Raw genomic sequence first — 57,479 nt, 5'->3', positions numbered from 1 at the left:
CAGATAAATTTCTAACAATTGCAGGACCTTCATTGAAAAAGAGTTCCATTCCAATTTTAATAAAAACATTTTCTGGTTTGCCTAACTTAGGTAAGAGTGCATTTAATTTCTTTTCATTGTCTAAATCTAAGGCAACGATAACTGGTCTTGTCATTTTTCCTCCATAAAAAAAGTCTACACCGAGCGCAGAGAGACACTAGGTATAGACTTTCCCAGATAATTTAAGCCAATAATTTTTAACTTGCGGTCTCTCTGTACCGTTTAAAGTTTAATCAAAATGAAGTTTAGCACCTTCGGTCAAGAATTACAAATAAAATTTTTAACTTTGAAAAAAACAAAAAAGCGTGTACAATCAGTTCTTGAAAAATAATCGAATGACCGTGAGCATTCATTTTGGAGGAAAATATGATTAATACGCATGTAAAATTACCAGGATTAGATTTAAAGAATCCAGTTATGCCAGCAAGTGGAACTTTTGGCTTTGGAGATGTTCCAGCAGCTAAGAAGTTTGATTTAAATGATTTAGGAGCAATGGTCATTAAGACTACTACTCCTCATGCAACAACAGGCAATCCTCAGCCACAAATAGCTGTTTTAGATACTGGAGTTTTAAATTCAGTTGGATTAACGAATCCTGGAGTTGATGCGGTAATTAAAGATAAGTTAGCGCCTTTACGTCAAAGTTATCCTGCTTTACCAATCATGGCTAGTGTTGGTGGGGAAGATGAAACAGGTTATGTTGAAGTAGCCCAAAAATTATCTGATTCAGGTTTAGTTAATGCTTTAGAGATTAATGTTTCTTGTCCTAACGTAAACCAAGGCGGTATGAGTTTTGGTGTTCATCCAGATGTAGTTGAATCTTTAACAAAGAAAATTAAGGCAGTTACTAATGTTCCTATTTATGTGAAACTAACTCCAAATGTTACTGATATCATACAAATTGCTAAAGCTGCTGAAAAGGGCGGTGCAGATGGTTTGTCCCTAATTAATACTCTTTTAGGGATGGATATTGATATTAAAACAAGAAAACCTGTTTTAGGTCACAATGTTGGTGGTCTTTCTGGAGAAGCAGTTAAGCCAGTTGCGCTTAGAATGGTTCACCAAGTTCGTCAAAGTACAAGTTTGCCAATTATTGGAATGGGTGGAATTAGTTCAGCTCAAGACGTAATCAAATTTATGCTTGCTGGTGCTAATGCTGTTGCGGTTGGAACAGCTCATTTTAAAGACAGTATTGCATCAAAACATATTGCTGATGAATTGCCTAATGAATTAGAAAAACTAGGTATTGACAATATTAATGATCTTGTTAATCAAGTTGAATTTAATTAAATTGCTTGACAAAGAAGATAATTTACAGTAATTTTAAAGCAATGAATGTCCTTTAAAATTAGTCCCGTGAGGCTAGCAAGGCAGGCTTAAATAAGTATTGACTTTACTCTAAGCTCCTAGTCTCTGATACTAGGAGCTTTTTTCATGGGCAAGATCAGGAGGGTAAAAGATGGCAAAGGAAATTTGGGATGCATTAGCAATGAAGCGTGCACTAACTCGAATTACTTATGAAATTATTGAACAAAATAAAGGAACAGATAGTCTGGTTTTGATCGGTATCAAAACGCGTGGTGTTTACTTAGCTAAGAGAATTCATGATCGTATTCAAAAGTTAGAAGACGTTGATGTGCCAGTTGATGAACTAGACATCACACTTTACCGTGATGATCGTCATGATGCGTCCTTGAAGCAAGATCCAGTAATTAATTCAAATAAAATAAGCGTTGATATTAACGATAAGAAGGTTATCTTAATTGATGACGTAATCTATACTGGTCGTACAATTCGAGCAGCAATGGACGCTTTAATGGACGATGGACGTCCTAGTTCAATTAAAGTTGCGGTTTTAGTAGATCGTGGCCACCGGGAATTGCCGATTCGCGCTGATTTTGTTGGCAAAAATATTCCAACAGCAACTGACGAACAAGTTGCTGTTAACATGGTAGAAAAAGACGGTAAGGATTCGGTTGAATTGAAGTCTTTACCAAAATAGTTTAGAAATATTAATTTAATAGTCAACCATTTAATTGACTCCAGAGAGGGCCAGAAGGGTTGCTATATTTTTCGTGTACCAGAATACGAAGAATAGGCCTGGAGCAATTAAATGCTTCAGGCCTTTTGTTTTAGAAGGAATAAAAAATGGAAAAAATAAATCTTGTCAGTTTACCACATTTTGTTAGTGTAGAAAATTTAAGTGTTGAAGAAGTTGAAGCTTTAATTAAGCGAGCAGAGTACTTTAAAAATGGTGGAGCAACACCGCGTTTAACTCAGCCAGTTTATATTTCAAATATGTTTTTTGAAGATTCAAGCAGGACGCATACTAGTTTTGAAATGGCTGAAAGAAAATTAGGCTTAACAGTAATTCCTTTTGATCCAGCACATTCTTCAGTTAATAAAGGTGAAACTTTATATGACACCTCTCTGATTATGGATGCCGTTGGAGTAAATATTGAGGTGATTCGTCACTCACAAAATGAATACTATCAAGATCTCATTCATCCAAAGAAGCATCAACACTTAAATATTGGCGTAATTAATGCAGGTGATGGCAGTGGGCAACATCCTAGTCAATGCTTATTAGATATGATGACAATTCATGAACGCTTTGGTCATTTTAAAGGCTTGAAAGTGGCTATTGTTGGAGACATTACTAATTCACGCGTGGCCAAAAGCAATATGGAATTGTTGACAAGATTAGGTGCAGAGGTTTACTTCTCAGGTCCTGAGTACTGGTATTCAAGTGAATATGATAAGTATGGAAAATATGAGAAATTAGACAAGCTAGTTCCTGAAATGGATATCATGATGCTCTTGAGAGTTCAACATGAAAGACACAGCGGTGATCCGAATGAAAAGAGCTTTGATGCCAAAGCATATCATGAAGAATATGGAATTAATCATAAACGCTACCAAGAACTAAAGCCTGACACAATTATTATGCACCCAGGTCCAATTAATCACGACGTTGAATTAAGTGGAGACTTAGTTGAAAGCGATAAGTGTATGTTTACGCGTCAAATGCAAAATGGTGTGTTTATGAGAATGGCGATGATAGAAGCAGTTTTGCGTGGAAGAAAATTGGGAGGACTTAAGTAATGGCAACTGTAATAAAAAATGGAATAGTTTACCAAAATGGTCGCTTAATTAAAGCTGATGTCTTAATTGAAGGTAAAAAAATAAAGGCGATTGGAATAGATTTAGATGCAGAAAATGTCATTGATGCCCAAGGAATGCTTGTTAGTCCGGGATTAGTCGATGTTCATGTTCACTACCGTGATCCTGGTCAAACTTATAAAGAAGATATTAAAACTGGTAGTCAAGCTGCAGCACGTGGTGGTTTTACAACCGTCGGTGCAATGCCAAATGTTACTCCGGTTCCTAATACACCTGAATTAATGAAGAAGATGGTGGAGGAAAACCAGAGTAAAGGTGTAGTTCATATTTTTCAATATGGCCCAATAACTAACGATGAAACAACTGATATTATTCCTGATTATGCAGCATTGAAAAAAGCCGGTGCCTTTGCCTTGAGTAATGATGGCCACGGCGTACAAACTGCGCAAACAATGTATTTAGCAATGCAAAAAGCTAAAGAAAACAACTTAATCATTGCAACTCATGCCCAGGACGATTCGCTTTTTAACAAAGGAATTGTGAACGAAGGTATAACAGCAGAAAGACTTGATTTACCACCCGTTACTGAGCTTGCGGAAACTACTCAAATTGCGCGTGACCTACTTTTAGCACAAAAGACTGGAGTTCACTATCACATTTGCCATGTCTCAACTAAGACAAGCGTTGAACTGGTGCGCCTAGCTAAAGCACGTGGAATTAACGTAACTTGTGAAGTTGCCCCGCACCACATTTTATTGACTGATAACGATATTCCTAAAGACAATGGTTACTTCAAAATGAATCCGCCACTAAGAAATAAAGAAGATCAAGCAGCTCTTCTAGTTGGTTTGCTAGATGGAACAATTGACTTGATTGCTACTGATCATGCACCACATGCAAAAAAAGAAAAGCAGGGCGGCATGAAAGACGCTGCTTTTGGAATTACTGGAAGCGAAACGGCTTTTAGCACACTCTATACTAAATTTGTAAAAGAAGAAAAAGTTTTAAGGCTTGAACAATTATTAGCACTTCTCAGTGACAAACCAGCTAAAGTGTTTGGAATTAAGAATGCAGGTGTTCTTGAACCTGGTAAAAATGCAGATATTGCAATTTTTGATATTGAGCATAAAACCAAAATTAAGGAAGCAGATTTTAAATCAAAAGGTGTAAATACACCATTTACTGGTCAAAAAGTATATGGTGAAACAGTGATGACGCTTGTTGACGGTGAAGTTGTATATCAAAGGGGAACAAAATGAAGCGCTATTTAATTTTAGAAGATGGGAGTATTTATGAAGGAGAAGCCTTTGGGGCTGACTGCGAAAGCAGCGGTGAAGTTGTTTTTACAACGGGTATGACTGGTTATCAAGAGGCAATTACTGATCAAAGTTATGCTGACCAGATTTTGGTTTTTACTAATCCCTTAATTGGTAATTATGGGATTACCTTAGCAGACTATGAATCACTTGAACCGCAAATTAAGGGTGTAGTATGTCATCAAGTTGCTCGTCATCCAGATAATTGGAGAATGCAAACAACTTTGCCAAAATTTTTAGAAAGACTAAATATTCCTGGCTTACAAGGAATTGATACGCGTGAATTGGTTAAGAAACTTCGAATTCACGGTACCTTAAAAGGAAAGATCACTGATTCTAAAGAAGACGCCACTAAGATTGCTCAAGAATTAAAAGAGCAAAATATTACTCAAGGTGTAATTAGCCGTGTTTCAACTAAGAACTCTTATCCAGTTCCAGGCTCTAAACGTAACATTGTTGTAGTTGATTTTGGAATTAAGCATAGTATTTTACGAGAGTTAGCTGAAAGAGATTGTAATTGCATTGTTTTACCTTACACTGCAAGCGCTGATGAAATTTTAAGTCTTAATCCAGATGGCGTGCTCCTATCTAATGGACCTGGAGATCCAGAAGAAATGGTTGAAGCTGCAAAGATGGTTCAAGAAGTTGAAAAACATGTTCCTTTGTTTGGAATTTGTATGGGGCACCAAGTTTTTGCACTTGCTAATGGTGCTAAAACCTACAAGATGAAATTTGGACACCGTGGTTTTAACCATCCAGTACGAGAAATTGCAACTGGAAATATTGGTTTTACTTCGCAAAATCATGGTTATGCAGTTGATTCTGCTTCAATTGATAAAGAAAATCTGATGATTACGCATGTTGAAGTAAATGACGGGACTGTTGAAGGTTTACGCCATAAAAAGTATCCAGCATTTTCAGTGCAATTCCACCCTGATGCAACACCAGGACCTCATGATGAAGATTCATTATTTGATGATTTCATGTCAATGATTGACCAAAGAAAGGAAGAAGAGCGTCATGCCTAAAAGAACAGATATTCATAAAATTATGGTGATTGGTTCTGGTCCAATTATTATTGGTCAAGCTGCTGAGTTTGATTATTCAGGTACTCAAGCTTGCTTAGCTCTTCGTGAAGAAGGTTACGAAGTGGTTTTGGTCAACTCAAATCCAGCGACAATTATGACTGATACAACCATTGCTGATAAGGTTTACATTGAACCACTAACAGTAGAATCAATTTCTAGAATAATTAGACAGGAATATCCTGATGCAATTCTGCCAACTCTTGGCGGCCAAGTTGGATTGAACATGGCGTTAGCCTTGGCTAAAACTGGAATTTTAGATGAATTAAATATTGAGTTATTAGGAACAAAATTATCTTCAATTGAACAAGCAGAAGATAGAGAAAAATTCAAAGAATTATGTAAAAAATTAGGCGAACCTGTTCCTCCTTCAAGAACTGTTAATACAGTAGAAGATGCTCTTGCATTTGGTGATGAAATTGGATATCCAATCATTGTTAGACCAGCATTTACGATGGGTGGAACTGGTGGCGGAATCTGCCATAGTCATGAAGAATTAGCTGAAATTGCTAAGAATGGTTTAGAGCTTTCTCCAGTGACTGAATGTTTAATTGAAAAATCCATCGCTGGCTATAAAGAAATTGAGTTTGAGGTAATGCGTGACCATGACGATAATGCAATGATCGTTTGCTGCATGGAAAATTTTGATCCAGTTGGTATTCATACAGGAGATTCAATTGTCTTTTCACCTAGTCAAACTTTAAGCGATAAAGAATACCAAATGCTTAGAGATTGCTCTTTACGTTTAATTCGTGCTCTTAAAATTGAAGGTGGTTGTAATGTGCAGCTAGCTTTAGACCCAAATAGTTTTGATTATGACGTGATTGAAGTTAATCCAAGAGTGTCAAGATCGAGTGCTCTTGCTTCAAAAGCAACCGGTTATCCAATTGCCAAGATGGCAGCTAAAATTGCAATCGGAATGACTTTAGATGAAATTAAGAACCCAGTAACTGGAACAACTTATGCAGAATTTGAACCAGCATTAGACTATGTTGTCTGCAAAATTCCACGCTGGCCATTTGATAAATTCTCTAAAGCTGATCGTACTTTGGGTACACAAATGAAAGCAACCGGTGAAGTAATGGCAATTGGTCGAACTGCTGAAGAAGCAATGCAGAAAGCAGTAAGGTCACTTGAAATTGATGAAAAAGATTTATATTCAGAAAAAGCTCATCGGGCAAGTGATGAAGAAATTGAACAAAAGCTAGTTAGAGCACAAGATGATCGTCTCTTTTACTTAGCTGAGGCATTTAGAAGAGGGTACAGTCTTGAAGATGTACACGAATTAACGAAGATTAACTTTTATTTCTTAGATATTGTGAGTCATATGGTTGAAATGGAGAAGACCATTAAAGAAAGTAAGGATAATCTTGAGACTTTACGTTTAGCTAAAAAATATGGCTTTAGCGATCCAACTATAGCTGCTTTATGGGATGAAAAGGCTGATCAAGTTAGAGACTTACGTAAAAAGCAAAATATCATTCCAGTTTATAAGATGGTTGACACCTGTGCAGCTGAATTTGAATCCAAAACACCTTATTTCTATTCAACTTATGATGGTGAAAATGAATCACATAAGTCTGGAAAGAAATCAGTTATTGTTATTGGTTCTGGCCCAATTAGAATTGGACAGGGAGTTGAGTTTGATTATGCCACAGTTCACTGTGTTAAAGCACTACAAAAAATGGGTTATGAAGCAATTGTAATTAATTCAAACCCGGAAACTGTTTCAACTGACTTTTCAATTTCGGATAAACTGTATTTTGAACCTTTAACATTAGAAGATGTCTTGAATGTTTGCGACTTAAAGAAGCCGGAAGGTGTCATTGTTCAATTCGGTGGTCAAACTTCTATTAATTTAGCAGCTGGTTTAGAAAAACATGGAGTTAAGATCCTTGGAACGACAGTTAAAGATCTTAACCGTGCAGAAGATCGTGAACTATTTGACCAAATTATTAAAAAGCTTCAACTTAATCAACCGAAAGGCTTAACTGCTACAACGCATGATGGCGTAATTAAAGCAGCTGAAGAGTTAGGATACCCAGTCTTAGTTCGTCCAAGTTATGTGCTGGGTGGAAAAGCAATGGAAATTGTTTATAATAAGAGCGAACTAGAAGAATACTTACATGATCACGTAGATATTGCAGCTGATCACCCAATTTTAGTTGATGATTACTTAGATGGTCGTGAATGCGACGTTGATGCAATTTGTGATGGTAAAGATGTACTATTGCCTGGAATTATGGAACATATTGAACATGCAGGTGTTCACTCAGGTGACTCAATGGCTGTTTATCCACCACAAACATTTACTGATGACGTCAAAGAGAAGATTATGGACGTTACTCGGAAATTAGCGCTTACTCTTAATTGTGTTGGAATTATGAACATTCAGTTTATTGTTAGAAATGGTGAAGTTTACGTAATCGAAGTAAACCCTCGGGCAAGTAGAACAGTGCCGTTTTTGAGTAAAATAACTGGAATTGAAATGGCGCAAGTTGCAACTAGAGTAATTATGGGTGAAAGCTTAGCAGAGCAAGGCTACAGCGATGGTCTTGCTCCAGAGCCAGAAATGATTAGCGTTAAGGCTCCTGTGTTTAGCTTTAGTAAGTTGGCAGATGTGGATTCATATCTTGGACCTGAAATGAAGTCCACTGGTGAAGTAATGGGAAGCGACCATACCTTTGCCAAAGCACTTTATAAGGCCTTTGCAGGAGCAAAGATGCAGCTACCTGAAAACGGAAATGTTTTATTGACAATTGAAGATAGAGATAAAGATAAGATTTTACCAATTGCTAAGCGTTTTGCTAGAATTGGTTATCGAATTTTTGCGACAAAAGGGACAGCTGACTTTTTAAAGAATAATGGCTTGCATGTTGATCTAGTAACCAAAGTTCATGAAAACGAAAATGCAGATGATAATATCTTGAATGAACTGAGGGATGGGAAGATCGACTTAGTGATTAATACTATGGGACATGATATTGAAAAGAACTCAGATGGATTTATTATTAGACAGATGGCTATTCAACAAAATGTTCCCTTGTTAACTGCTCTTGACACAGCTGACGCGCTTTTAACTTCTCTTGAAAATAGATCATTTGCGACAGACGCCTTAAAATAAGAAATTCTTGATTAGGGAAGAGATACAATGGCAAAAGAAATTTGGGATAAGCTTGCAATGAAGCGAGCTCTTGTCAGAATTACGTATGAAATTATTGAAAGAAATAAGGGAGTAGAAGATCTAGTTTTAGTCGGTATTAAGACGCGTGGAGTGTATTTGGCTCGCAGAATGCGTGATCGACTTAAAGAGGTCGAAAAAGTCGACGTTCCAGTAGGTGAATTGGATATTACACCTTATCGGGATGATCGGAAAAATGATTTTAGTCAGGAAAAAATACCTGATTTAGAGCCGATGGACTTAGATATTACTAACAAAAATGTTGTCTTAGTAGACGACGTTCTTTATACCGGTCGCACAATTAGGGCAGCGATGGATGCCTTGATAGCAAATGGACGACCCAAATCGATTTCTGTAGCTGTTTTAGTAGATCGAGGACATCGAGAATTACCGATCAAAGCTGATTTTGTTGGTAAAAATATTCCAACCTCTCTTAATGAACAAGTGTCCGTTAATGTCAGTGAAATTGACGGTGTTGATAGTATTGAATTAATCAATTTAAAATAGAAATTTTAATCAAAGAAAATAAGCTGTATTATCTTCTAGAACAGGTAATACAGCTTATTCTTTTTATTTAATTTTGTGACATTATCTCATAGTAATATTTTTCGTTCATAACATTATATTACTTTTGCACCAAGTGAATTCTTGAAGTGGTCTAATGCCCATTCTTGTCCATGCTCGGTAAATGTTGTAACGCCTTTAGTTGGAATGGTGATGCCATAATTTAAATTATAGGCACTCACTGCGGTATGAAGTACACAAATATCAGTACATACACCGGTTAGCCAAAGATCATCGATTTTACGTTCACGTAGGTAATTATCAAGATTGGTATTTTGGAAAGAAGAGTAGCGATTTTTATTAAACTTATAAATACGTTCGCTAGACTTATGACTTTCGTACCAATCTTTTAATTTGCCATAAAGTTCTTGTCCCGGGGTGCCGACAATATTATGTGGCGGGAAAAGCTTGTATTCAGGGCTAAATTTATCTCCGGTATGACCGTCAGTTGGGAAAATAACGTAATCACCGTTTTCATAAAATTTATCTGCAAGCTCAATTAAATAATCTTCCAAATCTTGGGCAGGTTTGCCGCAGGTAAGAGAACCATTATCTGCAATAAAATCATTAGTATAATCAATAATTAATAGTGCTTTTGTCATGTTGCTTTCCTCAAAATAAAATTCTTAAAACTATCCCGAATTACGTAAGCCAGAAGTTACACCATTGATAGTAATTGGTAAGATGCTTTCGTAAACACCAGCAATGTCATCAACACGATCCCGTTTAATCATCTCAATCTGAATGTAGTTAAGAATATTAAAGTATGGCATCCGGTAATTTAAACTCATTTGAAGGCTTGGATTATCAGCTAGTAGCTCCTTATTACCTTCAATTTGAAGAATAACTTCTTTGGTAAGTTTCCATTCTTGGTAGATAGTGTCAAAGACATTCTTAGTATCTTCATCTTCACATAGGTCCGCATATTGCTTGGCGATATCCATGTTAGATTTTGATAAAACCATATCGACGTTAGAAAGTAGAGAGTGGAAGAATGGCCAGCCCTGATACATCTTTTGTAAAGTTTCTAAGTTGTGAGAATCGGAATCAATAAAGTGCTTAAAGGCAGATCCAACCCCATACCAACCTGGAAACATAATTCTACTCTGTGACCAGGAGAATACCCATGGAATAGCTCTTAAACCAGAGAAGTCAGTGATTTTCTTTCTTGCAGCTGGGCGAGAGCCAATATTTAAGTTGGAAATTTGTTTAATTGGAGTAGCTTGTAAGAAGTAGTCAAGAAAGGCAGGCGTTTCGAAAACTAATTTACGGTAAACTTTATTACTATCAAGTACAATCTTATCCATTGAATCACGGAAGCCACCAATATCATCTTCGCTTACGATTTGCTTAGAAACAATTCGGTCAATCGTTGCTGAAGCAAGCATTTCTAAGTTGTAATAGGCAGTATCTTGATTACCATATTTATTTTGAATGATTTCACCTTGTTCAGTCATTCGAATCCGATCATTAATTGAACCAAAAGGTTGAGCAGTAATGGCTTCATATGAAGGACCACCACCACGGCCAACAGTTCCGCCACGTCCATGCATAAAGGTAATATTAACGCCTAATTTCTTGCCCATTGCAGTTAAATCTTTTTGAGCCTTATAGAGATTCCAGCAAGAAGCTAAGTAGCCACCGTCTTTGTTTGAATCAGAATAGCCGAGCATAATTTCTTGGTAATTGTTTTGAGAAGCAAGCCATTTTTTAACAATATCTAAGTTCAAAAACTCTTTCATGATTTCGCGGGAGTTCTCTAAATCTTCAACTGTTTCAAATAATGGAACTACTTGGATGCGGGCACCTTGATTGTCTAAAAGATCGTATTCTTTGAGCATAATTGCTTGCTCTAATAGGTCAGAAACGCTTTCCGTATGAGAAATAATATGCTGCTTAATTACGTCTTCGCCGATGCGATCTTTAAGTTGACGTGCAGTCTTGTAAATTTTTAATTCTTTTTGAAGTAGGTCAGACTTAGGCTTGTTATTAGCATGTAGATTACGTGGATCGTCATTTAGTTCTTTAAGTAGGACTTGAACTTTTTCTTTTTCTGGTAAATCACTGTAATTATCACAAATTCCAGCACTCTTGAGTAACTCAGCCACACATGCTTCGTTTACGCTAGAATCTTGCCGCATATCAATTGTTGCCAAGTGAAAGCCGAAAATATCAATTGCTTCTAAAAGCTCAGTAAAGAAACTTTTAATGACTGCCTGGTCATGATCTTGTTCAAGTGATTCTTTGATTGTAATTAAATCCGCTTTGAAATCTTGAGGATTCTTATAAACAGGAATCTTATCTAAGTTTTCTAAGTCACGCTTTTTAACAAAACTATTTTTATCAGCTGTACCCAAAAGTTGGTATTCAGTATGAAGCAAGCGACTCTCAATATAGTAAAAGGCACGGCGATAAGGTTCATTGGTTCTAAATGGTGAGTCGTCGTTTGAGAGCTCTGAAAGTTTTTCAACAGCTGAGGAAGTTTTCATATAAGACGTAGACATTGAAATAGTGCGGTAAAGTTTATTTAGTTTTTTGATGTAATATTCAAAAATAACTTGGCTTTGTAAACCTGCACTTAGCTTTAATGTATCAGCTGTTACATAAGGGTTACCGTCCCGGTCGCCGCCAATCCACATTCCCATCGTAATTGGAGTTGCGCCTTTAAGATCTAAATTATGTTTTTTAGCTAATTCTTGATAGCGAGCCGTAAACTTGGTAATTGCTGGAATTAACGCCTTAGGATAGTAAGCTAAAACATTAGTAATTTCGTTAGATACTTGCAACTTGTGACTACGAATAATATCTGTTTGCATTAAAATTTCAATATAGGCACGAAGCTTTTCAGTCCATTCAGCCTGATTGATAGTTCCATTCTTAACTTCACGATAGCTACGTAATAAGCCGTGAATCTGATCGGTTAATTCAAGAACGGTTTTTCTTTGAACTTGAGTAGGATGAGCCGTTAAAACTGGTACAACATTAACATGCTTTAAGATTTCACGAGCGTTCTCTTTTTGTGCAACTAAATCAATTGTATCTTCAAGTTTGCCAAGATAATCTTGATCAGTATTATTGAGCAAGTTAACTTCACTTGCTAATTCCACATCTTCAGAAATATTAACTAATAAGGGTAGGGTTGCAAAGTAGCGAGCAACCACCATCATCTCTTGATTAGTTAAACTAGCAATTTGCTTTTCAAGAGCATCGTAGTCTTTTTGAGCAGAAATCTTGATCAAGTCTTGGATCTTATTAAAAACAACGTCGCCGCTCAATTGACGCGTACTTTCATTAAGCAAGTTGGTCAAAATCTTAACCTCTTCAGCAACCATTGCGTGGTCACTACTGTTTTCTAACTTCTTGATGGACATTAAAAAGTTTCCTCCTTTTTGTGAAAGATTTAACATAAGGATATCACAGATTTGTATGTTTGAATATTAGTTTGAAACATAATTTTTTTGAGCTTTTTCAAACATTGCTAAAACCTTGGTAGCCGAGTTTTCAATCGAAAGTGATTTAGCATAATTTTGATAATTTGAACTCATTATTTTTAAGTCTTGAGGGTGAGTAATCCAGTAATCAATTTTCTGCGCTAAAATTTGCTTATTGCCAGCTGGAAAACGATTTTGAGGACTTAAAGCATAGGCGCTAGTCGAAGAAAGTGGACTTTCTGCAATTACTGGAACACAGCCAGTTGCAAAGGCTTCCATACAAGCCATTCCTTCTACTTCGACATTAGCGCAATGAACAACAATATTTGATTGTTTCATTACCTGTTTTAGTTCATCTCTGCTATAAAAAGCAAGCTGGGCATTAATTTTTAATTTGCGGCAAAGTTCAATATATTCAGACTTTAATGGCCCTTTACCTGCTAAGATGAGACAGATTTTGTTTTTATGTTTGCTGAGTGAAATAGCTTTAATAAGGGTCTTTTGATCTTTTTCATTAGAAAAGCGTCCAATCGAAAGAATCGTGAAGGAGTCATTTTTAAGTTCTCGCTGATTATCTTGTAAGTAATAATCGCTAATGCCGTTTGAAATAGTTATTAATTTAGATTTGAAATGATATTTTTGTAATCTTTGTTTGACTTTAGCTGTTGGACACTGCAAGTAATTGCAATAATTAAAGGTAGTATCACGAAAAAGCTTCATAAAAGTGGAGTTGATGCTAGGATGATCTAAGATAGGAACAGAAGCAGTTAAATTTTCAGGATAAAGGTGAAAAGTACCAGTAATTGGCTTCTTGAATCGTTTAGCAATTTTACCTGCACAAGCGCAAACTGGGAAGGGGTCTTTCAAGTGTACTAGATCGGCCCATTTAACAGCTTTTTCAATGGTTTTCTTTTCAGGTTTAGCAAAATGAAAGCCTTCTTTAGCAATTATATTTTTAAAAATTGGAATCGTCATTATTGGAAGTGGATAGTCAGGCTCTCCACCAGCGATCGAAGCTAGGACACGCACTTCGTGCCCCATTTTTTGAAATTGTTTAACAAAGCGTTGTGTAGAAATTGACATGCCATTGCTTTTATTGAAATAATCATCGATGACAATTAAAATTTTCATGATTATCATCCTCTCTAATACTAGATTTATTTTAACAAGTAAGGAAACTGACGTGAAAGAAATAAGCAAGTATCAACAATTAAGACAAAGGTTAATCGAAAATAGCAATCCAGAAATAGCTAGTCAAATGGAAAGCTATTTGAGAAATAAGTTTAAGTTTTTTGGTTTGAAGTCTCCAGAACGTAGAGAGAGTTATCATGACCTTATTAAGTTAGAAAAAGCAAATAAAAAAATTGATTGGGATTTTTTAGATCAAGCATGGGTAGATGAACATCGTGAGGCTCAATACTTTGTTTGTGATTATCTAATTGCATTGGAAAAATATCTCACGTTTGAAGACATTGACCATATTTTTAATTATGTAAAGTCTAAACAATGGTGGGATACAATTGATAGTTTAATTAAACCAATTGGAAAAATAGGATTAAGGGATGACCGAGTAAACGATTTAATGTTGGCTTGGTCACAGGATGATGACTTTTGGATCAGAAGAGTAGCGATCGAGCATCAGCTTTTGCGAAAGGATAAAATGAACATTGAATTACTAAATACGATTTTAGAAAATAATTTAGGCAGTTCAGAATTCTTTATTAATAAGGCAATTGGTTGGGCGTTACGCGATTATTCTAAAACTAACCCAGACTGGGTAAAAGATTTTATTAGCAAGCATCATGCTGAGATGGCATCTCTTTCGATTAAAGAGGGAAGTAAGTATTTATCATGAAGTCTAGAGGTAATTTAAGCAAGCTTATTACTTTTTTTGTTTTGTGTGGCTTTTTAATTTTAGCTGTTAAGCAGGGAAATATAATAGAGAATTTGATTTTTGGTGTTTTGATACTTATTTTTATTGCAGTAAAGTTTATTTTTAATAAGAAATAATTGAACTACCAAAAAGTCTGTTATACTAATGCTTTTTACTCATATAATTAGTCAATTTTTCATACAATATATCTATAGGGATACTAGAAATAGGGGATGAATAAATTGGCTTTTATTGAATTAAGAAACTGTTCAAAGAAGTATGGCACGGGCGCAACTACCGTTTGGGCAAATAAAGATCTTAGCTTTGATATTGAGCAGGGTGAATTGGTAATTATTTTAGGATCATCTGGTGCCGGCAAGTCTACTTTATTGAATATTTTAGGCGGTATGGAGAATGTTACTAAGGGAGAAGTTATTGTTAATGGAAATAACATTGCAAACTATTCTGCCAAGGAATTAACCAAATATCGGAGAAACAAAATTGGTTTTGTTTTTCAGTTTTATAACTTAATACCTAATTTAACCGCTAAAGAAAATGTAGAACTGGCAAATGAGTTAGTAGCTAATCCGCTTGATGCAGAAGTTGCCCTCAAAGAAGTGGGGCTTGAAAATAGGATCAATAACTTCCCATCCCAACTCTCTGGTGGAGAGCAGCAACGAGTTGCGATTGCACGTGCAATTGCTAAGAATCCAGCTTTACTGTTATGTGATGAACCAACAGGAGCTTTAGACTATCAGACTGGTAAAAAAGTCCTTAAGATTCTACAAGATCGTAGTTTAAAGAAAAATTCAACAGTTATCATTGTGACGCATAATGCAGCTTTAGCTCCAATAGCTGACAAGGTTATCAGGATCCAAGATGGAAAAATAAAGCAAATTGAAAATAACGCTCATCCGCAAGATATTGAAAAAATTGAATGGTAGGTGAGTGACATGAGTAAAAAAGTTTTATGGAAAGATGCTGTAAATTCACTCACTAATTCTTGGGGACGCTTTATTGGGATTATGTTACTAATGGCAGTTAGTGCTTTTGCCTTTATTGGCTTAAAGATGGCCGGTCCTGATATGAGATATACCGTCCAAAGGTATTATCGAAATATAAATTTAGCAGATTTAACAGTCAGTTCAAATTATGGTCTTGATAACAGAGATCTTCAGACGCTTAGGAATCACGCTAAAAATGCAACATTAGATTTAGGATATTTGCAGGATACAACCGTTAATAATTCCAAGATCAGCCTGCGTGTTTTATCAGAAACTAAAAGTGTTTCCACTAATAAAATAGTTAGTGGAAAGTTGCCAAACAAGAATAGCCAAATTGCGATTAGTTATTTACTTAAAGATAAATATCGTTTAGGGGAATGGATTAAGTTAGATAATCATAATAATTTGAAAACTAATCGTTTTAAGATTGTTGGTTTTATTCGACCAAGCGAATATACGGATAAAAGCAATATTGGTCAAACTACTGTCGGGACTGGTCAGCTTTCAGGGATTGCAGCAGTAAAAAAGAGTGCTTTTAGTTCTTCAAATTATAGTATTGCTCGAATTCGCTTTTATCAGACAAAAAATTTAGACCCATATTCTAGTGCTTATCAAAGGATCATTGATGATAAAAAGAAAAAGCTCACTAAAGCCCTAGATAAAAATGGTAAAACCAAGAAAACAGAACTTGATAAAAATTTAGTATTAGCTCAAAAGCAGATTAATCAAGCTAAGCAGCAAGTCCAATTAGCTGAAGGCAATGGCTTAAACGTAACTGAGCAAAAAGCTCAATTGGAAAGACAGGAAAGTAAATTAAGTAAGCAAAAGTGGCAAATTAAGCAATTGGGTAATATTTCTTATTATGTTAATGATCGTAAAAATGATCCTGGTTATGATACTTACCAGTCAAATTCAGAAAAAATTGAATTAATTACTGACATTTTCCCAGTTTTTCTATTTGCAGTGGCAGCTTTAGTCAGTTTTTCAACTATGACACGCTTCATTGATGAAGAAAGACAAAATATTGGTGTTTTAAGAGCTTTAGGATATAGCAAGTCTGATACTAGTCTAAAATTCATTGTTTATAGCTTAACAGCTGCTTTAACAGGCGTCTTAATTGGTGCAATTGGAGGCTACTGGCTATTACCGCAGATAATATTTAATTCTTATACTGCTAATCTGACACTGACGAATTTTCAGACTTTATTTTCATGGAAGTATCTATTCTTAACTATCTTCATTGCAGTTTTATGTACGACAGGAGCTGCTTTAATTCAACTATTTTTTGTTTTAAGAGCAAAAACAAGTGAATTATTGTTACCAAAACCGCCGAAGAATGGCTCGCGAATTTTCTTAGAAAGAATCAAACCACTTTGGCAACGTTTAAGTTTTAACTATAAAGTTACGTTAAGGAATATTTTTCGTTATAAAGTAAAAATGATCATGACAATTCTGGGGATTGCAGGATGCACTGGTTTATTGATGATGGGATTCGGCATTCGTGATTCTTTAGCTGGTATTGGTCAAAAGCAATATGGTGAGCTGATTAAATATGATCTAATTGCGGTCGATAAAAAGGATTTGTCTGGAAATCAGAGCAGAAAATTAGAACAAAAACTTAATTCAAAGCAAGTAAATAAGTATTTGCCAGTACATTTTGAAAATATTACTAAAAAGATCGACGGGACAAATCAAGATATTTCAATAATTGTGCCAAAAGAAGATAAAAATATTAACAACTACATTAATCTAAGAAATAGACAGTCAGGTCAAAAAATCAACTTGAATAATCATGGCGTGGTTATTTCTGAAAAGCTGGCTAATCTCTTGAATTTAAAGCCTGGCGATAAGTTAACTTTAAATACTAATAATGGTAAAAAAGTTAAATTGCCAATTAGTCGGATTTGTGAAATGTATATGGGACATTATGTCTTGATGAATTCGGATATCTATGAGAGATATTTTGATCAGAAAATGAATACCAATGCCCAGTTAATTGAATTAAAGTCAGGCGTTAAAACTGATGATTTTGCTAATTCATTGATGAAAACTGAAGCGGTTAATGCAATTAATTTAAATACTAGCAATAAGCAAATAATTGATAGTCTAATTCAAAGTATGGATAAGGTAATGTTCTTATTAATTGGCTTAGCAGCACTTTTAGCAATTGTTGTAATTTTTACCTTAACTACGACAAATCTAGAAGAGCGAATGAGAGAAATTTCTACTTTGAAAGTTTTAGGTTTCTATAATAAAGAAGCTAGTCTATATATTTATCGTGAGACGATTATTCTTTCAATCTTTGGTATTCTATTTGGCTTTTTAATTGGAAATTGGCTTCATAGTTTTATTATTGACAATTTGGCTCCGATGAATGCGATGTTTAGACCTGGAATTTTGATGAGTAACTATCTTTTTTCAGCAATAATTCCAATGTTGATCACAGCGATTATGGCAATTTTTGTAAATCGTGATATTAAGGAAGTTAATATGCTTGAAGCTTTGAAGTCAGTAGATTAAAAAAGAACCGTGTGCATGTTGAAGATGCATACGGTTCTTTTGTGGTTTAGAATTAGAAAATGAATAATATCGATGACAACTTGAAGGTGTTAAATATGGAAAATCTAGATAACGAAAGATCACTTTATATTGAAGCTATTACTCAAGAAGTCAGCAAGATTTTGGCGAAAGAAGAATAAATTCCATTAGAAAATGCAGAATACAATTTTATCCATTCAAGAACATACAATTATTTGGCATACTCTAATGATTCTTTTATCGAAGATGGACCAGAAGATTTTGTTGATTTATATCATAACGAACAAAAATATCATCGTTTAGTTTCTACTACTCAATTATTGGTGGAACAAGAAAATAAAAATTAGCTTAATATCTTTAATAATGATATCATTTACCTAATTAAAGAAATGAGGTAAGGAATTATGAGAAGATACTTCAGCGTTCGTGGGGGCGCAGGTGACTTAACTAAGCCTGATGTTAATACTAGACCGCAAGATAATTTATACTTAGCAGTTAACTCTGAATGGCTTTCAAAAGCAAAAATTCCAGCCGACAGAACTTCAACTGGAATTAATTTGATTTTAGACATGCGAATTGAAGACAAGCTTATGAAGGATTTTGAAGATTTTGCCAATGGTAAGAAGCCGCTTCCTGATGTAGCAAACTTTGAAAAGGCAATTAACTACTACAAATTGGCAGCTGATTTTGATAAGAGAAATAAGGATCAAGCAGAACCAATTAAGAAAGACTTAAGCAGACTAACTTCTTTGAAAAATTTTGAAGAATTTAATCAAGAAGCGGCTCAATTAATATCAAGTGGCTATGAACTACCGTTTGATATCTATGTATCTGAGGATATGAAGGATACAGATCATAATGCCTTATATGCAACTGGACCACAGCTTTTCTTGCCAGATACTACCGCTTATCAAGTTCCGGATGCTAAAAAGTTACTTTCTGTCTTAGAGAAGCAAACTGTAAAATTGCTTACTATGGCTGGAATAAGTGAAGAACAAGCTAGAACTTGGGCTAAGAGTGGAATTGAATTTGATAAAAAACTTTCTAAGATTTTAAAGTCAACAGAAGAATGGGCTGATGAAGTGGCAATGTATAATCCAGCTAGTTTGTCTGACTTTGAAGCAAAATTTGATCAGTTCGATATCAATTCATTCTTAAAGCAACTTTTGCCTGAAATGCCTGAAAAGGTAATTGTAGCAGAACCACGTTACTTTAACCATATTAATGATTTCTTGAGTGAGAGCGAATTCGAAGAATTTAAGAACTGGATGATTATTAAATTTATCAATAAAAGTGCAACCTACTTATCTCAAGATTTTAGAGAAGCTGCCTTTCCATTCAGACAAGCAGTTTATGGTGTCCCAGAATTACCATCTCAAGATAAGCATGCATATCGGCTAGCTAATGAGGCTTTTGATGAAGTGATTGGCATTTACTATGGTAAGACCTATCTCGGAGACAAAGCCAAGGCTGACGTAATTAGTATGATTAAAAAGATGCTTAAGGTTTATGAACAAAGAATTCAAGAAAATACCTGGCTTTCAGAGCCTACTAAAAAACAAGCTATTATCAAATTAAAGGCTTTAAAGTTAAAGGTTGGCTATCCTGAAAAGAATAGAGCTCTTTTTGATAATTTAGTTGTAGATCCAAACAAGACTTTATACGAAAACCATGTTTTGATTAATCAAGAAAGAATTAAAGATATTCTTCAAAGATTAAATAAAAAGCCTGATAAAAGTATTTGGGAAATGCCGGGTAACTTGAACAACGCTTGCTACGATCCTTATAAGAATGACTTAACCTTCCCAGCAGGAATCTTGCAGGCTCCATTTTATGATGCAAAACAATCTCGTGCTGCTAACTATGGCGGAATTGGTGCAACAATTGGTCATGAAGTTTCTCATGCTTTTGACAATAACGGTGCCCAATTTGATGAAAAGGGCAACATGAAAAATTGGTGGACTAAGGAAGACTTTGCAGAATTTAACAAGCGTACCAAGGCAGTTGCTGATATTTTCGATGGCTTACAATATGGTCCAGTTAAGTTAAATGGTAAGCAAGTAGTTTCTGAAAATATTGCTGACTTAAGTGGACTTTCTTGTGCAATTGCAGCTAATAAGACAGAGGGCGGAGAGATGAAAGATCTCTTTGAAACTTATGCTAAGAGCTGGATGCAAAAACAACGTCCGGAATCAATTAAGGCTGAAGTACAATCTGATGTACATGCACCGCAGCCAACCAGAGTTAATATTCCAGCCCAAAACCAAGAAGAATTCTATGAGGCATACAATGTAACTCCAGAAGATGGTATGTGGCTTGATCCAGAAAATAGAATAACTATTTGGTAATGAGAAACCTAATGAAAAGAGCGATGAATTGATTCACCGCTCTTTTTGATATTATTTTTAATTAAAAAATGTTTGATAAATAGTTCGAATAACTTCTTCGGCATCGCCTCTTCTAGTTCCAATCATGATTGAAATCTGTGATGCGCCTTGATTAATCATTTGAATTGAAATGTTCTTTTGACCTAAGGGATAGAGAATACTTGCACACAGGCTTAGCTTGTCGCGCATTCCTTCACCAACAACCATAGTAATTGCGTAATCATCGATCCACTGCATTTGATCTGGATTAAGCGAAACTTGAATTTCATTACAAATTTGATCAATTAGTTCCGCATTAAGATCTTCTTTTTTGAAAATAATTGTAATATCGTCAATTCCAGAAGGCATATGTTCATAAGCAACTTTATGTTGATCAAGAATTTGTAAGATCTTTAATGTAAAACCAGCCCCCTTATTTAACAAGTACTTGTGTAAATAGAGGGCAGCAAAGTTTTTACCGCCCGCAATACCAGTGATTGTATGTTGAGCTTTAAAGTTGGTCTCTGGCACGATCATTGTTCCTGGTCTTTCGGGATGCTGGGTATTTTTTACATTAACTGGAATCTGTGCTTGAATAGCAGGAATTAAAGCTTCATCATGAAAGACAGAAAACCCAGCATAAGAAAGTTCCCGCATTTCACGGTAGGTCATTTTGCTAATTGGCTCGGGATGAGAAACAATAGCAGGATTAGCTGAAAAAATGGCATCTACATCAGTAAAATTCTCATATAATTCTGCATTAAAACCGCGTGCTAAAATAGCGCCGGTAATGTCTGAGCCACCACGTGAAAAAGTGGCAATATTTCCAGAAGGTGAAATTCCATAGAATCCAGGAAAGATAATTTTTTCAGTGGGGTCGAGTTCAAGATTGCGGAGATTAACATAAGTTTCAGGGTTGACAGAAGCATCATTTGGACTGCCGGTTACAACTAAACCAGCTTGTCTTGGTGTTAGAAGTCGCACCTTAAATCCTTGTTTTTTCATAATCATTGTTAAGAGTTTAGCATTTAAAAATTCGCCGTGAGCTTTAAATGCTGCCATCAAATAATCACGATTAGGAAAAGTATGAGTAGGAAGATCATTAATTAAAGCTTTGATCTCGTTAAGTCCCTGCATACTCAAGTCAAAATATTCTCCAATTTCAGCATAACGAGCATAAATTTGGGCTTGAATTTTTTCACAGTTTTGTTTACGAAGGGTAAGATTTGCATACTTAATTAAAAGATCAGTAACCTTGGTATCTGTCTTATTTCTTTTTCCCGGAGCGGAAACAACTACGACTTGGCGTTTATTATCGTTATTTAAAATATTAATTACTTGAGCAATTTTTGCGCCTGAAGCTACGGAGCTGCCACCGAATTTAGCTACTTTCATACGGATTAGTTATCCTTCCTCGAAAAATTCTAGTTGACTTATATTATGCATCATTATAACCTACAAATAAAAGAAATGAGGACATATTATGAAAAAAGAATTTACGGTTGCTATCTTAGGTGCAACTGGCTTAGTGGGACAGCGAATGATCAAACAACTTGAGCAATCCACTATTCCAGTTAAAAAAGTTAAATTTTTAGCTTCTAAAAGATCTGCTGGCAAGAAGCTAAAATTTCGTGATCAAGAAGTAGAAGTTGAAGAAACTAAACCAGAATCATTTTCCGGTGTTGACATAGTTTTATCTTCTGCTGGTGGTGCAGTTTCTAAAAAGTTTTTGCCTGAGGCTGTTAAGAGAGGCAGTGTCTGCATTGATAATACTAGTGCATTTAGGATGGATCCTGATGTTCCATTAGTTGTTCCTGAAGTTAATGGCGAGGAAATTAAAAATCATCATGGTATTATTGCTAATCCAAATTGTTCTACAATTCAAATGGTAATGGCCTTAAAGCCAATGATGGATAAATTTGGTTTGAAGCGAGTAATTGTATCAACTTATCAAGCAGCTTCTGGTGCTGGTCATGCAGCTTTAGAAGAGTTGTTCAAAGAAGCTAAAGATTATATGGCAGGTAAAAATATTAGAGATGAAGCTGAAGTTTTGCCAACTGCAGGAGATAAAAAGCATTATCCTTTAGCATTTAACTTATTGCCACAAATTGATGTTTTTGAAGACGATGGCTATAGTCATGAAGAATGGAAGATGATTCACGAAACTAAGAAGATTCTCTTAAACGATATGAATGCAGCTGATATTAAAGTGACAGCTACTTGTGTTCGTGTTCCAGTTGAAATTGCTCATGGCGAAAGTGTTTATTTTGAATTGGCAGATAAAAATGCTACTGTATCTGATCTAGAGAAGGTTTTAAAAGACTTCCCAGGAGTTCAAGTACAGAATGATTTTAGAAAACAAGAATATCCTCAACCATTAAATGCAGTTGGATCTAACGATACTTTTGTTGGTCGAATTAGGCCAGATTTAGAAACACCCGGAGCCTTTAATATGTGGGTTGTAGCTGATAATTTATTAAAAGGCGCAGCTGGAAATACTGTTCAAATTGCTGAAAAACTAGTTGCTAATGATTGGTTATAAAAAAGGAATGAGTTTTTAACTCATTCCTTTTTTAGATATCCAAAATATTAAGTAAAGTATTTTCCATTTCACCGGCTTTAATTATTTGCTCTTGATAATTACCAGTTTGAATTAGATTATGTACATTCCCGCTTAAGTCTTCTTGTAGAAAACTATTCAGTTCTTTAATGGCTGGAACGCCTTTTTCTTTTACTTCTTTTCCAGTAAGAGCATGAAAGACTGTTTCAGGGAATTTATATGGGCTAGCAGTTGAAACTATCACCGTTGACGTTTGATCAAGGCTTGTTTCTTGATATTTCTTGGTTACAAAAGAAGCGACAGCTGTATGAGGATCAAGCGTATACTGGTCTGCTATAAAAATACGGTTAATTTCATCTTCAACTTCGTCTTCCGTAACAAAACCAGCAGCAAATAATTGATCTAATTTTTCCTTAACAATAGGGCTAACCGTGTATTTTCCTTTAGTATTTAGTTCATTCATTAAGTGAGCTAACTCATTAGAATCTTCACCGTAGAGGTCAAATAGAAGGCGCTCTAAATTACTTGAAACTAAGATATCCATGGCAGGAGAGTTAGTTAAATAAAACTTACGTTGACGATCATAAGTACCAGTTTTAAAGAAATCAGTCAAAACATTGTTTTGATCAGAAGCACAAATAAGTTTATGAATTGGTAAGCCCAATTTTTTAGCATAGTAGCCGGCAAGAATATCGCCAAAGTTCCCAGTTGGCACCGAAAAGTTAATTTTTTGTCCGGTTGTAATTTCACCATTTTTAACTAGTTGAACATAACTATAAAAATAATAGACAATTTGTGGAACTAAACGGCCAATATTCATTGAATTAGCGGAAGAAAATTGCAATTTGTTCAGTTTTAATTTTTCAACTAAAGCTTGATTATTAAAAATTTTCTTCACGTTAGTTTGCGCATCATCAAAGTTACCTTTAATGGCAATCGCAGTTAAGTTATCGCCTTTAAGTCCCAGCATTTGTCTTAGTTGTACAGGACTTACACCGCCGTACGGGTAGAAGACAATAACATGAGTATGTTCTTGACCTTTAAAGCCACTCATTGCTGCACCACCAGTATCTCCTGAAGTAGCAGTTAGAATAATGATGTCAGAATCATTTTGCTTAATTTTGATAGCTGTATGCATTAAGCGTGGAAGTATTTGTAAGGCGATGTCTTTAAAGGCAAGCGTTGGACCATGAAAGAGTTCCAGATAATAATTGTTTGCATGTTTAGCAATTTTGACAATTTCTTTGTCATCCCATTGATTACCATAAGCTTCATCTACAATTTGAGAAAGTTGGTCATCTGAAAAATCATCAAAAAAGGTTGCTAAAACTTTTTTAGTCATTTCTTGATAGGACATATTTTTAAATTGTTCTAAGTCAAAAATTGGCTTAGGAAAAGTAGTTGGAACAAAAAGTCCACCTTCTGGTGATAATCCTTGGATAATAGCTGCGGGAGCATCTAATTGATAATTTAAGTTAGCACGTGTACTGCGATATTGCATAAATTACTCCTTCTTAAAACATGTTTGTTCTTATCATTGTAACCTGTTTAGTGACTATGATACAATCAAAAATAAAAAAATTATTAAAGAGGCCCTTAAAATGAAAACCATTGAAGTTGCAATGCTCGGACTAGGCACGGTTGGCTCTGGTGTAATTGATATTTTAAAACATAGTAAAGAAAAAATAAGACAAATTACTAATACAGAATTTAAGACATCTAAAATATTGGTAAGAAATATTGATAAATATCGTAGTTTATACCCAGATCTAAATCTAACTACAAATTTTGAGCAAATTAGTCAAGATCAGGATATTAAAGTAGTCATTGAAGTGATGGGCGGTCTTCACCCGGCTAAAGAGTATGTATCAGAGCTTTTAAAGCAGGGGCGTACTGTAATTACTGCTAATAAGGATTTAGTTGCAAGTTTTGGCCCCGAATTGATGTCAATTGCTAAAGAGCATCAAGGCAGCTTGTTCTACGAAGCAAGCGTTGCTGGTGGAATTCCAATTTTAAGAATCTTAAATCAAAACTATGTTGGAGATCAGATTAAGCAGATTTCTGGTATTGTTAATGGCACCAGTAACTATATCTTGACCCAGATGGCAGATAATAACTGGTCATACGAGCAAGCTTTGAGTGAAGCACAAAAGTTAGGTTTTGCAGAAGCTGATCCAACTAATGATGTTAGTGGTAAGGATGCGGCATATAAGTTAATTATTCTTGGTCGACTAGCCTTTGGCATTAATTTAAAGCTTGATCAAATTAAAATGATGGGTATTACAGAAATAGATAAAAAAGAACTAGCAGTAATTAAAAAATTTGGCTATACACTGAAGCTTATTGCCAAACTTGAAACTCAAAATAGTACTTATTATCCAGTTGTAATGCCCATGCTAGTTTCTGAGAATAGTATGCTGGGCCAGACTAAGAATGAATTTAATGGTATCGAAATAGAAAGCTATGCGATTGGAAAGTCATTTTATTATGGTCCAGGTGCTGGCAAACTTCCAACTGCTAATAGTGTTATCAATGATTTAGTAGCTGTAGCTAAAAAAGAAGCTCCTTTTAAAACTGATTGGAACTCTGTTTCAGTGAGTGTTAAGGATATTTTTACTAGACAATATTGGTTTAAAGTTGATAGTTCTCAAAACAAAGTAGTAGCCAATTTAATGGATAGATATCAAATTGAAGAGGCTGATTTTTTGAATGATGACCAATATGGCTACTATTTAACAGGTAATGTAACCGCTGATCAAAAAGCTAAATTCTTTAGCTCTTTGAAAGAAAAAAATATTAAAGTTTATAGTTTGTATGAAGTTTATTAAGGATAGAAAATGAAAATTTTTGTACCTGCAACGTCAGCAAATATGGGGCCTGGATTTGATTGTCTGGGAACTGCCGTCTCAATGTTTTTAGAGCTTGATGTACTGGAAGCAAGTGATAAATGGTTTGTTGAACACGATATGAATGAAATAAGTCATGATGAAAATAATTTAATTGTTAAAACCGCTTTAGAACTTGCTCCTAGAGTAACGCCGCATCATCTATCAGTTAAGAGTCAAATTCCCCTAAGTCGTGGTTTAGGAAGTAGTTCAACTGCGATTGTAGCTGGAATTGAATTAGCAAATCAACTAGCTAATCTTAATTTAAGCGAGCAAGATAAGTGTAGAATTGCTGCTAAGATTGAAGGACATCCAGATAATGTAATGCCTGCTATCTTAGGCGGAATGGTAGTTGCAAGTAAGATAGAGGATCAATATTATTTTCAAGAGTTACCGTTGATTCCATTTGACTTTGTTGCTTATATTCCTAGCTATGAATTAGACACGAAAGCTTCAAGAAATGCTTTACCTGAAAAGCTAGCTTTTAAGAATGCGACACATGCAAGTAGCATTTTAGGGACTTTAACAGCTAGCTTAGCTTTGCAAGATTATGAAACAGCTAAGAAAATGATTGAAGCAGATGAATTTCACGAACCATATCGGCAAAAATTAGTTCCTGAATTAGTGAAAATTAGAGAAATTGTTCATCAGCATGAAGCTTTTGCTACTTATTTGAGTGGTGCTGGTTCTACTGTGATGACAATTATTGAACATAGTAGGACTGAAAAATTTATTGAAAGTCTAAGAGAGGTTGGCTTAGATGATAGAATTGAGCAACTAAAGGCCAGTTCTCAAGGCGTATTTGTAGAAGAATAGATTAAATAAAAGACTAGAACTAACGCAATTGTGTTAGTTCAGTATCAAACTATGTAGATCGGATATGGTTTTAGGTCATATCCGTTTTTGTGTGCGTAGATAAAAATTTAGTCTATAATTATATATGTAAGCGCTAATATATGGGAGGTAAATTTGATGACACAATTTGAAAATAATAATTTTAGGGATGTATTACTTAATCGTCATTCAGTTCGTCACTTTGATAAGACTGTAAAAATTCCTCGTGAAGAACTTAGAGAAATGATCAAGGAAACAATTACTGCACCATCAGCATGTAACTTGCAAGCTTGGCAGTTTATCGTAGTAGACACTGACGAAGGTAAGAAGAAATTGCATGAATTTTACATGCCATTTAATAATCCGCAAATTGATACTTCAAGTGCAATTATTCAAATTTTTGGCAATACTTTAGCATTTAAGAAGTATCGTGCCTTATGGGATCATATGTATGAAGAAAAGAGAATTTCTAAGGAAGAATTAGATAAGGTTTACAACACTTTCTTACCATTGTATGAGCATGCAGATAAGACAATGCTTACAGCTGATGCGATGGTTGATTCTTCGCTTGCTGCCATGCAATTGATGTTAGTTGCTCGTGCACACGGTTATGAAACAAATGCAATGGCCGGTTATGATGCTAAAAAAGCTGCTAGTGTGATGGGACTCGATCCAGAACAATATGTTCCAGTGATGGGTATTGCGATTGGTAAACCAGATACAAGCGTACAAGAATTGAAGTCAGTTAGATATCCAGTTGATGATATTTTGAAATTTGAATAGACGAGAGAAGCGGTATTAAAAAATACCGCTTTTTAAACACTTACTTTACGTAAGAAAGGACCGGTACTACAATATAATTATCAACTAACAAAAAGTAAGATAATTATAGAAAGTGTCATTGTTATGAAAAAATTATCAGATAAAGTAACTTTTAAACATGGTGCAGTTATTAATAATCGTATGGTTCAACCCCCAATGTTGACTAATAGTGGCTTAGAAGGTGCAGTTACTGATGATACGCTTGCTTACTGGAAAGCACGTGCAAATTCGGCAGGTTTAGTTATTTCAGAATATAATTATGTTAGTCCAGCAGGCGGCCCAGCAATTACTTGGGCAGATGATCGAACTCAATTAGCAGTTTATGATGATAAATTTTTACCTGGCTTAACCAAGATGGCAAAGACAATGAAGTCAGGCGGCAATAAAGCACTTCTTCAAATTGCCCACACTGGACGAGAAGCAAATTATCGCGCTCACTTGGGCTTACCAGTATATGCCCCTGATACGGCAAACTATCCATTTTTACCTTATGGAGTCCAAGCCTTCACGACTGAACAAGTCGATCAAGTGGTAAAAGATTTCGGGGCTGCAACTAAGCGGGCAATTAATGCTGGTTTTGATGGTGTTGAAATTCATGGAGCCAACCACTACTTAATTCAGCAATTCTTCTCACGATTCTCTAATCATCGTGATGATAAGTGGGGAGATTATGAAGCATTTCCTCTAGCAGTTGCTAAAGAAGTATTTGAAGTAGTTAAAAAGTATGCATCTAAGAACTTTATTATTGGCTACCGTATTAGTCCTGAAGAGATTAATCCAGATAATGTTGGTTACACTTGGCAGGAGTCAACTGAATTGATTAATAAGTTAACTAATAAGTTTGACTTTGACTATATTCACTTATCACTCCCTGACTATAAGGCTAAGCCAAAAGATTCTGATAAGACATTTGCGGAACTATTTAGACCAGTGATTGGTGAGGATACAAAGTTAATCATTGTTGGGGATGTAATGAGTCAGGCAGATGCAGAAGATGCTTTGAATTATACCGATTTAGTAGCAGCTGGTCGTGCACAGCTAATTGATGCCAACTTTGCAGCTAAGGTAGTTGCTGGTAAAGGAAATGAAGTAATCACTGAAATGTCAGAAGCAGAAGAAAAGGAGCAAGCCTTAACACCTGGCTTACATAAAGTGATGGATATGGAAACTAAGCGTCCTGATTTTGCTAAGGTTTTAAGAGAAGTTGACTATAGCAAGGCTCTTAAGGTTAAGTAAATTTATTTCTAAACATTTGTCAGTTTGTTAATTCCGTTTTATAATCATAGAAAAAGAAAAGGATGATAACAATGGGACTAACTTTTAACAATCCTAACAACTTACAACAAATGCTTGATAAATTTGCGACTGTTCCAGATCCCAAAAAGACGCCGAAAAGACCAGGTGAAGGTCTTGATAAGCCTAAAAAGAATGGTGGTCAAACTCCAAATGTCATTAATGAGGAGAAGGAACCTGAAGTAAAGAGTAAAAAGAAGAAAGATAAGAAGTAGTATAAAATCCACTAAAGCAGGACTATATCATTTAGACGTGGTCTTTATTTATGTCTAATTGAAATAGTCCTGCTTTAGTTTTTGAATCAAATCAACTAGTTCATGATTTGTATCATTTTTAATAATAAAATCATAAACTGGTTCGTACTTTAAGACAGGAATCAGGAGATCTGGATCAACAGAAGGAAGAATAGAAATCATCGATTTTTTATTGAGCTGGTTAAGTTCTTTTGCCTCTGTAGTATTTTCCATTTTTCGGGATGCTTGAGAGGGCGGATAGCCAGTGCCCCAAGGCTGTTTAAAGAGGGATTTCATAGTTTCCGCAAAATTAATTTCTCCGCTCCAACCCCAATTTAGACCTAGAGGAAAAGAAGCTACGTTTCCATTATTAATATGACTGAATAAAAAAGCATCTTGTGGAGTAGGAATGTAGCCACATTGAATATTTGGAAAAGTGTTGCAAGCCAGCATCATTCCTTGGCCAGATGAGCATCCAGTAACAATGAAATTTAAAGATTTACTATTAATCAATAATGCAATTGCTAGGGAAATTTGAACGTAGGATAGTTGAATTTTACTGTCTGGATAAATGCCGAAGTTGATTAATTTATCGTCAGAGTTAATTGCTGCATTTAAATAATGTTCTAAAGTTTTGTTTTTTCTTTTTGAGAACTCGCTTGAATAAGACCAATTTTCATTATTAGCTTCTTTCTAAAAAAATATTCTATTTTAATTATAAGTCTAATAGTAAAGGTAAGTATTAAAACTATTTTCTTTATTGACATTAAAGCAATCAAGTAACTTAGTTGCAGCCCAATCTGTGTCGTCTGCTTCAAAGAAAATAGAGGAATACTTATTGAACATTTTGCTTAAAACTGCCTGAATAAATAGATCACATGACTTTTCGCTAAATGAGCAGATATAAGCTATCTCATTTTTTTCAGTAAAAACGAAATTTTCAATTTTCCCATCTTTATTTGTACTGTAATAGCCAGTTTTGGTTGGAACTTCTTTGACAAAAGTATTTTCAGAAACAGTTAAAGGAGATACAGCTTGATGCACTTCTTGATAGTATTGATACAGCAAATGACATGGCGCAGAGTAATTTTTACTATTTGCATTGAAGGGATGGATAGAATAATTAGAATTAAGCTGTATTTTCAAATCTTTTTTTGTTACTTCAGGAGTGTAGCATTGACGTTTACATTTAAATCCATTTTGAAGTAATAAATGGATTAAATTAGTATTAGTTGAATCAGTCATTACTTGAAGGGATTGACCTTCGATTTGCTTGATTTTGCTAAATGGAAAGTAAGTAGGATATTTAGTCAGGTTAAATTTTAGATAAAGATACTTATTATGGAATTCGTTATGGTAAGTAGTAATAGTGCCTATGTCTTTTTCATCGCACCAAACAATATATTGATTATTTTTAATCTTTTTAATTTCTACAGACATTTTTCCATTCATCCCTTAATATTCCATATTTCATGGAATCGTAATATTTACCATTGTAATATCGTACTTTCCTAATTTGAGCTTCTTTTTGAAATCCGAGTTTCTCAGCAACGTGCATCATCGAAGGATTACCAGACCAAGTTGTTAACCCAATGTGCTCCAGCTTGTCAATATTTTGAAAAATATGATTAATCCAAATTTGTAGCGCAGTTGTGCCGTAACCACCGCTCCATTTGTTTGAATCATAGATTACGATTCCGATTTCAAGCCAGCGAGTTTGTTTATCAATCCAATCTTTTGAAACCATACCGATTGGTTGATTATTTACTATAATGCAGCGACAATCTTCACTTAATAAATATTTAGCAATGGTGCTTTCTTTGAATGATTCAGAATTAGTAAATTTCTGATAATCATTGAAGTATGGCGCATTAAATTTGGTCCATTCAGGATGATCGCTTGAAAATCCTTGTTTCCAAATTTCTTTTAATGATGTTTCTGTAAATTGGGTTAAACTAACTTTTTTCATAATGATCTCCTTGATTATTTATTATATTAGCATTTTTTGAAAGCGCTTTATAATATAGATAATGACAGAAGAAGGCGATTGAGATGAAAAATGCAAATGAAATAGTTATTGGTAAACCGGTAAAAATTAGCCATGTTTTAATCGGAGCAGCTGCAATTGTTATACTTTCATTATTTGTTACTGGCTTTGGCTATTTACCATGGTGGGTATTTCTGATTGTTTTAATTCTAGGAATTTTTATTACTTTGCCAACATGCTTTAATTCTTATTGGAGGATTAATAATGAGAAAGTGAAAATTACTTCTTATAGCAATAATGATGCTATTAAATTGATGCAGCTTTTAGGCTTACATAAAAAAGATGAGCAAGTGATAAAACTAGCTAATATTGAAAATACGGAAATTATCTATAAGAAAAATATCAGAATCAGTCCTGTTGATTTTAACCCAGATTATCTTAACTTATATCTTGATACAAAAGATGGACAGAAATACACATTGTCTTTAGGAAATATTGACTATCAAAAGCTTGATACAATTATACAGTTTTTAAAGGAAAATCAAATAGAATTAATAGATAAGCAGGGAATTGTGCAACTTTTAAGAGAAAATAAGAATTTGTTTACTCATTTTCACAATAAAAAATGGACAGCTGTTTGATTACTATAGAAGAAATACGGTCTAGGACATTGAGTCTTAGATCGTATTTTTTGCTAGTCTATTTAATTATTTCCCTTTTTTTAGATACTTATCGCCTGCTAAACTGCGGTAAAAATTGGCAACAGTTTGACGATAATATGGTTGAAGGTAAAGGGAGAGCAGAAAGTTGATGATAGCGATTAGAATAATTGCAATTAAATATGCAATCAATGCTTGGAAAATGAGATCAGCTAACGGTTTATTAAATGGTTTCAGGTAAAGAAAAGCAATAACTATTCCAATTAAAGTAATAATAAAATACCAAATATTGAAAGTTAACCAAATGATGAATAAAGTAGTTTTATTGCCTTTCATGATCTTGCGTGATTCACTGATTGCTTCTGTTGCTGTCATTTCGTGCTTTGAATCAATCATATCCTTCATAATGTAAGGCGTCATTGCGTAGGAAAAACTTTTAATGATCCCTGGAACTATTAATAAAAGTCCCCAGAAAAAAGTAAATAGAGTAGTTAGTAAGCTAGTAAGGAACGTTTTAGAAAAATAGCCATTAGTAAAACTAGAAAAAATTGCTTTAAAAACATTTGGCTTTTCACCTGTATCTCTAAAAGCCAGCGTTGAATATTGAACTCCCCAGGCAAGCATAGTAGCAATCAAGGCGGTAATTATAGTGAATATGCTCCAGCCTAAGCCTTGCCACCATGAAACCAGATAAAGATTATTAGTATTAAAACTACCGGTCCAGACATAATTAGTTATGTATTCAAGGAATAAGTTAATAATTCCAGGAATAATTAACAATCCAATTACCCACAGCCAGTTACCTTTAAGCTGTTTACGAGCAGTTTGTCTTAATTCTTTGCGGTTGATTTCCATTATTTGATCCTTTCTTAGTGAAAATAAAAGGCTTCTAGCTCAAAAAGGTTAGAAGTCTTTGCTTTCTTAGTCTTCATTTTTGCTTTGATCCCAAATTTTTTTAGCAGCTGGAATTTTTCCTAAATTGCTAATTTCGTCTTTATCAACGACGATTAAATTGTTAGGACCCTGAGCAAGTTGGTTGAAGCTATCAAGACTTTGATTTCTAAAGTAGCCTTCACCAGCCTGATCAAGTGATTCTTGCAATTTCTTAATTCGGTAAGCATCCGCATCTGCTTGCGTTTTAATAGCTTCTGCATTTGCTTTAGCAGTTGCAACTAGAGCATCATTTTTAGCCTTAGTGGTTAATTCAATATTTCTTGCTTCACCTTCAGCACGTGCAATCGCAGCAGTCTTTTCACGGTCGGCTGTTAACTGTTTGTCCATTGCCTTTTGAATTTCTGGACTAGGAAGCAATTCGTCAACATTGACCCGAACAACGCGAATGCCGTAAATATCAGTCAAATCGCCAATTGCATCCGCAAGTTGCGCGTTAATCTGACTAGTTGAACCCAAAGCTTCATTTAATTCCATTCGACCAATAATATCACGAAGGTGACCACGAATTAATTGCACCATCGATTCAACAGAATCAGTGTTGTTGTAGAAGTACTTGTAAGAATCAGTGACAAGATAGTTTAAAGTTAGGCTAGTAGTAATTTCAGCATTATCTTTGGTAATAATTCGGTATTTAGAAATTTCTAAAGGCTGAAGAGCTAGCGAAACTTTTCTAATTCTTTGAACTCCAGGAAAAATCATCACAAAGCCTGCTTTTACAGTGCGTGAATACTTACCTAATGTTTCAACTAAGCCTTCATAGTTTTGCGGAACAATATGAAAGCTTAAAGCTAGTAAAACTAAAAGTAAGATCACCAAAACAATTAGTAAAATTCGCATTAACATAATACTTTGACTCCTTTTCTTAATTTTGACTTATATTATCCCAATATTTTTAGTAAAATGAAATAGTTTTTAAAATATTTTTCAGATAAAAATTATTTAGGCGCATAAAAATCGATTATAATTGTAGAAAGTAGAAGATGAGGTGGACATATAATGACTATTGGTGAATTGCTAAAACAAACAAGACAATCTCTCGGCTTAACTCAAACAGAGATGGCAGCCGGCATTGTTTCAACTTCTTATTATTCAAAAGTAGAACGAAATATTCATCAAATTAGTGCTGATGAATTAATTGCTATTCTCAATAGACATCATATTGACAATGCAGCTTTCTTTGCTCATCTTTCTAGTTCTAATTCTCAGAAAAAAAGAGATTTTATAAAAGAAATAGGGGATGCTTATGAGAAAAAAGATAAGCAAACGCTTTTGGCAATAAAAAAAGATATCGATCAATTGCCAGATTCTAAGCAAAAAAAGTATTATCAGCTGCAAATTGAATTGGTTTTGAATGTTTATTTAACAAAAGCAGATGATATTCCAGATGAATTAAAGAACGATTTGAAGAAATTTGTTTTTCAAGATAATAATTGGAATGAAAATTCGCTGCAGTTATTTAGAGAAACGATTCGTGTTTACGATATAGATGAGCTAACTTTTTTAGTAAATGCAATTTTAGTTAAGTATCAACAGCCAGCCGAGTTGCCTATAAAGACGCAAGAGATCTTAGGAGGAATTTGCATTAACTTTTTAGATAAGTGTTATGAACACAACACACCTGAATTGATAAAGCAACCACTACAATATATCTCAAAACTTTCAAATGCTTCGGAATTACTTTTAGTTAAAATACTTAAGAATTATTATCAAGCTGTTTTCAATAAAAATATAGATGAAGTAAAGACTATTGGTGGTGTTCTTGAAAAAGCAGGATGGAAAGATTTCGTTTCTGTTTTGCCTCATCTAAGCAACTAAATGTGCGTATACGACAATGCAATTTCTATTACGACAAAGCAGTCTCTTCTTATTTACCTTGCTCAATAATAATTGCAGCGAGGTGAACAAAATGAATTACTTATTTCATTATTTAAGAAAAAGACCTGGGGCAGTAGGAATTGTAATTGTTTTAACTATTATTACTTCGGTTCTAAGAGTGACGCATGCTTTAATTAACGTAAATATTTTTAATGCCTTAATTAAGTTAGAATCTCATGGCTTCTTTTATTGGGTGATAATTGATATTGCAGTGTTTGCGGTCTTGTCTGTTTTCTTAGTATTGATGCAAATCCAAATGGCTAAGACAGTGCAGCTTTTGAGTCTAGACTTAAGAAAAGATATTATTCGTCAATTATCAGGAAAATCAATTGAGGAATTTAATAAGCAAGACACGGGAGTTTATGCGTCTTGGTTAACTAATGACGTGACTACGATCGAAAATGATGGCTTTTACAATATTTTGCAGAGCGTACAAATCATTACAGATCCTTTGTTTTCAATGATTGCCTTAGCTAAGTTCTCATGGACTTTTATCCCAATTATTGCTTTAGTTTCTTTTTTAACAGTGTTTTTACCGCAACTTATTCATAAAAGACTTGCTAGTGCTAGTCTTTCGACGACTAAGGCTAATGAAAAATTATTGAATGTTATTAATGATAGCTTACGGGGATTTAATACCTTTTCAATTTTTGGAGTTGAAAAGCAATTGGAGGCTAGAGTTACTGAAGCAGCATTATTTTTATTAGATAAAAAGGTTAAGCAAGCGAAGTACCAATCAATTGCTAATAATATCGCAGGTTTTTCTAATATTTTAGGTCAAGTTGGAATTCAAGCGTGGACCGGCTATTTAGCGCTTGAAAAGATAATTTCAATTGGTGTAATAGGTTCGTCTGGAAATTTAGCTTATAACGTTTTTAACTCTTTAGCTGTAATTGCACCGATATGGACTGAAATGACAGCGTTAAAACCAATTTTTGATAAGTATCATTTAACTGAGAAAAAGAATTATAAAGAAGAGGGACAAGATTGTACTGAAAATAAGTTTGATTCCTTGGAAGTAATTAATTTACAGAAGAAGTATCAAGATAGAGAGGTATTTGCTCATCCGATAAATCTATGTATTTTAAAAAATCAAAAAGTTGGAATCTATGGCAAATCGGGTAGTGGTAAGACTGCTTTTATGAAAATTATTTCTGGACAAATAAGAAGTTATACCGGTGAGATTCAGCTGAATAAAGTAGAACTAAATCGATTAAAGTATAGTGCTCTACAGAAAATTTTACTTTATGTGGAGCAAACTCCATATTTATTCAATGATACTGTTCGTTATAACTTAACCTTAGGAGAACATTTTACAGATAATGAAATAATCGACGCGCTAAAAAAGGCTAATCTATGGAAAACAATAAGTAACTTACCTGATGGACTAAATACAGAAATAAATGAAAATGGTAACAACTTTTCTGGCGGACAAAAGCAGAGGCTTGCTTTGGCTAGAGGTTTATTGAGAAAGAGAAAACTATTTTTACTTGATGAAAGTACTAGTAATTTAGATAAGAAAACTGCGCTTAAAGTGGAGAATACTTTTTTAGGGCTAGAGGATGCAACTGTAATCTTTGTTAGTCATCAACTTCATAATGAAAATAAGTCTGCTTTTGACCAAATAATTGAAATTTAAAGAATTGCTTATTAAATATTAGTGTAATAGAATAAATTTGTGAAAGCGATTTATTAAAAATATTCATTTAAGGAGTAGAAAATGAACGCAATTTTTAAAAGAAGAGCTGTTAGAGAATATACTAGTAAAAAAGTAGATGAAGAAAAGATTCAAAAGTTAATTGATGCTTTTCAAGCTGCACCGTGTGCACTGCACCAAACTGAAGTTATGGAGCTAAGTGTAATTACCGATCCAGAACTTCTTAAGAAAATTGAGGACAATACTAACAATTCTTGCTATAATGCACCACTTGTTTTTATGATCAATACTAAAAAAGATAGTCAATTTGGTGAAAGAGATGCTTCGGTAGCAGCAGAAAATGTAATGGTTGAAGCTGTTGATTTGGGCCTAGCTTCTGTTTATGTAATGGGTGGAGTAATTGCACTAAATAAATTCCCTGAGGTTCAAAAAGAGTTGGGAATGGATGAGGGTTACGAAACTTCAGTACTTTTGCCAATTGGCTATCCTGCTGATAATGGAAAGCCTGAAGATAGATCAAATCGTTATAAGATTGTGAGAAAATAATTGGAGATAGTAAAAAACATTGATCCTAAGTCTGGACCAATGTTTTTTATTTGCTCAAGTCAATAATTCTATCAAACATTTCTTTTTCTTGGTGTGAGATCTTATGAGCAACTTCAATTACTGCAAAATTCGAATTTTTGAGTAAAACTTGATGTATTTGCAATGATAGTTCATTGTCTAAAGCGCTCGTTGCCTCATCGGCTAGCAAGATTGGACGTTTAGCCAAAATAGATCTGGCAATTTCAATTCTTTGAATTTGACCACCAGAAAGATTATTACCGTTTTGACCCACCTGGTAATCAAGGCCCTTTTCTTTGACTAAATCCGTTAGACCAGCTAATTTAATTGCTTCATTTAAATCTTCTTCTGAATATTTTTTACCTAAGGTTAAGTTAAAATGCAAGCTGCGGTCAAACATGAATGGCTTTTGATTAATGTATCCAAAGTAATCATGCGATTTTTGCCAATTACCGGTTACATTTTGTTGATCAATTATAATGGCACCACTCGTTGGCTGTAATTGACCGATTAATAGGCGGAGTAAGGTTGTTTTTCCAAAGCCACTTGGAGCCATTAAAAGGACCTTTTCATTAGCATTAACAGTGAAGCTTACGTTCTTTAGGATAGCTTTATCATCAACTGTATATGTTAATTTCTCAACTGATAGCTGGTTAAACGATAGATTTGCAGCATTTTCATTTTTATTATTAAAATTGATTGCTTTTTGAACTTTATCCCAAATCGGTTTAGTCGAACGAATTTGATTGAGCTGATCAAAAATCATTGTAATTGGATTAATGAAGTCGTTGGATAGCTGCACGATCATCACTAAAGTACCAGCACCAATTTGACCATTAAACATTAAAATTGCTCCAACTAAGAATGGAATAATAAAGCTGAAAATGTCAGCAATAGTAATAATTAGCGTAGAAATCGCACCTTGAGTGTAGTTTAAAGCTCTTAATGCATTTTCCATTTGTTTTGCCTGCTTGGCGACATAAGAAATAACAGGTATTTGTGCATCATACAGCATGGTTGTTTTTGATCCATTAATTGCATCAACTGCAGCTTGAGTATATTCAGCATTTTGCTTTTCCCAGATAGCAGATTTATCTTGAATATCCTTAATGAAGAACTTTTGAATAAAACCAGGAATAATTGTAGCAATAACGAAAATGATAGTTAGAAGCCAGGAATTGATCAGACCGACCAAGATTGAAATTGCAAAAGCAGCAATCTCAGAAATAATCATTAATTCATTCGTAATTTTTAATGATTCGATTTGTTTTAGGTCATTAGTCATTAAATTTAGACCGTCTTTTTGTGAATCATTTTGTTGAGCAATTAAATAAGTGATAGTTTTCTCTTTCAACTTCAAGTTGATATCACGTGTAATATCAGAACGTAAATATCTATAAGCAAAATTGAGAAACATAATAACAATCAGTAATGCTGCTCCCAATGCAGCGATAAGAATTAATTGTTTTAATGAGCCACGATGATATTGCGCGCTGTTAAGCATAATCTTCGTGACATAAGCGATAACGACATTACCACAAGCACTTATGCAGGCTAAAAAGACATAAAGTGCTAGCTTCTTTTTGTTAGCAAACTTTAGTGACATAAATATACCTTTCTAGACCCCATCAAAGTGACTTCATTTAAGTCGTTTCTTCTTTGATGAAAATAATATAGCATATTTTGTTGAAAATTAAAATAGTATTAGATATTATTTTAATAAAAGAATTTGGAGGAAGTGTACATGCAAGAAAATGTAATGTCGTTTGTTAATATTTCACCTTTATTTATTGCAATTATTATTGGTTTTGTATTTTCATTTAATGAAAATACTTCTATAAAAATACCTGCTATTGTAGTTATTGCTTCAACAATTATTAGCTTTCTTTTTCCAATTTTTAATTTAAAATCTTGGGTGACTTATCCAGCAATTATCTCTGAAAGTGCAATGTTTGTATTGGCTGCAAGATTATTAAGTAAAAAACTGAAAATGTGGCTGGCCTGGATTTTGGGAGTTGCCATAGGTTTTGCTTGGGCGATTGGACTGTTTATTTTGCTAGGAGTGACTTTTAATATTTAATGTTCATTAGAAAGTATAAAGATTCTGATTTCGACCAATTGTGTCATGTGATGGATCGTGCGCGAATGCAGGAATTAGAGACAGCTAATATGGAGCAGGTGTTTATCCAATTGAAGGATGCTCCATATTTACGGTATTTGTTAAAATGCAAAATGTATGTAGCTACTAAAGAAGAAAAAATAGTCGGATTCGTTGGGTTACGACCACATGAATTATCGTTTTTATATGTAGATCCAAACTTTCAAAATCATGGAGTCGGGAAGAAATTAATAGAGTTTGCTTTAAAGCGATTAGAAAGACCGATAAAGCTAGATGTGTTTACTGATAACTTGGCAGCCAAAGCATTGTATGAAAAATACGGTTTTAAAGTAGTAAAAACTGTAGTTGAAAAGTGGTCTGATGAGTATCCAATAGAATTTTCGCAGGATACGATGGAGATGAAGTAAGTTATAACAGAAACCAATAAAGAATATTGAGGATCGAAGTTATGATTATAGATACGAAAAAATTACAAAAAGCAGTTATTGAGAACAAGAAAAAACATAATTTTAATACTACTGATGTTAAGTTTGAACTTCTTTTGCTGTACGGTGAAGTGAATGAACTGTTTCAAGCTTGGTTAAAAGAAGACCAAGAAAATATCAATGAAGAGCTGGCTGATGTAGCAATATTTTTACTAGGAATATCCGAAATGCTTGGTAGTGATCTTGGTGAAGATATTGTTAAGAAAATGAAAATTAATGCAAAACGAAAATATGTGCACGGAAAGAAGATAATTAGTGATGACTAAAGTAGAACTTACTCGTTTTAGAATTAAAAAAGGGAAAGAAGCTAAAGCGCAAGAATGGATGGACTTTCTAAATGAGCATCACGCTGATACTGTCGCAACAATGGCTGGTGAAAAGATGTACGTGGAGAGCGTCTTTAAAGAGGAAAATCCAGATGGATATACCTATTTTTACTGGTATTCGGTTCAAGGAGAAGGCGGAAATGCCGTTGAAGAATCAGAAAGCTATATTGATAAGAAACATGTTGAATATTGGGACGAATGTATCGATATGGAGTATAAGCCAGTTGATATGGAATTGGAAGAAGATTTGATTGCACCGGCTGTTGAGAAGGTAATTGAAAAGGATGCGTAATGCTAAATGAAAGCATGGAAAATTAGTGGAAGTATTGTATTGATCTTATTTATAGTGATTAGTATATTTCTTTGCGTTAGAAAAATTGACGGCGCAGGTGTAGTACAAACACCTGAAATGAGAATTATTACTTTAATTATCTGGGGAGTATTTGGATTAATCATTTTAATCAGTTATCTAATTTGGCTGGCAATTTTAAAGCATAGTAAAAAGTAATATGTCAAACTATAGAAAATAAGATTAGTCGAAATGCTTGTATGGAAGCGTTAAAACAAGCACAAATTAAGGATAATTATGGGTCATTTTTTGAATTAGTGGCTGATTATGAGCAAGATGAATTAGATAAGCGAATAGATTTATTAACTAGGATTGAAAAAGAAAGAAAATTCGCACAAAGTCAAACTAGATTGGATAAGTTTGACAAGTAATTAGTAAGACTAAAGCAGATTCTGGTATGAACCTGCTTTTTTATTTATTGCAAAGTATAAAATGAGTATAAAATATGCATTTAAATCTAAGTGATGCAAAGTATCAAACTTCATTAGTTTAAGGAGTTAGAGGAAGTGGAAAGACAGTTTTTCTTTTAAATGTTCAAAGAAATTATGAAAAAGATAAAAATCATTATTTTGTTCGGTTAAACTTGGGTTACTACAAAATTATGTTTCTGTATATCGAGCACGCTTATTAGATGATCAATTAATCTATGCTCCCGAACGTGGATACGTAAGTTTTACATTGCCTTTCTTTTCAGATTTTATTCGATGGTATAAAGAAAATCATTTAATTTAAATAGCATTAACAAGCTAAGAAAAAATTCCTTTCATGTTGATTTAAACATTAGTTAAATAAGTCATAAGCAGAGGCTGTAAAGGATCTCTGCTTATTTTTTTAGTTAAAAATTTTATAAGTAATCTATTGAAATATTAATTATATTTAAGTAATATTTAATTTAATTAAAAAACAAAAGATGAAAATGAGGTGGGACGATTGCATAATTATCCGTTTGTTTTACATAAATTTGTAACTGGTAAACATGATGTTGAGTTAGTTTTACCTGAAACTTGGCAAGCGAAAGATTTGTTTGATCAACTTCAAAAAAATCTAGTTGAATTCTCTAAATGGTTAGTTTGGGCTAAAAAAATTGATTCTGTTCAAAAAGAAGTAGATTCAATTAAGCAATTCCAACAGAAAATGGTTGATGGTACGGCATTTAATTTGGTTATTTTAGTTGATAAAAATCCAGCTGGCATGATTGACTTGCATGACTTAAATTCAGAGTCAGGCGAAGTTGGATATTGGCTGTCGAATGATTTTCAGCATTTAGGAATTATGACTGAATCCGTCGAATTTCTTAAAAAGTATGCATTTGAACAATTAGGACTCAAATATTTAATTTTAAGAACTCATCCTCAGAATTTTGCAAGTCAGAATGTAGCTAAGCGAAGTAGATTTGAGTATCAAGGAATTGATGATAATGATCATAAAAAATTTATCTTAAAAAAATAATATTAGGAGAAAAGAAACATGGAATTAAAAAAGGTAACTAATCAAAATCTTTGGGATGTTGTAAATCTTAAAGTCAAATCAGATCAAAAAGAATATGTTGCAGATAATGCGACTAGTTTGCTAGAAGCATATGCAACTAAAAATGAAGGTGAAAAGGTTGAGACCTTTGCTATCTATGAAAAAGATAATTTAGTTGGCTTTGTAATGATTAACTTTAATGTATACCACTGGGAAGGTGCACCAAAAGTTGCTCGTAATAATTATTGCTTGTGGCGTTTTATGATTGATCAAAAATATCAAGATCAGGGATTAGGGGTAGATGCGTTAGCTGTGCTTATTAAATATATAAAAACAATGCCTTTAGGAAATGGAAATAAATTGTATCTTTCTTACGTCCCTTCAAATTTTGCTGCTGAACAGCTATACAAGGCTGCTAGTTTTGTGCCTAATGGTGAAAAAATTGAAGAAGAAATTGTTTTAGTTTTAGATTTGGAGAAATAAATTTATGAAAAGCTTATTTAAATTAATGATTAAAGGAGTGGGAATATGGTTTATCCTATTAATGCTCTATTTTGTGATTAATTTATTCATCAATTTTAATGTTCTTCAAATCTCTAATCTTTTCGGCGTACGATTAATAATTGACGTATCAAAAGGAAGAGCAGTAACGATGAGCGGTATTGCACCTAATTTTTATATTAGTTTATTACTTTTTACTCTTTTTTATGGAGGAATAGCGTTTTGGATAAACAAGAGAAGAAGCAAAATATGAAGTAAGATCGACTTATTGATTGGGCAAAGCGACTTCAAAGTTTGGCGCAAGCTGGCTTAACCTATGGAAAAGATAATTTTGACTTAGAACGATATCAAGAAATTCGTGATATCTCAGCTGAAATGATGGCAGAAATAGTTAAAGAGGTTATAGATTTTTAATCCATTCATCTAAATCGTCTAAAGAACCAATTTTTTTTAATATTACCGTTTTCTACTTCTTTCTTTCCCTGTAATGCTTCAGGTGTGTTTAAAAAGTTAGTAGCCTTTCCAACAATTGTTTTAACTTTAGTTGAATCATAAAGATTTATATAGCATTTAATATCTTTTTTCATAATTAATTACCATTTTCTATAAAACTTTTTTGCTATTGTATCTTATTTTCAGTATTAAGAGAAAGTGAATAAAAATAATGACATCAAAATTAATTATAATTCGTGGAAATTCTGGCAGTGGCAAAACTACATTATCTAAAGAAATTCATTATCGATTGCCGCGCAATACATTATTGATTCCGCAAGATACAGTTAGAAGGAAAATGCTGAATGTTAAAGACGGAGAAAAGACATTTGCTTTGCCTTTATTAGAAAATTTGCTTGAATATGGTTATCATCACTGCTCTTACACTATCTTAGAAGGTATCTTGAATGCAAAATGGTATACCGATTTGTTTAAGAAATCTCAGCAGCTTTTTGGTAGTCAAATTTATGCTTATTATTTTGATATTCCATTTGAAGAAACAATAAGGCGACATAAAGCTCGTCATGAATATTCTTTTGGTGAAGAAAAAATGCGCTCCTGGTGGAATGAAGAAGATTATATTGGCTTTATTCCGGAGTGTGCCTTTACCAGTCAAATGAATTTAGCTGACGAAATTTCAATTGTGATGAATGATATTCAAGTAGAGGACCAATAATGATTTTGATTGAAAAATTAAATCAAAAGTTACAAAGTAATTTGAAACCAATCAACCATGAATCGCTTAATAAAACCTTTGTAGGTTATAGTAATTTGTATCAGCAGTCAGTTTTTGTAAAACAATTTGCTAAAGAGCAAGGATGTTATACAGAAGAAACGGTTACAAGGCAAATGAATGATCGAGTGATAACGACTTTTTCAATTGATAACAGATATATTTTAGTATTAAAAGACGTTGAACCTCGAGATATTCCCTCAACTATTGATCAAAATTTAGCTTTTGAAATGGGACAAGTTTTAGGTGAGTTTCATATGCAAATTAAGCCTTTTCCTAAGATTAAGGTTGTCCAAAATCAATTTGATGACTACTTGTCAGAGATAGATACTTTTCAAGATTCTTTCTATAAAAGTCAGTTAAATAAAGTAGCTGAAAAATTTATGACGCATAAAAATGAAATTCAAAAAGATCTGAAAAATAATTCATATTTTGTTTTACATGGGGATGTAGGAATCAGAAATTATAAGTATATCGGTGGGAAGTTAACTTTAATTGATTTTGAAAAAGCACGTCTTGGTCCTGTATATCAAGACTTTATCAAATTGTTTTATCAAGATTTCTCATTGAATCCGGATTTAATTGACTCATTTTTAAAGGGATATTCTACTAAAAACTCGGATTATCAACTATTAGGTTTGACGAAACAATATCTAATTTTCACAACAGCAGTTGGAATCTTTAATTACACTGAGAAAATTGAAGATATAGCTTTTAAGAAAGTTGGTGAGCGAATGCTCGCCAGCATAGAGGAATAGCAATGACTCAAGCCTACATTAAAACTTTACGCAAAAAAGTTGGTCATGAACCAATTATTTTAAATTTTGCAGGTGGAATTTTGGCTAATGATCAGAATAAAATCTTACTTCAAAAAAGATCAGATTTTGATGCATGGGGTTTGCCTGGTGGTGCTTTAGAATTTGGAGAATCAGCACAAGAAGCATGTGTTCGAGAGTTCTTAGAAGAAACTGGCTTAAAAGTAAGAACTAAGTCATTGTTAGGTGTCTCAACTAATTTTATCCAACGTTATCCCAATCAAGATGTGGCACAGGCAGTGACCATTGAATTTGTTGTTGAATTGGTAGAAAAAACGTCAAAAGAGGTCAGCTCTGAGACTCTTGACCTGAAGTATTTTTCTAAAAACAAATTACCAAAGATTTTTAACAAGCAACATCAACTTTTTATTTATCATTACTTTGATGAAGACTATCCATTTATAAATTAAGGGAGAGGGTATACATGAATGAAGAAACATTTATTTCAGATATTGATTTAAGTAAACAAGCTGTAATAGAGCCCGGAGTCGAAAATTTACAGTATAAGTTTCATGAAAAATTGCTTTTTGCATTTGTCCCAGATGATGAAATTAACTCTTTTTTAGATAAACACTCTCATAAGACTCTGGGTAAATTTAAAACTGTTTCATTTAGACCTAAGATATATGAAGTGGAAGTCAACAATCAATTAATTACTTTGTGTCAAGCTCCAGTGGGAGCACCAGCTTCAACAAAGTTTTTAGATTGGTTGATCAATTATGGAGTTAAACAAGTTTTATCTGTTGGAAATGCAGGAGCACTGGCTAATCTTCCTGAAAACACGATATTTGTTCCACAAAGAGCGATTCGCGGAGAGGGTACATCCTTTTATTACAAAGAACCAAGTAAGATTATTACATTAAATAAAAAGTTTGTACGAAGCGTTGAAAATGAAATAAAAAAATTAGGTCTTCAATATGAAGAGGGAACAACTTGGACAACAGATGGCTTTTTTAGAGAAACACCCAAGCAAGTTTTACAAGCTAAAGAATTAGGTGCAAAAACTGTCGAAATGGAGTGTTCAGCTTTAGCTGCTTGTGCAGAATTTAGAAATATAAGTTTTGCGCAAATTTTGTTTACGGCTGATAGTTTAGCTGATATGGATAACTATGATAAACGTAACTGGGGCCATGATTCATATAGCGTTGGCTTGAATATTGGATCTCAGGTATTAGTGAATTTATAATATTTCAACTAAAAATGGAGTGGAAAACATGAATGAAGAACCATTTATTTTAGACTTTGACAAAAATCCGCATGCTGTTCTTGAACCAAATCACGATCAAGAACCCTTTCATTTTCATCCAAGATTACTTTACGCATTTGTGCCTGAAAAAGAAATTAACGCATTTTTGTATCAACATCTTCATCGCACTTTGGGCGAATTTGAATCATGCTCTTTTAACCCCAAAATCTATGAAGTTCAAATTGACAATGAATTTTTCACTTTGTGTCAAGCACCCTTGGGAGCACCAGCAGCTACTCAATTACTTGAGTGGTTAATTGCTTATGGTGTAGAAAAAGTGTTAACTATTGGCACAGCTGGTGCTTTAGTAGATTTGCCTGAAAATACAATGCTTCTTCCCACACGTGCTATTCGGGATGAAGGAACGTCTTTTCACTACATGCAACCTGGACAATTTGTTGAATTAGATTCTTCATTTTTAAAGGAAGTAGAAAAAGCTTTAACTGAACTAAATGTGGACTATGATGAGATAACAACTTGGACAACCGATGGATTCTTTAGAGAAACGCCTAAAAAGGTGGCCCAATTTCGTCAGTTAGGCGCATCAACCGTAGAAATGGAATGTGCAGCTTTAGCTGCTTGTGCCCAGTTTAGAAAGATTGATTTTGCTCAGCTTTTGTTTACGGCAGATACATTAGCTGATATGGATAACTATGATGAGCGTGATTGGGGCGGTGAATCGCACAGAACTGGCTTAAGCATTGGTGCCCAAATTTTAACAAGGATCAAATAGATATGGATGAGAATATACAAACATTTTGGCATCAGTTTTGTAAAAAGCATAATTTAAATGAAAATACACCTGTTGAAGCATGGGCCTTTGGTGCAAATCAAAAAGATGCTAATGAGTTAGCTTCTTTGGTTGATAAAGAAATTAAGACAGCTACTACGTCAGCTTATGAATTGTATGGTAAAGATGAGAAATTACCTAAAGTAGGTGAGTGGGGCATTATTTTAGATGGTAATGCTAAACCAGTCTGCGTAATAAAAGATGTATGCGTTGAGATCATTCCATATAATTTAATTTCTCAAGAACATGCTTATCATGAAGGAGAAGGTGATTGTAGCTATACTTATTGGCGCACGGTTCATGATGAATTTTTTACACGGAAATATAAAGAGCGTGGAAAAATTTTTTATTCTCAAGCACCGATGGTCTGTGAAGTTTTTGAAAAAATAAAATAAGCGACAAAAATTAGCGCTTGTATAAAAATAGCTAGAAATAGTAGGTACATGGTAAAATTAATTCCATATGCTAAATTTAAGAACGTATTTTAGTAAGGAGTTAACTAAACATGAAAAAGACGGGAGTAATGAACTCAAATATTTCTAGAGTGATTGCAGATATGGGACATATGGATTGGTTAGGTGTGGGGGATGCAGGAACTCCTGTGCCAGCTGGGACTGAAAAGATTGATTTATCTGTTAGACCAGGATTGCCATCATTTATTGATGTTTTAAAGGAAGTTCTCACAGAATTAGAAGTTCAAAAAATGTATATTGCTGAAGAAATTAAAACTGAAAATCCTAAGCAATTAGAAGCAATTAAAAAGACTCTTCCTAACGTTGAGATTAAATTTATTCCTCATTCAGAATTAAAGAAAGACTTAAAGTCCTCAAAGGCATTTATTAGAACTGGAGAGAAAACTCCATATTCTAATGTGATTTTAGAAAGTGGCGTAACTTTTTAATTAATTAGAAATGGAGGAATTATTCTATGCAAGGAATTGCACTTTTAGTTGGATTAGGACCATTGATAGGATGGGGCTTATTTCCAACAATAGCTTCAAAGATTGGTGGTAAACCGGTAAATCAAATTATTGGAGCAACTTTTGGAACTTTTATTTTTGCAGTAATTTATAATTTGATGCGAGGAATTGCACTCCCTACAGATTCAGCCTTGATTTGGTCAATTATTTCAGGAATTGGTTGGGCTAGTGCGCAAATACTTACTTTCCATTCCTTTACTTTAATTGGTTCATCAGGTACGATGCCGATCACGACTGCTTTTCAGTTGCTAGGAACTTCTTTATGGGGTGTGTTTGCACTAGGAGATTGGCCAAATACAAGTGATAAGTTAGTCGGCTTCCTTGCCTTAGCCTTAATTGTTTTGGGAGCTTGGATGACAACTTGGACTGAAAAGAAGACTGATGAAAACAGTGCCAAGCTGAGAAAAGCAGTCATCGTTTTATTAATTGGTGAAATTGGTTACTGGGCTTATTCAGCTGCCCCACAAGCTGCAAAAATTGATGGCTCAAAGGCATTCTTACCACAAGCTATTGGAATGTGCTTAGTCGCAATTTTCTATGCAATTTATTTGAAAGTTAAGAATCCAAAGCAAACGATTGCTTTAGCTCAGGGAATTTCTTATAAGCAAATTATTTCTGGCTTCTTTTTTGCTTTTGCTGCTTTGACATACTTGATTTCAGCACAACCAGATATGAACGGCTTGGCAACAGGATTTATTTTGTCGCAAACTTCAGTAGTTTTGGCAACATTAACTGGAATTTGGTTCTTACATGAAAGTAAGACAAAGAAAGAAATGATAGTTACTCTAGTTGGATTAGCTATTATTATTGGCGCTGCAACAATGACAGTAATTGTTTAATTGAATATAGATATTGAACTACAACTTTTTATTTTAAAGGTATTTATTGAAGATTTTAAAAAGGTTAGTGTCAGAAGATAAATTCTTTTCATAAGGCTTTATATTAAGGGGTATTTTACAATGGATACATATATTAAAAACTATACTAATACGTTCGATATCAAAGGCAAAGAAATTACTGTTACTGCCCCTGCGCGATTCGAAAAGAATACTGATCGACTAATAAATGATAATGAACTTGATGATCAAGCTGTAGAAATAGCACAGGAAATATATCGTCAGAAATATGGTTTTGTGGGTCCAGCAGACATTAAAAAATTAAGAAAGAAATGGAAACTCTCTCAACGACAATTGGCTTCAGTTTTAGGTTGGAGTCCTTCAACAATCGCATTATATGAAGTAGGTGAGATTCCGACAGTTTGTAATAATAGACTGCTTAATGTATTAATTAAGAATCCTCAAGTAATGAAAGATTTTATTGAAGAAAAGAAAAATTCAGATAATTTAGAACTTTAAATTGAAAAAAGACAGGAGAAATAACTCCTGTCTTTTTGCTATGCTATAAGTTTTTATCTTTTTTCTTAAACCATATTCTAGCAAAGTCGATTAGTGGTTTTACTTTAATGACCTTAATAAAACCATTGTTTAATTTAACTTGTTTAAACTCTTTAGGAAAGTTTCTTTCAAAGGCTAGTCCTAAGTCATTAAAATCATCATATGAATCCATATCTATATTTTGGTAATCAGTCCAGATAGTCTTTCCAGTTTTATCTATCCCGGTTGCTGCTGAACAGGTTTCCGTTTTTCTATCAATTGTTGATTCAGCGTAGTGCAACATTGTGCAAGTTTCATAATCAGTTCCTAGAAAAATAATTTTACCATCATTTTGATACAAATAGTCTAAGGGACTATGCAAGCCGTAAGGCATATCAAGTGGTTGTTTTCTAGCAATTTTAGCTTTATCTTTACCCCAAATTGCAATGGGTAGATAAGGATGGCAACTACGTACTACATCGGGTAAATTTCTAAAATATTCAGGTGTAATACCTAAACCTTCACTCAGAGAAGTATCAGGATTATATGGTGGCATATTGTCACGGACTATTTGAATCAAATCTTGTCTAACAGGAGGATATTCCCAGCTTGCGGGGTCACAATTCGTAGTGACTTCTGATGGCATCATAATTGTGCCTTGATTTATTGTTTCTTCTAAAGCATGAACCACACTTTCAGGTCCACCAGGAACATAATAAAACTTACTTAAAGCTGTATGAACCATAACCTTATCAGTAGCCTTGATCTGAGCATTAATGAAGGCATTTTTAAAATTATCTTTTGTAGTAATCGTAGTAATTATATCTTGAGTCATAATGTTCTCTTTTCTTAAATTTAATTAATTATTGACTAGGACGATAGAATACTACTCTTGTTTTAATTTCTGCATTATTGATTTTGTTTTTCTTGTTACTCATTTATAATTCCTCGGTTTTAGTGTTTAATTTCTATAAAGATAATTAAATAAAAGAATGCTGTTATTACTTGAGCTATTCCTTCAAGCATAATTGCGGGAAGAACGCCAAGATTTTTAACAATAATTCCTCCTAAAAATGATCCAATTGGAATCATGCAATTAACAATACTGCTATTAATTGTGTTAATTCGTCCAAGCAGATTAGGGCGAAAACTTTCCTGGACGAGTACACGAAAGTTAATATTCATCATACTGATCCAAAAGGTACTAAACAGAGCGAATAATAAAATTAAGATAGGAAAAATTGGGGCAATAATTGTCTCTAAAATAATTGAAATACCTGAAAGAATTAAACAAATAACAATTAATAATCTTAACTTGTTGTCTTTAACATAGAAATGTTGCACTGCGATACTACCAAGTAGTCCACCGACTGAAGAAGCAAGCTCCAAACCACCATAACTCATTGCACTCCTGTTTAAATATTGAGTTGCAAAGTAAGGTAACCCGATTGAAGAAATTCCATAGAACAAGTTGGTTATAGCAAAGGGAAGGATTAGGATCAAAATATCCTTTTCTTTTTGTAAAGCCTGCCATCCGTTAATTAGAGCTTTTAAGTAAGTACTATTTTCTTTATCTGAAGAAATTGATTGAACATTAAAGTTAAGTCGAGCATAGAATAAGAGCGCAAAAGCGAAAATTAAACCTGAAATTATAATTGTATTTTTGATGGACAAATAAGTAATTAAAATTGTTGCCCCGGCATCTAAAAATAAATCCAAAGTTTGATATGACATTTGAAAGATACCGTTTACCTTAGCTAAATTTTCTTTTTTTACAATGATTGGCAATATTTTGTCTTCAGCTGGATAAATTAATGTTGAACCAATTGTAGATAGAATATAAACAATAATTAAAAATATGATTGCGAAAAGATGTAAATTTGGATCGTTAAATAATGGAATAATTAACAAGCTAAGGATGGCTTGAATAATAGTTACTACTTGAAGTAATTTTTTAGTATTTAACCGATCAATTATTGGACCTAAAGTAAATGAAAACATATCAAGCGTTGAATCTGCTATAAAGATTAGCGATAGTAATATTGGTGAGTGAAAGTGGCTTTTAAAGTACCAGAGTATCGCCATATAAAACAGTGAATCAGCAATATTAGTTCCGATTCTTCCAATTAATAAGTTAACAACATTAGAATTATCTTTATTAGTTAAATTTTTTAGCATTTTCCCGTTCCTTATTAAATACGTGTTTTTAAAGTATTTTGAAAGTTCAGGGAAAAGTTATCTATATTTAGTTAACAAACCCCAAACTTTCATCAAATTTGGGGACATTTCTTAAATATAGCTTAATAACTGAAAGAAAATAATTCAGTTTTAAGCTTAATCCTAAGTTATTTAGAATAAACACCTAGTTTCACCTCAATTTTTTAAGATAAAGTTAGTATAACATAGTACAAAGTAGCTTAAAATTACCGCTTAGTTGAAAAATATTACCACTTAAAAAAATATGATTGAAAATTAAAAAAGTATTAGTAAAATTAATAATAACTAAAGCGGAGGAGGGAAAATAATGACATTTAAAGAATTAATAAAAAGTAATATTCCACGTTCAATCTTAATCATGGCTTTGTACATTCTTTATGCCATTACAGGTGCATTAGGAGAATATCTATTTAAAAATTCATTGAATAATATACTTAAGGGAAATTTGAATGGGTATATTTATTGGACTTTTATTCAAGCAGGGATGGAAATAGGAGCAGCAATTTTATTACCAATTGCAACAATTGCTTTTACTAAACAAACACAGAGCTATTTACATCATATTAGAGAAGATATTATGCAGCATTACTATAATTCCGGTAATGATGAAAAGGTTTCTGAAATGCAAAATCAGTTAACAGGAAACTTAAAAATGTTAACAACTGATTTTGCTACTCCTTGGGTTTCAATTTTAAGTGGAATTCTTGAAATATTTATTTCAGTCGGAATTCTATTAAAGATGAACTGGACTTTGGTTCTAGTTAGTACAATATTATTGGGAATTAATTTTCTGCTTCCAAAGATTATGGAAAAGAAAACCGCACAAGCTACTAAGGAAGTTAATGCTAAGAATGAAAAGTTACTTAATGTAATTGAACATTGGCTTGGCGGTTTACAAGAATTAAGACGTTTCGGCGCTTATGGCAGATTAAGAAAACAACTTCATCAAGCGAGTGATGACTATACTAAGGCAAGTAAAAAGAGCTGCAAGTATAATACAATTTCTTATCTCTTCAATGGCTGGGCAAATGCCCTAGCACAAGTAGGTTTGGCTTTCTTTGCTGGAATTTTGTTTATAAATCGCTCAATTTCTTTTGGTGAATTTGCAGTTGCTGGCTCATTCGGATTTGCAGTTTTCTCAGCTATTTGGGAAATTACTAGTGCAATCACACAAATCAAGTCAACAAAAGAATTACGTCAAGAAATTTCTGAACTACGTCGCAATGAAAAACGGACGGTTAAAGCAAGTGCATATGGTGTTTCAGTAAAAAATCTAAAAATTTCATATGATCAAGGTGAAACTATTTCTTATCCTGATTTTACAATCAAAGCTGGAGATAAAGTGTTACTGACTGGTGATTCAGGAACAGGTAAATCTACATTATTTGCAGTTTTACTTGGAAAGTTGAAGGCGCAAAGTGGAACTGTTACTTACTTAGATAAAAATAATCAACCACTTGAAAATGCTACAGTAGGTTATTTGCCTCAAGATCCTGTAGTTTTTCCAGTTTCAATTAAAGAAAATATTACAATGTTTACTAAAAAGCTTGAACAACAAGTACTTAATATAGTTAACAAAGTTCAGCTAAGCACTGATTTAGCTAAAATGTCTGCTGGTATCAATACAGTTGTTGATTTAAAAAATGAAAACTTATCAGGTGGGCAAAGACAAAAAGTGGTTTTGGCAAGGAGTGAAATTCATCATCAGCCATTTGTTTTGATGGATGAAGTAACTAGTGCGATTGATCAAAAAGCCACTGAAAAAATTATTGATGAATTGCTAAAGACAGATCAAACAGTTTTAATGATTGCTCACAACTTTACACCAGAATTGAAGGCCAAGTTTGATCATGAAATAAAGTTAGAAAAGAAGGGAGGACACGAGTAATGAATTTTAGGGAATTAATAAAAATTAATCCAGTTAGATTTTGTCTATTTGTTATAATTACTGTTTTAACACCAATCACATTAATTGGTAATACAGCACTAGTTCAACTAGAAACGACAATTGTTCTGTCACGGAATTTACGTAATTTTATAATTATTTCAGCAATAAGTTTAGTGGTTGCTGCTCTAGGCTATGTATTTATATATATCAGTCAATATTTGATTACATATCAAGCACAAGACTTAAATAATTCAGTTAGAGATAAGATTGTTAAGCACTACTTTTATGATGGCAAAAAACATCAAGTTCCTGAAATGCAAAATAGACTAACTAATGATTTACAAATGGTTAATGAAAACTATATTGGTGCTATTTTTAATTTACTATATGGTAGTGTCATGATCATTTCAATTATCATATATTTAATTATGTTAAATTGGATCTTGTTACTAACAATTTGCTTAATTGTAGCAATTACTTTAGTCCTTCCGAAACTAATTGAGACACCATTACAAAAAGCAAATCAACTTATTTCTGATAGCAATCAGGTTTATTTAGATACTCTGAATGATTGGCTTGCAGGTTTAGAGCAATTAAGACAATTTGCCGCTGGGGCAAAGCTGTTTTCAGTTTCTAAATTAGCAAGTAAGAAACTTGAAGATGCAAACGTTAAGCAAACTACTTATACCAAATTGCTTAATGCTATTACTGGTATTGCCTCTGCAATTTTTGGTTTGATTATCTTTTTATTGTCAGGTTTTTTAGTTAAGAATGGTTTATTAGAGATTAGTGCACTTCTAATTGTAGGTAATTTTAGATTTTATTTAAATCAAGCTATTAATCAAATTTCAAATGCCCGTGGTCAGATGAAAGGTATTAAAAAACTAGTTACGGAAATAGATAAGTCTGCAGAACCTGTCCATTCTTCAAGTAAAGATAGTTCGATTGCTCCTGCGATAATCAAGACAAAATCACTAGGTTTAAAGTTTTCAAATGGAGAAAGTTTAACTTATCCTAATCTTCAAATTAAAGAGGGCGAAAAGATCTTATTAACAGGCGATTCAGGTGCTGGAAAGTCAACTTTATTTAAATTAATTCTTGGAGAATTAAAGCCAAGTTCAGGAAAAATAATATTTGAAGACAAAAATGGCAATCAGATCGTGCCAGACTTACGTAAAATTGGATATCTTCCACAAGACCCAGTAGTTTTTCCCGCTTCGATTTTAGATAATATTACGATGTTTAATGACAAATTAGATAATAAAGTAGCTGAGGCAGTGAAAGAAGTAAATCTTTCTGCAGATCTAAAGAAGTTTGATGAAGGAATAGATAAGAAACTTAACTTGGATAAATTGAATATCTCAGGGGGACAAAGACAGAAGATTGTTTTAGCTCGTGCAAAGGTTCATGATAGTGATATTATTTTGATCGATGAAGGAACAAGTGCAATTGATCAAAAAGCGACAATGGATATTTTGAATAATCTATTAAAAAGTAAGGCAACTATCATCTTTATTGCTCATAATTTTAATAAAAAAATGCATGATCTATTTGATCGAGAGATTCACTTAGTAAAAGACTAGAAGAAAAAGGCTTTTGTAAAAAATGCAAAAGCCTTTTTCGATGCCTTCAAAAAATGGCTGCAAAATGCAGTCATTAAAGAAAGTAACTAGTTATAAATTTGTCTAGTAAAATTATATAAATCGGTATCAAGATAATATTTAACTTCATCTGCTTCAGCAATATTCTTTAATCCAAATAGGGCAGTTAGAAGACGTAACTCATATTTTAGATTTTGAATTGCGACAATCAAAGATTCGGTATCTTGATTAGCAAACTGTAAGAAATAATTTGCAATACCAACATATTGTGCCCCTAAAACTAAGGACTTGAAAATATCTAAAGCATTGGTAATCCCACCGGCTGCGATAATCGTTTTATTAACCGGAATAGTTCGTGCAGCAAGCAAAGTTTTAACTGTTGAAAGACCAATGTCTTCTAAAAACATTAATTTTTGATTTTTTCGTCTTTCATTTTCAATCTGAGCAAAATTTGTTCCGCCACTTCCACCTAAATCAATAATTGAAAAGTCATTGATCAAGAGGGTTCGTAAAGATTCGGGGTCAATTCCCATTCCCACTTCCTTGATGATGATTGGAACATCGACTGCTTGACGAATTGCTTTTAGATTATCAAGCCAATGAAAATCCCGATCTCCTTCAGGCATCACAGCTTCTTGAACACTATTAAGGTGAATTTGAAGGGCGTTAGCATTTAATACCTGCACAATCTTTTGGGCCACTTTAGGTTTAGTAGTTGGATTAACGTTAGCGAAAAGTAGGCCATCAGGATTTTCTTGTCGCGCAATTTCGAAACTTTTGATTTGATCAGTTTCTTTTTCAAGAATGCTAGCAGAACCTAACGCCATCGGAATATTTTCTTTAGCAGCTGCTTGAGCTAAGCGTCGATTAATAGTATATGAAGCATCTGATCCACCTGTCATTGCATTGATAAAAAATGGGGCACTAATTTTTTGACCAAACATTTCTGTTGCAATACTTTCTTTGCTAACAGCACTTTCAGGAAGAGCGGGGCGAATTAGATGTATATGCTTGAAATCATTATTTTTATTACTATTAAAAAACATCTTAGCCAATGCTAGATGTTCTTCTTTTCTTTGGGATCTTTGTGACATAATCTTTTCCTAGTATTAAATTAATTAAGCTATTGAATGAACTAAAAAGTTCAGTGGCATAATTCCATTTTCACGCCAAATATTTTTCATTTCTTCAATATCAGTTTGCTCATCAGCGATCACAATGCCGCAATCGCCGTTTCCTGCGCCAGAAGTCTTAGCAGCACCATTAAATTGTTCTGCGATATTAATTAATTTAGTCAGACGTGGAATTTCGATAGCAATATGATTAAGTGCAGCAAAATCCTTTAGCAATTGACGATTTAGACGAATTTGCTTTTGAATTAAAGCAATATTCTTTTCATTAAAGCCCTTAATCATATCAAGAACGCATTGTCTAGATTGTTCTAAGAAAGTATCATATTGGGTCTTAATAAACTTCTTCTTAGCATTAGTCTTATCAACTAATTGTGAAGTTGAGGCAGGCTTTTGACTCCAACCAATTACTAAATTTAATCCTTCAGGGGGAGTTAATAATTGAATTTTTAGACCAGGCCAAGCTTCGTTTAAAACATCGCTAAGAGATTTGGTAGCTAATTCTTGCTTAAGCCATGCCTTGTCAAAAGTTTGATAAGCAAGCCATCCACCATAGACACTGGCAGCAATATCACCAGCTGATCCGTTTCCTTGAACACTATAGTGAGAGATAGCTGAAAGTTTAAAGATAAGATCTTTTGTACAATGTAAGCCATAAAAATTAAGAATTGCCTTTACAGTTGCAACTGTTACAGCTGCAGATGAACCAAGACCATACTTCTTACCATCAGCTGAATCAAGATCAGAATTAACATGTAAGTCATATAAAGACATTGGAACTTTTTGTTCTAAACAAAAACGTTCTGTAAATTTAATCGCAGATAAAATGTATTCAAACGGGTTATCACGATTATCGATTACCATTTGATTGCCTTTACGAATCCAGTGAATAGAATCTTGAGAATACTGCTTAGAGTGAATTAAACCACTAGTGCCAGTGCTCTTAGCAATAGATACACGTACAAATTCATTTACTGCAACTAAAATGGCAGGGCAGTTTTGCTCAAGAACTGCATACTCTCCCGCAATATACAATTTTCCTGGTGCTTGTTCTGTAATCAACGAATATTCCTCTAATCTTTTTATTTTCAAATTACTAAAGCAGAGTAACGCCTGGGCCGAAACTCGCAACGACTATTTTAACATTAGTCAATGATTTCTGAACAGCTGAAATAATTTCTTTTCTATTTCTTAAGGTACAGAGAATTTTTACATTTGGACCAGCATCGATTGTATAGTAACATTCAATGCCTTGCTGCCTTAAATTCTCTACTAATTTAATCGCTTTAATTGTCTCTGGTTCAAAGTATGTGAAGGGCTCATTAGCTGTTAGGTTGCAAGCATGCATTTCATTAGCGCTTAATTCGCTGAGCTTGCCAATCTTAGTAAAATCTTTTTCCTTAATTGCTTGTTTTAATTCAGCAATTTCTTGTTTATTTCTAGCTAGCCAAGGCTGATAGAAAGGAGATGTTTGAGCTAATTTCATCCCTTTTGTTGAAGAAATTTTCTTTTGTTTTGTATCAACTTCAAGTGCTAATAGGGACAGGTCAAGATCTGGATTTTCATCAATTGGAACAGCATAAGAACTTGCATCATCAATTCCTTTTTGCCATTCGACAAAACCGCCATAAATCGATCTTGTTGCTGATCCTGATCCAAGACGTGCCAATTTCGAAAGTTCTCTTCTTGAAAGATCTAAGCTATAACTTGCAGCAAAGCTGGTTGCTAAAGCCGCAAAGGCAGATGCTGACGAAGCAAGGCCAGCCGAAGTGGGAACGTGGTTAGTAGACTTGATTGTAAAATGATCATTAAAGCCAAATTTTTCTTGTAATAGGTGAATATAATTAAAAACTCGTTTACTTTCTTCAGGTGTTTGCTTTTGACCATTTAAAATAAATGTATCTTCAGTTAGTGAAGAATCATGTTCAAAAGTAGTATCGGTATAAAAAGCATCTAAGGTCATTGATAGACTAGACATGAGCGGGGTCTTCAAAGCTTGATTAGATTTTCCCCAATATTTGATTAGCGCAATGTTAGTATGCGCACGAGCAGTTTTTTTCATTAGATTTCCTCAATCCAGTAATTATCAAAATTTGCTTGAGCCTTTTTGGCAATTTTTTGTGCC

59 protein-coding genes and 2 pseudogenes (2 of these 61 only partly in view) are annotated in these 57,479 nt (G+C 33.8%); 42 read left to right on the top strand and 19 right to left on the bottom strand.

What is annotated here, in order from left to right:
* Positions 1–154, bottom strand: partial view of an orotidine-5'-phosphate decarboxylase gene (gene pyrF, locus AB5359_RS03220; RefSeq protein WP_048686878.1) — the beginning only. The gene continues 554 nt to the left of window position 1, outside the view; only the first 154 of its 708 coding nucleotides appear in the window; it begins with the start codon at positions 152–154; the stop codon falls past the left edge of the window.
* Positions 155–405: 251 nt separating this feature from the next.
* Here pyrF and AB5359_RS03215 point away from each other — a divergent pair, with 251 nt between their 5' ends.
* The 7 genes from AB5359_RS03215 (at position 406) to pyrR (AB5359_RS03185) (ending at position 9,251) form a co-directional block, all read left to right on the top strand.
* Positions 406–1,329: a dihydroorotate dehydrogenase gene (locus tag AB5359_RS03215; RefSeq protein ID WP_048686880.1), complete on the top strand. Its 924-nt coding sequence runs from the start codon at positions 406–408 to the stop codon at positions 1,327–1,329.
* A gap of 169 nt (positions 1,330–1,498) precedes the next feature.
* Positions 1,499–2,041, top strand: a complete 543-nt coding sequence (pyrR, locus tag AB5359_RS03210; protein ID WP_048686882.1) for a bifunctional pyr operon transcriptional regulator/uracil phosphoribosyltransferase PyrR — start codon at positions 1,499–1,501, stop codon at positions 2,039–2,041.
* A gap of 146 nt (positions 2,042–2,187) precedes the next feature.
* Positions 2,188–3,144 (top strand): aspartate carbamoyltransferase catalytic subunit, encoded by a 957-nt coding sequence (locus AB5359_RS03205; protein WP_048686883.1) that lies wholly within the window; start codon positions 2,188–2,190, stop codon positions 3,142–3,144.
* Complete coding sequence (locus tag AB5359_RS03200; RefSeq protein ID WP_048686885.1) at positions 3,144–4,421, top strand: dihydroorotase; 1,278 nt, start codon at positions 3,144–3,146, stop codon at positions 4,419–4,421. The genes AB5359_RS03205 and AB5359_RS03200 overlap by 1 nt, the downstream gene beginning before the upstream one ends.
* Positions 4,418–5,506 (top strand): carbamoyl phosphate synthase small subunit, encoded by a 1,089-nt coding sequence (locus AB5359_RS03195; protein ID WP_048686887.1) that lies wholly within the window; start codon positions 4,418–4,420, stop codon positions 5,504–5,506. The genes AB5359_RS03200 and AB5359_RS03195 overlap by 4 nt, the downstream gene beginning before the upstream one ends.
* The gene (gene carB / locus AB5359_RS03190; protein ID WP_077410354.1) at positions 5,499–8,687 is read left to right on the top strand and encodes a carbamoyl-phosphate synthase large subunit; all 3,189 of its coding nucleotides are present in this window, start codon (positions 5,499–5,501) and stop codon (positions 8,685–8,687) included. Before AB5359_RS03195 ends, carB begins: the two co-directional genes overlap by 8 nt.
* Positions 8,688–8,714: 27 nt before the next feature.
* Complete coding sequence (gene pyrR, locus AB5359_RS03185) at positions 8,715–9,251, top strand: bifunctional pyr operon transcriptional regulator/uracil phosphoribosyltransferase PyrR (RefSeq protein WP_003648947.1); 537 nt, start codon at positions 8,715–8,717, stop codon at positions 9,249–9,251.
* Between the two features lie 113 nt (positions 9,252–9,364).
* Here the strand turns inward: pyrR (AB5359_RS03185) and AB5359_RS03180 are convergent, their stop codons facing one another.
* The 3 genes from AB5359_RS03180 to AB5359_RS03170 form a co-directional block, all read right to left on the bottom strand.
* Positions 9,365–9,910 (bottom strand): isochorismatase family cysteine hydrolase, encoded by a 546-nt coding sequence (locus tag AB5359_RS03180; protein ID WP_020807294.1) that lies wholly within the window; start codon positions 9,908–9,910, stop codon positions 9,365–9,367.
* A gap of 30 nt (positions 9,911–9,940) precedes the next feature.
* The gene (gene ppc, locus AB5359_RS03175) at positions 9,941–12,679 is read right to left on the bottom strand and encodes a phosphoenolpyruvate carboxylase (RefSeq protein ID WP_144842148.1); all 2,739 of its coding nucleotides are present in this window, start codon (positions 12,677–12,679) and stop codon (positions 9,941–9,943) included.
* Positions 12,680–12,745: 66 nt separating this feature from the next.
* Positions 12,746–13,870, bottom strand: a complete 1,125-nt coding sequence (locus AB5359_RS03170) for a glycosyltransferase (protein WP_048686892.1) — start codon at positions 13,868–13,870, stop codon at positions 12,746–12,748.
* A 52-nt stretch (positions 13,871–13,922) separates the two neighbouring features.
* Between AB5359_RS03170 and AB5359_RS03165 the strand changes: the two genes are divergently transcribed.
* The 5 genes from AB5359_RS03165 to AB5359_RS03145 all read left to right on the top strand — a co-directional run bounded on the left by AB5359_RS03165 (position 13,923) and on the right by AB5359_RS03145 (position 20,502).
* A complete protein-coding gene (locus AB5359_RS03165; protein ID WP_048686894.1) occupies positions 13,923–14,594 on the top strand; it encodes a DNA alkylation repair protein in 672 nt (223 codons plus the stop codon).
* A gap of 260 nt (positions 14,595–14,854) precedes the next feature.
* Complete coding sequence (locus AB5359_RS03160; RefSeq protein ID WP_048686896.1) at positions 14,855–15,556, top strand: ABC transporter ATP-binding protein; 702 nt, start codon at positions 14,855–14,857, stop codon at positions 15,554–15,556.
* Positions 15,557–15,565: 9 nt separating this feature from the next.
* Entirely contained in the window at positions 15,566–18,136 is a 2,571-nt protein-coding gene (locus AB5359_RS03155) for an ABC transporter permease (protein WP_077410360.1), read from the top strand.
* Positions 18,137–18,369: 233 nt separating this feature from the next.
* The gene (locus AB5359_RS03150) at positions 18,370–18,501 is read left to right on the top strand and encodes a hypothetical protein (protein ID WP_256322890.1); all 132 of its coding nucleotides are present in this window, start codon (positions 18,370–18,372) and stop codon (positions 18,499–18,501) included.
* Positions 18,502–18,558: 57 nt separating this feature from the next.
* The gene (locus tag AB5359_RS03145) at positions 18,559–20,502 is read left to right on the top strand and encodes a M13 family metallopeptidase (protein ID WP_368280073.1); all 1,944 of its coding nucleotides are present in this window, start codon (positions 18,559–18,561) and stop codon (positions 20,500–20,502) included.
* Positions 20,503–20,559: 57 nt separating this feature from the next.
* Here AB5359_RS03145 and AB5359_RS03140 read toward each other — a convergent pair whose 3' ends face one another.
* A complete protein-coding gene (locus AB5359_RS03140; protein ID WP_048686898.1) occupies positions 20,560–21,915 on the bottom strand; it encodes an aspartate kinase in 1,356 nt (451 codons plus the stop codon).
* 88 nt (positions 21,916–22,003) lie between these two features.
* On the opposite strand from AB5359_RS03140, the gene AB5359_RS03135 reads away from it, so the two are divergent.
* Positions 22,004–23,062: an aspartate-semialdehyde dehydrogenase gene (locus tag AB5359_RS03135; RefSeq protein WP_020807893.1), complete on the top strand. Its 1,059-nt coding sequence runs from the start codon at positions 22,004–22,006 to the stop codon at positions 23,060–23,062.
* A 31-nt stretch (positions 23,063–23,093) separates the two neighbouring features.
* On the opposite strand, the gene thrC is transcribed toward AB5359_RS03135, so the two are convergent.
* Entirely contained in the window at positions 23,094–24,581 is a 1,488-nt protein-coding gene (gene thrC / locus AB5359_RS03130) for a threonine synthase (protein WP_048686900.1), read from the bottom strand.
* A gap of 100 nt (positions 24,582–24,681) precedes the next feature.
* Here thrC and AB5359_RS03125 point away from each other — a divergent pair, with 100 nt between their 5' ends.
* The 5 genes and pseudogenes from AB5359_RS03125 to AB5359_RS03105 all read left to right on the top strand — a co-directional run.
* Complete coding sequence (locus AB5359_RS03125; RefSeq protein WP_048686902.1) at positions 24,682–25,908, top strand: homoserine dehydrogenase; 1,227 nt, start codon at positions 24,682–24,684, stop codon at positions 25,906–25,908.
* Positions 25,909–25,917: 9 nt separating this feature from the next.
* The gene (gene thrB, locus AB5359_RS03120; protein ID WP_048686904.1) at positions 25,918–26,781 is read left to right on the top strand and encodes a homoserine kinase; all 864 of its coding nucleotides are present in this window, start codon (positions 25,918–25,920) and stop codon (positions 26,779–26,781) included.
* A 156-nt stretch (positions 26,782–26,937) separates the two neighbouring features.
* Positions 26,938–27,582, top strand: a complete 645-nt coding sequence (locus AB5359_RS03115) for a nitroreductase family protein (protein ID WP_020807889.1) — start codon at positions 26,938–26,940, stop codon at positions 27,580–27,582.
* Between the two features lie 123 nt (positions 27,583–27,705).
* Positions 27,706–28,857: an NADH-dependent flavin oxidoreductase gene (locus AB5359_RS03110; protein WP_048686906.1), complete on the top strand. Its 1,152-nt coding sequence runs from the start codon at positions 27,706–27,708 to the stop codon at positions 28,855–28,857.
* A gap of 71 nt (positions 28,858–28,928) precedes the next feature.
* Positions 28,929–29,039 (top strand): annotated as a pseudogene (locus AB5359_RS03105) (SPJ_0845 family protein); the annotation flags it as partial.
* A gap of 144 nt (positions 29,040–29,183) precedes the next feature.
* Here the strand turns inward: AB5359_RS03105 and AB5359_RS03100 are convergent.
* The 3 genes from AB5359_RS03100 to AB5359_RS03090 all read right to left on the bottom strand — a co-directional run bounded on the left by AB5359_RS03100 (position 29,184) and on the right by AB5359_RS03090 (position 31,116).
* Complete coding sequence (locus tag AB5359_RS03100; protein ID WP_232001042.1) at positions 29,184–29,732, bottom strand: RpiB/LacA/LacB family sugar-phosphate isomerase; 549 nt, start codon at positions 29,730–29,732, stop codon at positions 29,184–29,186.
* Positions 29,733–29,870: 138 nt separating this feature from the next.
* On the bottom strand, positions 29,871–30,599 hold the full coding sequence (locus tag AB5359_RS03095; RefSeq protein WP_048686910.1) for a hypothetical protein: 729 nt from the start codon (positions 30,597–30,599) through the stop codon (positions 29,871–29,873).
* Positions 30,571–31,116 (bottom strand): GNAT family N-acetyltransferase, encoded by a 546-nt coding sequence (locus tag AB5359_RS03090; RefSeq protein WP_048686911.1) that lies wholly within the window; start codon positions 31,114–31,116, stop codon positions 30,571–30,573. Before AB5359_RS03090 ends, AB5359_RS03095 begins: the two co-directional genes overlap by 29 nt.
* A gap of 83 nt (positions 31,117–31,199) precedes the next feature.
* On the opposite strand from AB5359_RS03090, the gene AB5359_RS03085 reads away from it, so the two are divergent.
* On the top strand, positions 31,200–31,775 hold the full coding sequence (locus AB5359_RS03085; RefSeq protein ID WP_048686914.1) for an XRE family transcriptional regulator: 576 nt from the start codon (positions 31,200–31,202) through the stop codon (positions 31,773–31,775).
* Between the two features lie 66 nt (positions 31,776–31,841).
* Here the strand turns inward: AB5359_RS03085 and AB5359_RS03080 are convergent, their stop codons facing one another.
* Both AB5359_RS03080 and AB5359_RS03075 read right to left on the bottom strand, forming a co-directional pair.
* A complete protein-coding gene (locus AB5359_RS03080) occupies positions 31,842–32,648 on the bottom strand; it encodes a DUF975 family protein (RefSeq protein WP_048686916.1) in 807 nt (268 codons plus the stop codon).
* Positions 32,649–32,714: 66 nt separating this feature from the next.
* Positions 32,715–33,590: an SPFH domain-containing protein gene (locus AB5359_RS03075; protein WP_020807881.1), complete on the bottom strand. Its 876-nt coding sequence runs from the start codon at positions 33,588–33,590 to the stop codon at positions 32,715–32,717.
* A gap of 153 nt (positions 33,591–33,743) precedes the next feature.
* On the opposite strand from AB5359_RS03075, the gene AB5359_RS03070 reads away from it, so the two are divergent.
* From AB5359_RS03070 to AB5359_RS03060, 3 genes are all read left to right on the top strand, one after another.
* The gene (locus AB5359_RS03070; protein WP_048686918.1) at positions 33,744–34,562 is read left to right on the top strand and encodes a helix-turn-helix domain-containing protein; all 819 of its coding nucleotides are present in this window, start codon (positions 33,744–33,746) and stop codon (positions 34,560–34,562) included.
* A gap of 91 nt (positions 34,563–34,653) precedes the next feature.
* Positions 34,654–36,261 (top strand): ABC transporter ATP-binding protein, encoded by a 1,608-nt coding sequence (locus tag AB5359_RS03065; protein ID WP_368280076.1) that lies wholly within the window; start codon positions 34,654–34,656, stop codon positions 36,259–36,261.
* Positions 36,262–36,342: 81 nt separating this feature from the next.
* Positions 36,343–36,825, top strand: coding sequence for a nitroreductase family protein (locus AB5359_RS03060; RefSeq protein WP_048686922.1), 483 nt, complete (start codon positions 36,343–36,345; stop codon positions 36,823–36,825).
* 46 nt (positions 36,826–36,871) lie between these two features.
* On the opposite strand, the gene AB5359_RS03055 is transcribed toward AB5359_RS03060, so the two are convergent.
* Positions 36,872–38,449 carry an ATP-binding cassette domain-containing protein gene (locus tag AB5359_RS03055; RefSeq protein ID WP_368280077.1) on the bottom strand — a complete coding sequence of 526 codons (1,578 nt, stop codon included), beginning with the start codon at positions 38,447–38,449 and terminating at the stop codon, positions 36,872–36,874.
* 138 nt (positions 38,450–38,587) lie between these two features.
* Here AB5359_RS03055 and AB5359_RS03050 point away from each other — a divergent pair, with 138 nt between their 5' ends.
* The 9 genes and pseudogenes from AB5359_RS03050 to AB5359_RS03010 all read left to right on the top strand — a co-directional run.
* On the top strand, positions 38,588–38,923 hold the full coding sequence (locus tag AB5359_RS03050) for a hypothetical protein (protein ID WP_048686926.1): 336 nt from the start codon (positions 38,588–38,590) through the stop codon (positions 38,921–38,923).
* Positions 38,923–39,369 (top strand): GNAT family N-acetyltransferase, encoded by a 447-nt coding sequence (locus AB5359_RS03045; RefSeq protein WP_048686929.1) that lies wholly within the window; start codon positions 38,923–38,925, stop codon positions 39,367–39,369. The genes AB5359_RS03050 and AB5359_RS03045 overlap by 1 nt, the downstream gene beginning before the upstream one ends.
* A gap of 41 nt (positions 39,370–39,410) precedes the next feature.
* Positions 39,411–39,713 (top strand): MazG-like family protein, encoded by a 303-nt coding sequence (locus AB5359_RS03040; RefSeq protein ID WP_048686931.1) that lies wholly within the window; start codon positions 39,411–39,413, stop codon positions 39,711–39,713.
* On the top strand, positions 39,706–40,065 hold the full coding sequence (locus AB5359_RS03035) for a DUF6176 family protein (protein ID WP_048686933.1): 360 nt from the start codon (positions 39,706–39,708) through the stop codon (positions 40,063–40,065). Before AB5359_RS03040 ends, AB5359_RS03035 begins: the two co-directional genes overlap by 8 nt.
* A gap of 6 nt (positions 40,066–40,071) precedes the next feature.
* A complete protein-coding gene (locus AB5359_RS03030; protein ID WP_048686935.1) occupies positions 40,072–40,281 on the top strand; it encodes a DUF3923 family protein in 210 nt (69 codons plus the stop codon).
* A gap of 41 nt (positions 40,282–40,322) precedes the next feature.
* Positions 40,323–40,493 (top strand): hypothetical protein, encoded by a 171-nt coding sequence (locus AB5359_RS03025; RefSeq protein WP_232001037.1) that lies wholly within the window; start codon positions 40,323–40,325, stop codon positions 40,491–40,493.
* 559 nt (positions 40,494–41,052) lie between these two features.
* Positions 41,053–41,571, top strand: coding sequence for a GNAT family N-acetyltransferase (locus AB5359_RS03020; RefSeq protein WP_048686937.1), 519 nt, complete (start codon positions 41,053–41,055; stop codon positions 41,569–41,571).
* 18 nt (positions 41,572–41,589) lie between these two features.
* Entirely contained in the window at positions 41,590–42,072 is a 483-nt protein-coding gene (locus AB5359_RS03015; RefSeq protein ID WP_368280206.1) for a GNAT family N-acetyltransferase, read from the top strand.
* Positions 42,073–42,357: 285 nt separating this feature from the next.
* Positions 42,358–42,474, top strand: a pseudogene (locus tag AB5359_RS03010) (NUDIX hydrolase N-terminal domain-containing protein); the annotation flags it as partial.
* A gap of 35 nt (positions 42,475–42,509) precedes the next feature.
* Here the strand turns inward: AB5359_RS03010 and AB5359_RS03005 are convergent.
* On the bottom strand, positions 42,510–42,677 hold the full coding sequence (locus tag AB5359_RS03005) for a hypothetical protein (RefSeq protein WP_232001038.1): 168 nt from the start codon (positions 42,675–42,677) through the stop codon (positions 42,510–42,512).
* A 77-nt stretch (positions 42,678–42,754) separates the two neighbouring features.
* Between AB5359_RS03005 and AB5359_RS03000 the strand changes: the two genes are divergently transcribed.
* The 9 genes from AB5359_RS03000 (at position 42,755) to AB5359_RS02960 (ending at position 48,500) form a co-directional block, all read left to right on the top strand.
* A complete protein-coding gene (locus AB5359_RS03000) occupies positions 42,755–43,258 on the top strand; it encodes a kinase (protein WP_048686943.1) in 504 nt (167 codons plus the stop codon).
* Complete coding sequence (locus AB5359_RS02995; protein ID WP_077410368.1) at positions 43,258–44,073, top strand: phosphotransferase; 816 nt, start codon at positions 43,258–43,260, stop codon at positions 44,071–44,073. Before AB5359_RS03000 ends, AB5359_RS02995 begins: the two co-directional genes overlap by 1 nt.
* Before the next feature lie 2 nt (positions 44,074–44,075).
* The gene (locus AB5359_RS02990) at positions 44,076–44,540 is read left to right on the top strand and encodes an NUDIX hydrolase (RefSeq protein WP_048686945.1); all 465 of its coding nucleotides are present in this window, start codon (positions 44,076–44,078) and stop codon (positions 44,538–44,540) included.
* Between the two features lie 14 nt (positions 44,541–44,554).
* Positions 44,555–45,316 carry a nucleoside phosphorylase gene (locus AB5359_RS02985; protein WP_048686946.1) on the top strand — a complete coding sequence of 254 codons (762 nt, stop codon included), beginning with the start codon at positions 44,555–44,557 and terminating at the stop codon, positions 45,314–45,316.
* Positions 45,317–45,344: 28 nt separating this feature from the next.
* Positions 45,345–46,109 carry a nucleoside phosphorylase gene (locus AB5359_RS02980; RefSeq protein WP_048686947.1) on the top strand — a complete coding sequence of 255 codons (765 nt, stop codon included), beginning with the start codon at positions 45,345–45,347 and terminating at the stop codon, positions 46,107–46,109.
* Between the two features lie 2 nt (positions 46,110–46,111).
* Positions 46,112–46,561, top strand: coding sequence for an ASCH domain-containing protein (locus AB5359_RS02975; protein ID WP_048686949.1), 450 nt, complete (start codon positions 46,112–46,114; stop codon positions 46,559–46,561).
* Between the two features lie 110 nt (positions 46,562–46,671).
* Positions 46,672–47,067, top strand: coding sequence for a D-ribose pyranase (gene rbsD / locus AB5359_RS02970; RefSeq protein ID WP_048686951.1), 396 nt, complete (start codon positions 46,672–46,674; stop codon positions 47,065–47,067).
* A 26-nt stretch (positions 47,068–47,093) separates the two neighbouring features.
* A complete protein-coding gene (locus tag AB5359_RS02965; protein WP_048686953.1) occupies positions 47,094–47,984 on the top strand; it encodes a ribose/proton symporter RbsU in 891 nt (296 codons plus the stop codon).
* 120 nt (positions 47,985–48,104) lie between these two features.
* A complete protein-coding gene (locus AB5359_RS02960; protein ID WP_048686955.1) occupies positions 48,105–48,500 on the top strand; it encodes a type II TA system antitoxin MqsA family protein in 396 nt (131 codons plus the stop codon).
* A gap of 43 nt (positions 48,501–48,543) precedes the next feature.
* On the opposite strand, the gene AB5359_RS02955 is transcribed toward AB5359_RS02960, so the two are convergent.
* Together AB5359_RS02955 and AB5359_RS02950 are read right to left on the bottom strand one after the other, a co-directional pair.
* A complete protein-coding gene (locus AB5359_RS02955; RefSeq protein ID WP_048686956.1) occupies positions 48,544–49,353 on the bottom strand; it encodes an aminoglycoside N(3)-acetyltransferase in 810 nt (269 codons plus the stop codon).
* A gap of 119 nt (positions 49,354–49,472) precedes the next feature.
* Complete coding sequence (locus AB5359_RS02950; RefSeq protein WP_077410370.1) at positions 49,473–50,696, bottom strand: MFS transporter; 1,224 nt, start codon at positions 50,694–50,696, stop codon at positions 49,473–49,475.
* Positions 50,697–51,042: 346 nt separating this feature from the next.
* Between AB5359_RS02950 and AB5359_RS02945 the strand changes: the two genes are divergently transcribed.
* Entirely contained in the window at positions 51,043–52,623 is a 1,581-nt protein-coding gene (locus AB5359_RS02945; protein ID WP_368280203.1) for an ATP-binding cassette domain-containing protein, read from the top strand.
* Complete coding sequence (locus tag AB5359_RS02940) at positions 52,623–54,206, top strand: ABC transporter ATP-binding protein (RefSeq protein ID WP_048686961.1); 1,584 nt, start codon at positions 52,623–52,625, stop codon at positions 54,204–54,206. The genes AB5359_RS02945 and AB5359_RS02940 overlap by 1 nt, the downstream gene beginning before the upstream one ends.
* Before the next feature lie 86 nt (positions 54,207–54,292).
* On the opposite strand, the gene fni is transcribed toward AB5359_RS02940, so the two are convergent.
* The 4 genes in view from fni to mvk are tightly spaced (at most 34 nt apart) and all read right to left on the bottom strand, a layout consistent with a single transcriptional unit that may run on beyond the window.
* Positions 54,293–55,318: a type 2 isopentenyl-diphosphate Delta-isomerase gene (gene fni, locus AB5359_RS02935; protein ID WP_048686963.1), complete on the bottom strand. Its 1,026-nt coding sequence runs from the start codon at positions 55,316–55,318 to the stop codon at positions 54,293–54,295.
* Between the two features lie 24 nt (positions 55,319–55,342).
* Complete coding sequence (locus AB5359_RS02930) at positions 55,343–56,416, bottom strand: phosphomevalonate kinase (RefSeq protein WP_020807382.1); 1,074 nt, start codon at positions 56,414–56,416, stop codon at positions 55,343–55,345.
* 34 nt (positions 56,417–56,450) lie between these two features.
* The gene (gene mvaD, locus AB5359_RS02925; RefSeq protein WP_048686966.1) at positions 56,451–57,416 is read right to left on the bottom strand and encodes a diphosphomevalonate decarboxylase; all 966 of its coding nucleotides are present in this window, start codon (positions 57,414–57,416) and stop codon (positions 56,451–56,453) included.
* Positions 57,416–57,479 carry the 3' end of a mevalonate kinase gene (gene mvk / locus AB5359_RS02920; RefSeq protein ID WP_048686968.1) on the bottom strand. Its footprint extends 854 nt past the window's final position, so the window shows 64 of its 918 coding nt (coding positions 855–918); its start codon lies beyond the right edge, outside the window — the gene reads right to left on this strand; it ends in the stop codon at positions 57,416–57,418. The genes mvaD and mvk overlap by 1 nt, the downstream gene beginning before the upstream one ends.

This window comes from Lactobacillus sp. RTP31084st1_F9_RTP31084_210423, from assembly GCF_040919545.1.
GTDB lineage: Bacteria > Bacillota > Bacilli > Lactobacillales > Lactobacillaceae > Lactobacillus > Lactobacillus paragasseri.
Note: the sequence above shows the minus strand (reverse complement) of the source record. Positions and strands in the feature narration are given on the sequence as shown.

Bases quoted from the DNA above. Each gene is read 5' to 3' on its own strand.
- AB5359_RS03215 (WP_048686880.1), top strand. From the start codon at position 406: ATGATTAATACGCATGTAAAATTACCAGGATTAGATTTAAAGAATCCA.
- pyrR (WP_048686882.1), top strand. From the start codon at position 1,499: ATGGCAAAGGAAATTTGGGATGCATTAGCAATGAAGCGTGCACTAACT.
- AB5359_RS03205 (WP_048686883.1), top strand. From the start codon at position 2,188: ATGGAAAAAATAAATCTTGTCAGTTTACCACATTTTGTTAGTGTAGAA.
- AB5359_RS03200 (WP_048686885.1), top strand. From the start codon at position 3,144: ATGGCAACTGTAATAAAAAATGGAATAGTTTACCAAAATGGTCGCTTA.
- AB5359_RS03195 (WP_048686887.1), top strand. From the start codon at position 4,418: ATGAAGCGCTATTTAATTTTAGAAGATGGGAGTATTTATGAAGGAGAA.
- carB (WP_077410354.1), top strand. From the start codon at position 5,499: ATGCCTAAAAGAACAGATATTCATAAAATTATGGTGATTGGTTCTGGT.
- pyrR (WP_003648947.1), top strand. From the start codon at position 8,715: ATGGCAAAAGAAATTTGGGATAAGCTTGCAATGAAGCGAGCTCTTGTC.
- AB5359_RS03180 (WP_020807294.1), bottom strand. From the start codon at position 9,910: ATGACAAAAGCACTATTAATTATTGATTATACTAATGATTTTATTGCA.
- ppc (WP_144842148.1), bottom strand. From the start codon at position 12,679: ATGTCCATCAAGAAGTTAGAAAACAGTAGTGACCACGCAATGGTTGCT.
- AB5359_RS03170 (WP_048686892.1), bottom strand. From the start codon at position 13,870: ATGAAAATTTTAATTGTCATCGATGATTATTTCAATAAAAGCAATGGC.
- AB5359_RS03155 (WP_077410360.1), top strand. From the start codon at position 15,566: ATGAGTAAAAAAGTTTTATGGAAAGATGCTGTAAATTCACTCACTAAT.
- AB5359_RS03145 (WP_368280073.1), top strand. From the start codon at position 18,559: ATGAGAAGATACTTCAGCGTTCGTGGGGGCGCAGGTGACTTAACTAAG.
- AB5359_RS03140 (WP_048686898.1), bottom strand. From the start codon at position 21,915: ATGAAAGTAGCTAAATTCGGTGGCAGCTCCGTAGCTTCAGGCGCAAAA.
- AB5359_RS03135 (WP_020807893.1), top strand. From the start codon at position 22,004: ATGAAAAAAGAATTTACGGTTGCTATCTTAGGTGCAACTGGCTTAGTG.
- thrC (WP_048686900.1), bottom strand. From the start codon at position 24,581: ATGCAATATCGCAGTACACGTGCTAACTTAAATTATCAATTAGATGCT.
- AB5359_RS03125 (WP_048686902.1), top strand. From the start codon at position 24,682: ATGAAAACCATTGAAGTTGCAATGCTCGGACTAGGCACGGTTGGCTCT.
- thrB (WP_048686904.1), top strand. From the start codon at position 25,918: ATGAAAATTTTTGTACCTGCAACGTCAGCAAATATGGGGCCTGGATTT.
- AB5359_RS03115 (WP_020807889.1), top strand. From the start codon at position 26,938: ATGACACAATTTGAAAATAATAATTTTAGGGATGTATTACTTAATCGT.
- AB5359_RS03110 (WP_048686906.1), top strand. From the start codon at position 27,706: ATGAAAAAATTATCAGATAAAGTAACTTTTAAACATGGTGCAGTTATT.
- AB5359_RS03095 (WP_048686910.1), bottom strand. From the start codon at position 30,599: ATGAATGGAAAAATGTCTGTAGAAATTAAAAAGATTAAAAATAATCAA.
- AB5359_RS03090 (WP_048686911.1), bottom strand. From the start codon at position 31,116: ATGAAAAAAGTTAGTTTAACCCAATTTACAGAAACATCATTAAAAGAA.
- AB5359_RS03085 (WP_048686914.1), top strand. From the start codon at position 31,200: ATGAAAAATGCAAATGAAATAGTTATTGGTAAACCGGTAAAAATTAGC.
- AB5359_RS03080 (WP_048686916.1), bottom strand. From the start codon at position 32,648: ATGGAAATCAACCGCAAAGAATTAAGACAAACTGCTCGTAAACAGCTT.
- AB5359_RS03075 (WP_020807881.1), bottom strand. From the start codon at position 33,590: ATGTTAATGCGAATTTTACTAATTGTTTTGGTGATCTTACTTTTAGTT.
- AB5359_RS03070 (WP_048686918.1), top strand. From the start codon at position 33,744: ATGACTATTGGTGAATTGCTAAAACAAACAAGACAATCTCTCGGCTTA.
- AB5359_RS03065 (WP_368280076.1), top strand. From the start codon at position 34,654: ATGAATTACTTATTTCATTATTTAAGAAAAAGACCTGGGGCAGTAGGA.
- AB5359_RS03060 (WP_048686922.1), top strand. From the start codon at position 36,343: ATGAACGCAATTTTTAAAAGAAGAGCTGTTAGAGAATATACTAGTAAA.
- AB5359_RS03055 (WP_368280077.1), bottom strand. From the start codon at position 38,449: ATGTCACTAAAGTTTGCTAACAAAAAGAAGCTAGCACTTTATGTCTTT.
- AB5359_RS03050 (WP_048686926.1), top strand. From the start codon at position 38,588: ATGCAAGAAAATGTAATGTCGTTTGTTAATATTTCACCTTTATTTATT.
- AB5359_RS03045 (WP_048686929.1), top strand. From the start codon at position 38,923: ATGTTCATTAGAAAGTATAAAGATTCTGATTTCGACCAATTGTGTCAT.
- AB5359_RS03040 (WP_048686931.1), top strand. From the start codon at position 39,411: ATGATTATAGATACGAAAAAATTACAAAAAGCAGTTATTGAGAACAAG.
- AB5359_RS03035 (WP_048686933.1), top strand. From the start codon at position 39,706: ATGACTAAAGTAGAACTTACTCGTTTTAGAATTAAAAAAGGGAAAGAA.
- AB5359_RS03030 (WP_048686935.1), top strand. From the start codon at position 40,072: ATGAAAGCATGGAAAATTAGTGGAAGTATTGTATTGATCTTATTTATA.
- AB5359_RS03025 (WP_232001037.1), top strand. From the start codon at position 40,323: ATGGAAGCGTTAAAACAAGCACAAATTAAGGATAATTATGGGTCATTT.
- AB5359_RS03015 (WP_368280206.1), top strand. From the start codon at position 41,590: ATGGAATTAAAAAAGGTAACTAATCAAAATCTTTGGGATGTTGTAAAT.
- AB5359_RS03005 (WP_232001038.1), bottom strand. From the start codon at position 42,677: ATGAAAAAAGATATTAAATGCTATATAAATCTTTATGATTCAACTAAA.
- AB5359_RS03000 (WP_048686943.1), top strand. From the start codon at position 42,755: ATGACATCAAAATTAATTATAATTCGTGGAAATTCTGGCAGTGGCAAA.
- AB5359_RS02995 (WP_077410368.1), top strand. From the start codon at position 43,258: ATGATTTTGATTGAAAAATTAAATCAAAAGTTACAAAGTAATTTGAAA.
- AB5359_RS02990 (WP_048686945.1), top strand. From the start codon at position 44,076: ATGACTCAAGCCTACATTAAAACTTTACGCAAAAAAGTTGGTCATGAA.
- AB5359_RS02985 (WP_048686946.1), top strand. From the start codon at position 44,555: ATGAATGAAGAAACATTTATTTCAGATATTGATTTAAGTAAACAAGCT.
- AB5359_RS02980 (WP_048686947.1), top strand. From the start codon at position 45,345: ATGAATGAAGAACCATTTATTTTAGACTTTGACAAAAATCCGCATGCT.
- AB5359_RS02975 (WP_048686949.1), top strand. From the start codon at position 46,112: ATGGATGAGAATATACAAACATTTTGGCATCAGTTTTGTAAAAAGCAT.
- rbsD (WP_048686951.1), top strand. From the start codon at position 46,672: ATGAAAAAGACGGGAGTAATGAACTCAAATATTTCTAGAGTGATTGCA.
- AB5359_RS02965 (WP_048686953.1), top strand. From the start codon at position 47,094: ATGCAAGGAATTGCACTTTTAGTTGGATTAGGACCATTGATAGGATGG.
- AB5359_RS02960 (WP_048686955.1), top strand. From the start codon at position 48,105: ATGGATACATATATTAAAAACTATACTAATACGTTCGATATCAAAGGC.
- AB5359_RS02955 (WP_048686956.1), bottom strand. From the start codon at position 49,353: ATGACTCAAGATATAATTACTACGATTACTACAAAAGATAATTTTAAA.
- AB5359_RS02950 (WP_077410370.1), bottom strand. From the start codon at position 50,696: ATGCTAAAAAATTTAACTAATAAAGATAATTCTAATGTTGTTAACTTA.
- AB5359_RS02945 (WP_368280203.1), top strand. From the start codon at position 51,043: ATGACATTTAAAGAATTAATAAAAAGTAATATTCCACGTTCAATCTTA.
- AB5359_RS02940 (WP_048686961.1), top strand. From the start codon at position 52,623: ATGAATTTTAGGGAATTAATAAAAATTAATCCAGTTAGATTTTGTCTA.
- fni (WP_048686963.1), bottom strand. From the start codon at position 55,318: ATGTCACAAAGATCCCAAAGAAAAGAAGAACATCTAGCATTGGCTAAG.
- mvaD (WP_048686966.1), bottom strand. From the start codon at position 57,416: ATGAAAAAAACTGCTCGTGCGCATACTAACATTGCGCTAATCAAATAT.